At 26.7% G+C, this 57,671-nt stretch carries 49 protein-coding genes and 2 other RNA genes (2 of these 51 running past the window's edge); 36 read left to right on the forward strand and 15 right to left on the reverse strand.

Going from position 1 to position 57,671, the window contains the following annotated elements; translation table 11 throughout:
• The 11 genes in view from ACZ5OA_RS03960 to ACZ5OA_RS04010 are tightly spaced (at most 58 nt apart) and all read left to right on the forward strand, a layout consistent with a single transcriptional unit that may run on beyond the window.
• Positions 1-2,299, forward strand: partial view of a bifunctional diguanylate cyclase/phosphodiesterase gene (locus tag ACZ5OA_RS03960; RefSeq protein ID WP_464908231.1) — the 3' portion only. 191 nt of this gene lie to the left of the window's left edge; 2,299 of the gene's 2,490 nt are visible here — the last part of the coding sequence; its start codon lies off the left edge, out of view; the stop codon is at positions 2,297-2,299.
• Positions 2,296-4,533, forward strand: a complete 2,238-nt coding sequence (locus tag ACZ5OA_RS03965) for a PD-(D/E)XK nuclease family protein (RefSeq protein WP_464908232.1) — start codon at positions 2,296-2,298, stop codon at positions 4,531-4,533. The genes ACZ5OA_RS03960 and ACZ5OA_RS03965 overlap by 4 nt, the downstream gene beginning before the upstream one ends.
• Entirely contained in the window at positions 4,530-7,190 is a 2,661-nt protein-coding gene (locus ACZ5OA_RS03970; RefSeq protein WP_464908233.1) for a RecB-like helicase, read from the forward strand. Before ACZ5OA_RS03965 ends, ACZ5OA_RS03970 begins: the two co-directional genes overlap by 4 nt.
• Before the next feature lie 58 nt (positions 7,191-7,248).
• A complete protein-coding gene (locus tag ACZ5OA_RS03975) occupies positions 7,249-8,100 on the forward strand; it encodes a vWA domain-containing protein (protein WP_464908234.1) in 852 nt (283 codons plus the stop codon).
• Positions 8,097-9,770, forward strand: a complete 1,674-nt coding sequence (locus ACZ5OA_RS03980) for a tetratricopeptide repeat protein (protein ID WP_464908235.1) — start codon at positions 8,097-8,099, stop codon at positions 9,768-9,770. The genes ACZ5OA_RS03975 and ACZ5OA_RS03980 overlap by 4 nt, the downstream gene beginning before the upstream one ends.
• Positions 9,751-11,160 carry a BatD family protein gene (locus ACZ5OA_RS03985; protein ID WP_464908236.1) on the forward strand — a complete coding sequence of 470 codons (1,410 nt, stop codon included), beginning with the start codon at positions 9,751-9,753 and terminating at the stop codon, positions 11,158-11,160. The genes ACZ5OA_RS03980 and ACZ5OA_RS03985 overlap by 20 nt, the downstream gene beginning before the upstream one ends.
• Positions 11,123-11,914, forward strand: coding sequence for a peptide chain release factor N(5)-glutamine methyltransferase (gene prmC, locus ACZ5OA_RS03990; RefSeq protein ID WP_464908237.1), 792 nt, complete (start codon positions 11,123-11,125; stop codon positions 11,912-11,914). The genes ACZ5OA_RS03985 and prmC overlap by 38 nt, the downstream gene beginning before the upstream one ends.
• A gap of 21 nt (positions 11,915-11,935) precedes the next feature.
• The gene (locus ACZ5OA_RS03995) at positions 11,936-13,213 is read left to right on the forward strand and encodes a (Fe-S)-binding protein (RefSeq protein WP_464908238.1); all 1,278 of its coding nucleotides are present in this window, start codon (positions 11,936-11,938) and stop codon (positions 13,211-13,213) included.
• An 11-nt stretch (positions 13,214-13,224) separates the two neighbouring features.
• Positions 13,225-13,785: a LemA family protein gene (locus ACZ5OA_RS04000; RefSeq protein WP_464908239.1), complete on the forward strand. Its 561-nt coding sequence runs from the start codon at positions 13,225-13,227 to the stop codon at positions 13,783-13,785.
• The gene (locus tag ACZ5OA_RS04005; RefSeq protein WP_464908240.1) at positions 13,782-15,533 is read left to right on the forward strand and encodes a DUF2207 domain-containing protein; all 1,752 of its coding nucleotides are present in this window, start codon (positions 13,782-13,784) and stop codon (positions 15,531-15,533) included. The genes ACZ5OA_RS04000 and ACZ5OA_RS04005 overlap by 4 nt, the downstream gene beginning before the upstream one ends.
• Complete coding sequence (locus ACZ5OA_RS04010; protein WP_464908241.1) at positions 15,520-16,146, forward strand: MqnA/MqnD/SBP family protein; 627 nt, start codon at positions 15,520-15,522, stop codon at positions 16,144-16,146. Before ACZ5OA_RS04005 ends, ACZ5OA_RS04010 begins: the two co-directional genes overlap by 14 nt.
• 11 nt (positions 16,147-16,157) lie before the next feature.
• On the opposite strand, the gene ACZ5OA_RS04015 is transcribed toward ACZ5OA_RS04010, so the two are convergent.
• The 5 genes from ACZ5OA_RS04015 to ACZ5OA_RS04035 all read right to left on the reverse strand — a co-directional run bounded on the left by ACZ5OA_RS04015 (position 16,158) and on the right by ACZ5OA_RS04035 (position 21,186).
• Positions 16,158-17,828, reverse strand: coding sequence for an oxygen-binding di-iron domain-containing protein (locus tag ACZ5OA_RS04015; protein WP_464908242.1), 1,671 nt, complete (start codon positions 17,826-17,828; stop codon positions 16,158-16,160).
• Between the two features lie 42 nt (positions 17,829-17,870).
• A complete protein-coding gene (locus ACZ5OA_RS04020; protein ID WP_464908243.1) occupies positions 17,871-19,118 on the reverse strand; it encodes an ATP-dependent DNA helicase in 1,248 nt (415 codons plus the stop codon).
• Positions 19,108-20,166, reverse strand: a complete 1,059-nt coding sequence (gene rseP / locus ACZ5OA_RS04025; protein WP_464908244.1) for an RIP metalloprotease RseP — start codon at positions 20,164-20,166, stop codon at positions 19,108-19,110. The genes ACZ5OA_RS04020 and rseP overlap by 11 nt, the downstream gene beginning before the upstream one ends.
• Before the next feature lie 20 nt (positions 20,167-20,186).
• Positions 20,187-20,503: RNase P RNA component class A (rnpB, locus tag ACZ5OA_RS04030), an RNA gene on the reverse strand.
• A gap of 20 nt (positions 20,504-20,523) precedes the next feature.
• On the reverse strand, positions 20,524-21,186 hold the full coding sequence (locus ACZ5OA_RS04035; protein WP_464908245.1) for an LOG family protein: 663 nt from the start codon (positions 21,184-21,186) through the stop codon (positions 20,524-20,526).
• Positions 21,187-21,245: 59 nt separating this feature from the next.
• Between ACZ5OA_RS04035 and ACZ5OA_RS04040 the strand changes: the two genes are divergently transcribed.
• Entirely contained in the window at positions 21,246-22,640 is a 1,395-nt protein-coding gene (locus tag ACZ5OA_RS04040; RefSeq protein WP_464908246.1) for an MBL fold metallo-hydrolase RNA specificity domain-containing protein, read from the forward strand.
• Here ACZ5OA_RS04040 and nth read toward each other — a convergent pair.
• Positions 22,637-23,281: an endonuclease III gene (nth, locus tag ACZ5OA_RS04045; protein ID WP_464908247.1), complete on the reverse strand. Its 645-nt coding sequence runs from the start codon at positions 23,279-23,281 to the stop codon at positions 22,637-22,639. The two genes, ACZ5OA_RS04040 and nth, sit on opposite strands and share 4 nt — an antisense overlap.
• Positions 23,282-23,354: 73 nt before the next feature.
• Here nth and ACZ5OA_RS04050 point away from each other — a divergent pair, with 73 nt between their 5' ends.
• From ACZ5OA_RS04050 to ACZ5OA_RS04065, 4 genes are all read left to right on the forward strand, one after another.
• Positions 23,355-24,068 (forward strand): YebC/PmpR family DNA-binding transcriptional regulator, encoded by a 714-nt coding sequence (locus ACZ5OA_RS04050; protein WP_464908248.1) that lies wholly within the window; start codon positions 23,355-23,357, stop codon positions 24,066-24,068.
• 14 nt (positions 24,069-24,082) lie between these two features.
• Positions 24,083-24,883: a peptidylprolyl isomerase gene (locus ACZ5OA_RS04055; protein ID WP_464908249.1), complete on the forward strand. Its 801-nt coding sequence runs from the start codon at positions 24,083-24,085 to the stop codon at positions 24,881-24,883.
• A 10-nt stretch (positions 24,884-24,893) separates the two neighbouring features.
• Positions 24,894-25,949, forward strand: coding sequence for a class II fructose-bisphosphate aldolase (gene fbaA, locus ACZ5OA_RS04060; protein WP_464908250.1), 1,056 nt, complete (start codon positions 24,894-24,896; stop codon positions 25,947-25,949).
• A 188-nt stretch (positions 25,950-26,137) separates the two neighbouring features.
• Positions 26,138-26,812 carry a 1-aminocyclopropane-1-carboxylate deaminase gene (locus tag ACZ5OA_RS04065; protein ID WP_464908251.1) on the forward strand — a complete coding sequence of 225 codons (675 nt, stop codon included), beginning with the start codon at positions 26,138-26,140 and terminating at the stop codon, positions 26,810-26,812.
• Positions 26,813-26,877: 65 nt separating this feature from the next.
• Here ACZ5OA_RS04065 and murA read toward each other — a convergent pair whose 3' ends face one another.
• From murA to ACZ5OA_RS04080, 3 genes are all read right to left on the reverse strand, one after another.
• The gene (murA, locus tag ACZ5OA_RS04070) at positions 26,878-28,131 is read right to left on the reverse strand and encodes a UDP-N-acetylglucosamine 1-carboxyvinyltransferase (RefSeq protein WP_464908252.1); all 1,254 of its coding nucleotides are present in this window, start codon (positions 28,129-28,131) and stop codon (positions 26,878-26,880) included.
• Positions 28,131-28,976, reverse strand: a complete 846-nt coding sequence (gene nfo / locus ACZ5OA_RS04075) for a deoxyribonuclease IV (protein ID WP_464908253.1) — start codon at positions 28,974-28,976, stop codon at positions 28,131-28,133. The genes murA and nfo overlap by 1 nt, the downstream gene beginning before the upstream one ends.
• A gap of 207 nt (positions 28,977-29,183) precedes the next feature.
• Complete coding sequence (locus tag ACZ5OA_RS04080) at positions 29,184-29,516, reverse strand: histidine triad nucleotide-binding protein (RefSeq protein WP_464908254.1); 333 nt, start codon at positions 29,514-29,516, stop codon at positions 29,184-29,186.
• 80 nt (positions 29,517-29,596) lie between these two features.
• Between ACZ5OA_RS04080 and pheS the strand changes: the two genes are divergently transcribed.
• From pheS to ACZ5OA_RS04140, 12 genes are all read left to right on the forward strand, one after another.
• Positions 29,597-30,586, forward strand: coding sequence for a phenylalanine--tRNA ligase subunit alpha (gene pheS, locus ACZ5OA_RS04085; RefSeq protein WP_464908255.1), 990 nt, complete (start codon positions 29,597-29,599; stop codon positions 30,584-30,586).
• Entirely contained in the window at positions 30,583-32,856 is a 2,274-nt protein-coding gene (pheT, locus tag ACZ5OA_RS04090) for a phenylalanine--tRNA ligase subunit beta (protein WP_464908256.1), read from the forward strand. The genes pheS and pheT overlap by 4 nt, the downstream gene beginning before the upstream one ends.
• On the forward strand, positions 32,853-34,148 hold the full coding sequence (gene aroA / locus ACZ5OA_RS04095) for a 3-phosphoshikimate 1-carboxyvinyltransferase (protein ID WP_464908257.1): 1,296 nt from the start codon (positions 32,853-32,855) through the stop codon (positions 34,146-34,148). The genes pheT and aroA overlap by 4 nt, the downstream gene beginning before the upstream one ends.
• Positions 34,138-34,980 carry a 4-hydroxy-3-methylbut-2-enyl diphosphate reductase gene (locus ACZ5OA_RS04100; RefSeq protein WP_464908258.1) on the forward strand — a complete coding sequence of 281 codons (843 nt, stop codon included), beginning with the start codon at positions 34,138-34,140 and terminating at the stop codon, positions 34,978-34,980. Before aroA ends, ACZ5OA_RS04100 begins: the two co-directional genes overlap by 11 nt.
• Entirely contained in the window at positions 34,973-36,496 is a 1,524-nt protein-coding gene (locus ACZ5OA_RS04105; protein ID WP_464908259.1) for a S1 RNA-binding domain-containing protein, read from the forward strand. Before ACZ5OA_RS04100 ends, ACZ5OA_RS04105 begins: the two co-directional genes overlap by 8 nt.
• A gap of 6 nt (positions 36,497-36,502) precedes the next feature.
• A complete protein-coding gene (locus tag ACZ5OA_RS04110; RefSeq protein WP_464908260.1) occupies positions 36,503-36,958 on the forward strand; it encodes a hypothetical protein in 456 nt (151 codons plus the stop codon).
• 14 nt (positions 36,959-36,972) lie between these two features.
• Positions 36,973-38,553, forward strand: coding sequence for a phosphoglycerate dehydrogenase (serA, locus tag ACZ5OA_RS04115; protein ID WP_464908261.1), 1,581 nt, complete (start codon positions 36,973-36,975; stop codon positions 38,551-38,553).
• Between the two features lie 13 nt (positions 38,554-38,566).
• Complete coding sequence (gene efp / locus ACZ5OA_RS04120; RefSeq protein WP_464908262.1) at positions 38,567-39,130, forward strand: elongation factor P; 564 nt, start codon at positions 38,567-38,569, stop codon at positions 39,128-39,130.
• Between the two features lie 5 nt (positions 39,131-39,135).
• Complete coding sequence (locus tag ACZ5OA_RS04125; protein ID WP_464908322.1) at positions 39,136-39,957, forward strand: thiamine-phosphate kinase; 822 nt, start codon at positions 39,136-39,138, stop codon at positions 39,955-39,957.
• A 9-nt stretch (positions 39,958-39,966) separates the two neighbouring features.
• Positions 39,967-40,551, forward strand: coding sequence for an NUDIX domain-containing protein (locus tag ACZ5OA_RS04130; RefSeq protein WP_464908263.1), 585 nt, complete (start codon positions 39,967-39,969; stop codon positions 40,549-40,551).
• 176 nt (positions 40,552-40,727) lie between these two features.
• Positions 40,728-42,089 (forward strand): phosphomannomutase/phosphoglucomutase, encoded by a 1,362-nt coding sequence (locus ACZ5OA_RS04135; protein ID WP_464908264.1) that lies wholly within the window; start codon positions 40,728-40,730, stop codon positions 42,087-42,089.
• A complete protein-coding gene (locus ACZ5OA_RS04140; protein WP_464908265.1) occupies positions 42,086-42,388 on the forward strand; it encodes a NifB/NifX family molybdenum-iron cluster-binding protein in 303 nt (100 codons plus the stop codon). Before ACZ5OA_RS04135 ends, ACZ5OA_RS04140 begins: the two co-directional genes overlap by 4 nt.
• Positions 42,389-42,535: 147 nt before the next feature.
• Here the strand turns inward: ACZ5OA_RS04140 and ssrA are convergent.
• Together ssrA and trpA are read right to left on the reverse strand one after the other, a co-directional pair.
• Positions 42,536-42,906, reverse strand: a transfer-messenger RNA (tmRNA) gene (gene ssrA / locus ACZ5OA_RS04145).
• A gap of 281 nt (positions 42,907-43,187) precedes the next feature.
• A complete protein-coding gene (gene trpA, locus ACZ5OA_RS04150) occupies positions 43,188-43,919 on the reverse strand; it encodes a tryptophan synthase subunit alpha (protein WP_464908266.1) in 732 nt (243 codons plus the stop codon).
• A gap of 88 nt (positions 43,920-44,007) precedes the next feature.
• On the opposite strand from trpA, the gene panB reads away from it, so the two are divergent.
• The 8 genes from panB to ppk2 all read left to right on the forward strand — a co-directional run bounded on the left by panB (position 44,008) and on the right by ppk2 (position 52,178).
• A complete protein-coding gene (panB, locus tag ACZ5OA_RS04155) occupies positions 44,008-44,793 on the forward strand; it encodes a 3-methyl-2-oxobutanoate hydroxymethyltransferase (RefSeq protein ID WP_464908267.1) in 786 nt (261 codons plus the stop codon).
• A complete protein-coding gene (gene ruvB, locus ACZ5OA_RS04160; protein ID WP_464908268.1) occupies positions 44,793-45,788 on the forward strand; it encodes a Holliday junction branch migration DNA helicase RuvB in 996 nt (331 codons plus the stop codon). The genes panB and ruvB overlap by 1 nt, the downstream gene beginning before the upstream one ends.
• Positions 45,785-46,795: an AI-2E family transporter gene (locus ACZ5OA_RS04165; protein WP_464908269.1), complete on the forward strand. Its 1,011-nt coding sequence runs from the start codon at positions 45,785-45,787 to the stop codon at positions 46,793-46,795. Before ruvB ends, ACZ5OA_RS04165 begins: the two co-directional genes overlap by 4 nt.
• A 123-nt stretch (positions 46,796-46,918) precedes the next feature.
• Positions 46,919-47,662, forward strand: a complete 744-nt coding sequence (locus ACZ5OA_RS04170) for a hypothetical protein (RefSeq protein WP_464908270.1) — start codon at positions 46,919-46,921, stop codon at positions 47,660-47,662.
• 18 nt (positions 47,663-47,680) lie between these two features.
• The gene (gene grpE, locus ACZ5OA_RS04175; protein ID WP_464908271.1) at positions 47,681-48,220 is read left to right on the forward strand and encodes a nucleotide exchange factor GrpE; all 540 of its coding nucleotides are present in this window, start codon (positions 47,681-47,683) and stop codon (positions 48,218-48,220) included.
• A 23-nt stretch (positions 48,221-48,243) separates the two neighbouring features.
• Positions 48,244-50,139: a molecular chaperone DnaK gene (gene dnaK, locus ACZ5OA_RS04180; RefSeq protein ID WP_464908272.1), complete on the forward strand. Its 1,896-nt coding sequence runs from the start codon at positions 48,244-48,246 to the stop codon at positions 50,137-50,139.
• A gap of 294 nt (positions 50,140-50,433) precedes the next feature.
• Positions 50,434-51,213: a pyridoxine 5'-phosphate synthase gene (locus ACZ5OA_RS04185; protein ID WP_464908273.1), complete on the forward strand. Its 780-nt coding sequence runs from the start codon at positions 50,434-50,436 to the stop codon at positions 51,211-51,213.
• A 35-nt stretch (positions 51,214-51,248) separates the two neighbouring features.
• Positions 51,249-52,178 (forward strand): polyphosphate kinase 2, encoded by a 930-nt coding sequence (gene ppk2 / locus ACZ5OA_RS04190; protein WP_464908274.1) that lies wholly within the window; start codon positions 51,249-51,251, stop codon positions 52,176-52,178.
• Positions 52,179-52,238: 60 nt separating this feature from the next.
• On the opposite strand, the gene ade is transcribed toward ppk2, so the two are convergent.
• The 4 genes in view from ade to ACZ5OA_RS04210 are tightly spaced (at most 43 nt apart) and all read right to left on the reverse strand, a layout consistent with a single transcriptional unit that may run on beyond the window.
• A complete protein-coding gene (gene ade, locus ACZ5OA_RS04195; RefSeq protein WP_464908275.1) occupies positions 52,239-53,837 on the reverse strand; it encodes an adenine deaminase in 1,599 nt (532 codons plus the stop codon).
• 24 nt (positions 53,838-53,861) lie between these two features.
• Entirely contained in the window at positions 53,862-55,322 is a 1,461-nt protein-coding gene (locus tag ACZ5OA_RS04200; RefSeq protein WP_464908276.1) for a response regulator, read from the reverse strand.
• 43 nt (positions 55,323-55,365) lie between these two features.
• A complete protein-coding gene (locus ACZ5OA_RS04205) occupies positions 55,366-57,531 on the reverse strand; it encodes an AAA family ATPase (RefSeq protein WP_464908277.1) in 2,166 nt (721 codons plus the stop codon).
• Positions 57,528-57,671, reverse strand: partial view of an ATP-dependent Clp protease adaptor ClpS gene (locus ACZ5OA_RS04210; protein ID WP_464908278.1) — the 3' portion only. It continues 153 nt past the right edge of the window; the window shows 144 of its 297 coding nt (coding positions 154-297); its start codon lies beyond the right edge, outside the window — the gene reads right to left on this strand; its stop codon occupies positions 57,528-57,530. Before ACZ5OA_RS04210 ends, ACZ5OA_RS04205 begins: the two co-directional genes overlap by 4 nt.

Raw genomic sequence — 57,671 nt, forward strand, 5'->3', positions numbered from 1 at the left:
TGGTGAAATTATAGATGGAGATGTTACAACAAAAGAAATTATTATTAATTTTACTATTTTTGAGAAAACAAGTGTAAAAACAGCAATTTTAGAAAAAGATGATATGAGTGATTTTGAAATGGGTGAAGAGTTAGCTTTTTTATTAAAAGAAAAAAATAGTAAATGTATGATTTTGTTTAGTGATGGTTTAAATACAAATGGAGAAGATTTTGTAAAAGGTATTGAATCAAAGAGTAATGTTTTAATAGCAGGAGGTCTTGCTGGAGATAATGCTGAATTTACGAAATCATTAGTTTTTAATGAAGAAAGAATAATTTCAAAGGGATGTGTGGGAGCAAGTCTAAATAGTGATGAACTAATTGTTCATAATAAGTATAGTTTTGATTGGCAAGGTATTGGTAAAATTATGACTGTTACAAAAGCCAATAAAAATGTAATTTATGAAATAGATGGGAAAAAAACAGTTGATATTTATAAATATTATTTGGGGGAAGAAATCACGAAAGATCTTATGAAAGAGTGTTTGAAATTTCCTCTTATAATAAATAAAAATGGAATGAAAATAGGAAGAGCTATTGTAGGGGAAAATAGTGATGGAAGTTTAGTTTTAGCTGGTAATATAGAAGAAGGTGATAAGATTCAATTTGGATTTGGAAATTTTGAGTATATACTCAAAAAAAATGATAGATTATTAAAAGAGATAGAAAATGTAGAATCTATTTTTATCTATTCATGCACAGCAAGAAAAAGATTTTTAGGAGAAAATATAAAATATGAGATAACTCCTTTGAAAGAAATAGTTTCTATAGCTGGGTTTTTTACTTATGGTGAATTTTATCAAATGAGTAAAAATTATTTCTTTAATCAAACTATGACTATTCTTTTTTTAAGTGAAACTAAAAATAAGAAAATAGTAAATAAAGATCATAAATTAAATATAAAAAATGAAGAGTTATTGACTTTGAATATATTTAGTCATTTAATAAATGTAACGAGTAAAGAATTAGTTGTACTTAATGAAAAATTAGAAAATAAAATAAAACAAAATACAGCAAGAATAAGAGCAAAGAATTTAGAACTTGAATATTTATATTATCATGATGATTTAACGGATTTACAAAATAAAAATGCCTTAGAAAGAGATATATTAAAAGAAAATCCTTTAGGCTCATTACTTATTGATATTAAAAAATTTTCATCTATAAATGATGTTTATGGTGAACAGATAGGAGATTTAATTTTAAAAAAATTTTCAAAAGAATTGTTAAAAATTGTAAATAAATACAATTGTAATCTTTATAGAGTTGCAGCTGATCAATTTATGACATTAAATATAACAAAAAATAGTGAATTATGTAAAAATGTAGTAAAAGATGTATTTGAATATTTTAAAAATAATCCAATATCTATGGAAATAGGAAATAAAAATATTTGTGTTGATTTATCACTTAGAATTGCAATGGTGCCTAAAACTAATCCTGAACTTTATAAAATAAGAGCGGATTTAGCACTTAATTATGCTAAAAAACAAAATAAAGATTTTATAGTTTATAGTGAACAGTTAAAACTTGAAGAAACCATTTCAAAAGAATTGCAAACTATTGAAATGGTTAAGAATGCAATCCAAGAAGATAGAGTTATTCCAGTTTTTCAAAAAATAGACAAAAAAGAAACTAATTCTTATGAGTGTTTAATAAGAATAAAGGATAAAGAAAATGGTAAATTACTTCCACCTTTTTTCTTTTTAGATACAATAAAACATACAAGATATTATCAAGAACTTACTCGAATAATGATAAAAAAATCTTTTGAATATTTTAAAAATAAAAAATATAGTTTTTCAATTAATTTTTCATTTGAAGATATTATTAATGATGAAACAGTTAAATATCTTTGTGATATGATTGATGAGTATAAAATGTATAATAGGGTTATTATAGAATTGCTTGAAAGTGAAGCTATTGAAGATTTTTCAAAAGTTGAAAAATTTATTAAAATAGTTAGAAGTTATGGTGCAAAGATAGCTATTGATGATTTTGGAAGTGGATATAGTAATTTTATTTATCTTACAAAGATTAATCCAGATTTTATAAAAATAGATGGAAGTTTGATTAAAAATATTCATACACATGAAAAATCATTAATTATTGCTAAGAATATAAATAATTTTGCAAAAGAGATTGGATGTAAAACAATAGCAGAATTTGTGCATAATAAAGAAGTTTTTGATATTGTTAAAGGGCTTAATATTGATGGTATTCAAGGATATTATTTAGCTGAACCAGAAGAAGAGATATGAAATTAAAACTTTTTTCTACTCAAAGGCAAATTAGAAATTGGTTAAATGATAAAAATAATACTATTTTAGATAAACATCAAACAATTGGAGAATTTTTAAATAATATTGTTGTTGTTAAAAATAGAAAATTTATAGATAAAGATATTAGAAAAATATATCTTTTTAAAGCTATTGCTAATTTGGATATTTCAAAACTTGGATTTAAAAAAGAGTTTTTAAGTTTTGCAAATGATAGTGAATTTATATTTAGTTTTTTTAAGGAATTGTTTCTTGAAAGAGTGAATATTTATGATGTTATTATGAGTGATACTTATATTGAGTATGAAGAACATTTGAATTTATTAAAAGAGATAAAACGAAATTATTCTAAACTTTTAGAGGAAGATGGTTATATCGATGATTTTTTAATTGAAGAATATGAAATAAATGAAAAATTACTTGAAGGAATTGAAGAGATTGAAATCCATTTAGATGGATATTTATCTAAATTTGACGCTGAAGTTTTAAAAAAAGTAAATAAAAAGATTATTATAATCGTTGAAGTTTCTAAATTTAATAGAAGTTTAATTAGAAAATTTTTAGTGGATTTGGATGTTGGGTATAAATATAAAATTGATTTTAATACAAATGAAATTTTAGAAAAAGAAATTATTAGTAATAAAAGTGATATAGAAGTAACACATTTTTCAAAAAGATTTGATGAAATTAATTTTGTATTTGCTAAAATTGCTGAATTTGTAGAAAGTGGGATTGAAGCAGATAAAATAGCTGTAATTTTGCCAGATGAGAGTTTTGCTGAATTTTTAGAGGAGTTTGATGAGTTTAAAAATTTAAACTTTGCAATGGGTAAAAGTTTTACTGAAAGTCAGTTATTTATAAAACTTGAAGCATTATATTCATATTTAGTAAATGAAGATGAGGTTTCTTATTTAAAAATAAATGATATTTTAGATAATTATCAAAATATAGATTTAATTGAGTTTATAAAGAGTTTAGCAATAAATAAAGAACTTGAATTAATTGATGAAACTTTGTTTAAACTAAAAGTTTTTGAAAAAATGTTTGAGGATAGAAAACTATTTTTACATTTTATAATTGAGAGATTAAAAGAACTTAGCTTTGATGATATTTATAGTGGAAAAGTTACTACAATGGGGGTTTTAGAGAGTAGGGGAATTAATTTTGATGGTGTAATTTTGGTTGATTTCAATGAAGGAATTGTACCAAATGTAAATAGTAAAGATTTATTTTTGAATAGTGCAATTCGAAAAAAAGCAAAACTTCCTACAAGAAGTGATAAAGAAAACCTCCAAAAACACTACTATCATAATTTAATAACTAAATCAAAAAAAGTAGCAATTAGTTATGTTCAAAATGAAAAAGATATTCCAAGTAGATTTATTTATGAATTAGGTCTTGAATTGGGTGAGAATCAAGATGAAAAATATAATGAAGTTTTGTATAAATTTTCAAAACCAAAAAATATAGTTTATTATGATGATGAATTTGAAGTAAAAACTCCACTTTATCCTACAACTCTTAGAACTTTACTTGAATGTCCTAAAAAATACTATTTTAGTAAAATTTTAAAAATAGAAAATGATGAAGAAAAAGAGGAAAATTTTGGAACTATTTTTCATAAAGCTGTGGAAAATACAGTAAAAAACAGAGATAAACTTAACTCTGAAAATGAATATTTTGAATTTATAATGAACGAAATTTATCAAAAAATGAATTCAAAAAAAGATATTTATGAAATTAGAGTAAATTTTGAAGATTCTATACAAGAATTTTGTAAGCAAGATTATGAAAAAATGAAATATAGTGAAAAAAATTTACGGGAAGAACCGGTAAATTTTGAATTTGAAAATATCAAACTTGGTGCAAGAATTGATAGAATGGATATAAATGAAAAAAGTATTACTTTAATTGATTATAAAACTTCTAAAAGTTTAAAAACTGATTATATTTATGACTTTCAATTAACCTTTTATTATCTTTATGCTATGCAAAAATATCCAACTAAAACTATAAAAACTGCTTATTGGGATATTTATAAAGCTGAATTTATAGAAATCCAGCCAAAAATAGAAGAGCTAAAAGAAATATTACAAAATTTACCAACACAAATTCGAGTGGCTGAAGATGTTGTCGTGGGTGATAAAACTATCAAAAAAGCGAGTGATATTTGTAAATATTGTGATTATAAACTTGCTTGCAAGGGGGAAGTATGAAAAGACTTTTATCACTTAGTGCAAGTGCAGGAAGTGGGAAAACTTTTTCATTAGCTGGTAGATATCTATCTTTGCTTTTTAAAGGAGTAAATCCAAATGATATTTTAGCCGTTACTTTTACAAATAAAGCTGCAAATGAGATGAAAGATAGAATAGTCAATTTTCTTAGAAATTTAGAAAAAGAAGAAAAAGATATAATAACTATGAGAAAAATAATTTCTAAAAATACAGGAATTAATGAAAAAATTTTGCTTGATATGAGAGGTAAAATTTTACAAAAGTTCCTTGTGAGTGATATTTATATCTCCACAATTGATGCTTTTATAAATAAAATTTTAAGAAAATTTAGCTGGTATGTGAATTTTGAAAGTGATTTTGAAATTGGAAGAGAAGATAAAGAGGTTGTATTAAAGGCGTTTTTAAATGATTTAGGTGATAAAGAGTTTGAAAATTTAGTCGTTTTTTCAAAAAGAGAAACAAAAATGCAAAGCTCAATGGAAGAAATTTTTAATCTTTTGTATGAAAAAGATAAAGAACTTCCTACTAAATTAGATCCGACTAAATATCCAAATGATAGAGAAAAAGCTTTTAAAGAGTTTAATAGATTAAAAAAGTTTATTTTAGAATCAAATGCAAGTAATCGTGCTAAAAAAGCAGTGACTATTGAATTTGAAGATATTCCAACTACTACTTGGTTTGCAAAAAATTCACTAAATGAATATAGCTATTTCAAAAAAGTGTATGAGGTTTGGTTTGATGATGTTTTATTGGAGTTAAAAGAGTATTTTAGAGTGGAATTTATCAATAGAGAAGCCGATTTTTTGTATAGACTTTTAGATCTATATAAAAAATATAAAAGAACAAAGTTTTATTATAAAAAAGAGAATAATATTCTTGATTTTAAAGATATTGAGATTTTGGTGTATGAACTTTTGCGAGAAGAGAGTTTTGTAAATGATATAAAAGAGTTTATTTATTTTAGACTTGATTCAAAAATAGAGCATATTTTAATAGATGAATTTCAAGACACTTCTATTACTCAGTGGCAAATATTTGAGCCGTTAGTTGATGAAATAGCCTCAGGAGAGGGGGTAATCCCTTTTAAAAGCTTTTTTTATGTAGGAGATGTAAAGCAATCAATCTATAGATTTCGTGGTGGACAAAAAGAGCTTTTTGATTATGTTTATAACTATTATCAACAATTTGGAATGGTAAAAGATACTCTTAAAACAAATTATCGTTCAAAAGAGAATATAGTAGAGTTTGTAAATAATACTTTTAACTTAAATCCAAGACAAAAAGGTAATAAAAAAGGCGGATATGTAGAAGTTATAGAAAGTGACACTGTTTTAGATGATTTAAAGGCAAGTTTAAGCTTTTTATTTGATAAAGGTGTGAGGGATGAAGATATCTCTATTTTGGTATGGAAAAATGATGATATTATCAAAGTAGCTGATTTTATAAAAGAGACTTTTAATAAAAATGCCTTCACCTCAACAAGAGCAAAAGTGATAAACCAACCTTTTGCTAGTGCGGTTATAAATCTAATGAAATACACTTATAATAAAAAAAACAGACTTAATAAACTCAATTTTTTATCTTTAATTAGTAAAAAATGGAGTAGTGAAGAGATAGTCGTTCCAATAATGAAACCATCTAAAATGATAAAATTTATTATGGATAAGTATGAATTAATTGATGAATCAACTTTGAGACTTTTAGAATACTCTTTTAAATACAAAACACTCATTGACTTTGTGTATGATATTGATAATTTTGATGAAGAACTTCCTCAAAAAGAGCTAAAAGGTATTCAAATTTTAACAGTACATAAATCAAAAGGATTAGAGTTTGAAAATGTAATAGTTTTAGATGTTTTAGGACAAAATAGAAATTCTCATAATGAGCTTTTATTTGATTATGATTCAGTTAAACTAAAAGATATCAAAAAATATTTCAAAGGTAGAGAAGTTGTTGATGAAAAATATAAAGAAGTTTTAGAAAAAGAGAAATTATTAGAATATGAAGATAGTAAAAATGCCGAATATGTAGCTTTTACAAGACCTAAAAATTCTCTATTTATTATCAAAAAATCAAAATCATCTAAATTTGTTACAAATTTAACTCCTCAAACAATTGGTGAGTTTGAAAATGATACCGAAGAAAAAAATGAAAAGAAAACTGAAAAATTTGATTTAGAACTTAGAAATTATGGAAAACAAGAGTATAAAGAGATAGAAGAAAAAGAGTATAAACCAAATGATTTTGATGCTATCTATTTTGGACTTGCTACTCATTATGCTTTTGAGTGTGAAAATTTAGATGCTGTGCAAAATAGATATGGAGAATTTTGTGATGCAAAAGAGGCTTTTGAATGGTATAAAAATGGTAAAAAGTTATTAGAAGAATATAAAAATGAAAAAACATATAAAGAGTATCCATTTTTATATAATGAGCAAAAAGGTATTATAGATTTACTTATTGAAAAAGATAATGAAATTATTATAATTGATTATAAAACCCATACTCCAGAGGATGAAAGAGGATATATTGAACAGATAAAAAGATACAAAGAAGCTATGGAAAACCTAAAAAATAGACCTGCAAAAGGATATATTTTGTATCTTGATAAAATGGAAATGAAAAAAATTCGATAGTTATTTTTAATTTTTTATTCATTTGCTTATGTTATAATCCTACAAAAAAGGATAATGTTTGTTAGAGTTTGGAAATTTATGGGTATTTTTACTTTTAATCCTATTTTTTATTTGTTATAGATTTTGTCCCGAAAAGAGAATAGCTATATATTTTCCACACTTTTCTATGACAAAAAAGTTAAATAGTGATTTTTGGCTTAAATTTTTTATATTTACTTCTATTTTATTTGCTTTAAGTAATCCTTACATAAAAAAAGAAATAATTCAGACTAATAAAGGTGATGATATAGTTTTGAGTATTGATAGTAGTGGAAGTATGTCTCAGTTTAACAAATTTGCTTTTGTGAAAGTTGCAGCTAATAATTTTATTCAAAAAAGAAAAACTGATAAAGTGGGGCTTGTAGTATTTGGAACAAATGCTTTTATTGCTTCACCTTTAACTGAAAATAAAAAGTTTGTTCGTGAAATTTTGGGTAAAATGTATGTAGGTATTGCTGGGCAAAATACTGCTATTTTGGATAGTCTAGTTCAAAGTATAAGACTTCTAAAAAATAGCAATGCAAAAACAAAAATTATAATTTTACTAACAGATGGAATTGATAATTCAAGCAAAGTTGATTTAAATAGTGTAATGAAAGAGATAAAAAAATATAAGATCAAAATTTATACTATTGGAGTGGGTGGAAGTGATGAAGTTAATTTTAATTTATTAAGTTACTTAGCTAAAAACAGTGGTGGAGAAGTTTTCCAAGCTCTTAGGCCAAATGATATTTTACCAGTTTATAAAAAAATAGATAGTTTGGAAAAAAGTAATATTACTCATAAATTAATTTATAAAAAATATCTATATATTTATCCTCTATTTTTAGCAATTGTTTTACTTTTATTTTATCTTAGGAGAAGAATATGATTTTTTTATATCCTTATGCATTTTTATTGCTTTTGTTTTTACCACTGTTTTTTAGAAAAGAGAATAAAATAGATATAAATCCAAAGATTATAGTTAATAAAGAATCAAATAAATTTAAAAAAATATTTTTAGCACTTGGATATATATTTTTGGTGATTGCTCTTGCAAGACCAGTAACTGATAAAAAAGAGATTTCAACTAATATGAATTTAAAAAAAGTGGCTTTGGCTTTGGATATATCTCGTTCTATGTTGGCCGAAGATGTTTATCCAAATAGACTAAAATTTGCAAAACATAAAATGAATCAGTTTATTGATAAATTTAATGGTGAAATAGCTATTTTAGGTTTTAGTAACAGTACTTTTTTAATCTCGCCTTATACCACCGACAAAAATACTCTTAAATATTTATTAAATAATATAAATGATAATTATATAACTTCATCAGGAACCGATTTACAAAATTTAATAAATACTGCTAAAAAAATGGGTTATAAAGATTTAGTGATTTTTACAGATGGAGGGAGTGTCAAAAATTTAGATACCAAAGGAATTAATCTTTATGCACTTTTGATAGGGACGAAACAAGGTGCTCCAATTAAGCTAAAAAATGGGAATTTACTTATGAATAAAGGAAAAGTAGTTATCGTAAAAAGAGATGATAATTTCTTGAAATACGTTAAATTTGGAGTAGTTGCAAAAGCTGGAAATAGCGATATAAATGAATTAATTTCACAAAATTTTCAAAAAGTAAAAAGTAGTAAAAAGATAGTTGTTTATAAAGAGTTATTTATGTATCCATTGTGGCTTGGGCTTTTATCTATTAGTTTGGGATTTTTCTCTATTTCAAATTTAAAAAGAATAATTCCTATTTTTGTTTTGATGATGGGTATTCAAACAAATGCGTCAATGCTTGATTGGCACTATTTAAATCAGGCAAAAGAAGCTTACCAAAAAGGAAATTATCAAAAAAGTGCTAAGTTTTATAAAAAAATTGATAATGATGAAGCTAAATTTAACGCAGCAGATTCACTTTATAAAATGAAAAGATATAAAGAAGCACAAGAAATTTATAATCAAATAAAAGATAAAAAATTATCTGAAAAAGTGGAATATAATAAAGGAAATTGCTATGCAAAAATGAATAAAATTGATGCGGCAATTAAGTCATATAAAAATGCACTTAAAATAAATCCGAATGATAAAGATGCTAAATATAATTTGGAACTTTTAGAGAAGAAAAAGCAACAACACAAACAACACAAACAAAATAAAAATAATAAACGACATAATAAGCAAAATAAGTCTCAAAAAAATCATAAGCAACAAAATAAAGAGAATCAAAAGAATAATAAAAGTAATCAAAACAAATCTCAAAAGAACACTAAAAAACAGAATAATTCTAAAAAGAAAAATAAAAATAACAAACAAAAAGATAATCAAAATAAACAAAATAAAAAACAATCTCAACAACAAAAAAATGAGAAACAACAACAGTACAATAAATTAGCAGCTCAAAAAAGAGTAAATAAAAAAGAATTAAAAAATATAAAACCAATAAAAATTGGAATCAATAAAAATGCTAATCAAAAGATTTTTAATAAAATAAAATCAAAAACATTATTATACCCATTAAGTAAAGGAAAAAATGATGAAAAAAATGAGTGGTAAATTTATAATTATTTTTTTGTTATCAATTAATCTTTTTGCAAATATAGTTGCAAAAGTAGATAAACAAAATGTGATCCAAGGCGATAGTGTAACATATTCAATCACGGCAGATGGAAATAAAATAACTTTTCCAAAAATAGATAAAATTGCTGGATTTAATGTAGAATCAGTTTCAAATTCTCAAAGTATTTCTATAATTAATGGAAATTATCAAAAAAAACTTACAAGAAGTTTGAGTTTTACTCCTCTAAAATCTATAACTATTCCTTCGTATGTTGTAAAAGTTAATAATAAAGAGTATAAAACAAAACCAATAAAAATAAATGTTGTAAAAGATTCGAAACTCAATAAAAATTTTAAACTTGAAATTAATGTAACTAAAGAAGCAATAGTTGGTTATCCAAGTTTAGTAAATATTAAATTTTATCAAAAAACAAATGCAAAAGTATCTGCTGTCCAAATGATTTTGCCAAAAGGAGATTTTGAATTAAAACAAATAGGTAAAGAAAGTGATTATTATGATGGAGTTTATAAAGTAGCTGAAGTCAAATATCTTTTGATTCCCAAAAGTACTGGAGTTATTCATTTTAGTGTAGCACTTAAACTTGGTTTTGCAAAACCTGCAATGGATAATTTTGGATTTGTAACACAAGCTATGAGATATAAAACATTAGCCAAAAATATAGATATTAAAGCAAAAAAAGTTTATGATGGAATTGTAGGTAATTTCAAAATATCTATGAATGTAGATAAAACAAAGGTCAAAGCAAATAAACCGGTAAATGGGAAACTTATTATCGAAGGTTATGGAGATTTAAGTGATTTAGATAATATTAAAATAAATATACCAAATGCAACTATTTATAACAATAAACCAAAAATAAGTCAAACTATAAAAGATAACAAAGTTTATAGCCAATATGAAAAAAGTTTTGTTGTTTTAGCTGATGATAATTATACAATTCCACCAGTTGAAATTTCTTATTATGATATGAAGAGTAAAAAAGTAAAAAATATTTCAACTAAAGCTATTTTTGTAGAAGTTATAAAGGATAAAAATAAACAAATTGTTAATAATAATATGCATAATAAAATCCAAACGAAACTCCAAACAAAAATAGTTACAAAATATAAAACTAATTATTTACTAATTTTATCTGTATTTATTTTGGGTATTATAGTTGGATATTTATTAAATTTTATAAAAATTAAAAAAGAGTTTAAATTGCCAGCAAATTTATATAATAAACTTTTACCTTATGCCGATAATCCTAAAATTAAATCTATTTTAGAAAAATTATATAAGAAAGAAAAGTTAACAAAAGAAGAAAAGCTGTTTATAAAGGAATTTTTTGAAAATCAAAGAAGCACTAAAAATCAAAGAACTTAGTAGAAGTGAAAAAGAGTATATCCTCTCTAAACTTCTAAATGAGGATAAAATATTTTTACATTTAAATCCAGAATTTGAGTTTGATGAAGAAAAATTCTTAAAAATTATTGAGCTTAGAAAAAAAGAGTATCCACTTGAATATATTTTTAATGAAGCCTATTTTTATGATGAAAAATTTTATATAGAAGAGGGAATTTTAGTCCCAAGAGATGATACAGAAGCCTTAATTGATGTATCTATTAAAGAGTTAGGAGATTATGTTAAACAAGAAAAAAAACTAACAATTACCGAAATAGGGGTGGGAAGTGGAATAATTTCAATAACACTTGCAAAAAAATTTCCACAATTTCGATTTATAGCAACTGATATAAATCCAAAAGCGATTGAAGTAAGTAAAATTAATGCAAAAACTTATAATGTAAATATAGATTTTAGATTGTCTAATTTACTTGATGAAGTAAAGGAAAAAATTGATATCATAGTTTCAAATCCTCCTTATGTAGAAGAAGAGTGGAATTATGAACCTCTTAAATATGAGCCAAAAGAAGCACTTTTTGCAAAAGACAGTGGAACTTTTTTACTAAAAGAGATAGTAAAAGAAGGAATTAAAAGAAAAGTTAAATTAATTATTTGTGAATTTGGATATAATCAAAAAGAGTTAATGATAAAGTTTTTTGAAAGTTTAAATATAAAAAATTACTATTTTTATAAAGATTTAAGTAGTAATACAAGAGGATTTGTGATAAAATTCTAAATTCAATAAAAGGTGATTTGTATGGAAAATAATAATGTTTTTAATTTTTGTAATATTAGTGATGAATGTATAAAGTGTGGTAAATGTATTCCTGAATGTACAATTCATAGAATTAATCCAGATGAAGCCACATCTCCAAGAGGATTTTTGGATTTATTAGCAGGGGTTCAAAATGGTGAACTTGAACTTGATAAAAATGCAAAAGATATATTTGAGAGTTGTTTTTTATGTACAAGTTGTGTGCAAGTATGTCCGAATCATCTTCAAACAGATTTTGCTATTGAGAATGTAAGAAGAGATATTGCTGATAAATATGGAATTACATGGTTTAAAAAAGTATTTTTTTATTTACTTAGACATAGGAAAATTTTTGATATTGTAGCAAAACTTGGATATATGTTTCAAACTTGTGGCTTTAAAATTGAAGAAGAAAAAAATGCAATGGGAAGTAGATTTTCTATTCCTTTAATTAAAAGAGGAAGATTACTTCCAAGTATGAAAAAAACATCATTTTTAAATAAATATCCTGAAAAAATTCCAGCTAAAAAACCTAAAAAGAGAGTGGCTATTTTCATAGGTTGCTTAGCAAATTATAATTATACAGAAGTAGGAGATAGTTTAATTAAAATTTTGAAAGCCCTTGATATAGATGTTTTTATTCCTAAAAAACAGATGTGTTGTGCAGCTCCTGCTTATTTTACGGGAGATTTTGATACTACGGATAAATTAAGTAAATATAATATGGATTATTTTGAGAGTTTTATAGATGAAGTTGATGCAATTATTGTACCAGAAGCCACATGTTGTGCTATGTTAAAAGTAGATTATGAACACTATTTCAAAGAGTATGCACCTGAATATTTAGAAAAACATAAGAAAATAAATTCTAAAATTTTTGGAGCTAGTGAATGGCTTTATAAAGAAACTAATTTAGTAGATATTTTGAAAACAAAAGAAAAAAATAAAGTAAAAGTAACTTATCACGACCCTTGTCACTTTAGAAAAATGCTTGGAGTTTGGCAAGAACCAAGAGCTTTAATAAAAGAGAATTATAAGTTTACAGAAATGAGTGACCCAAATATATGTTGTGGATTTGGTGGGATTACAATTCAAACAGAAAAATTTCATTTAGCACAAAAAGCAGGTAAAATAAAAGCTGATATGATAGATGAAACAAAAGCAGATGTTGTAGCTGCTGAATGTAGTGCTTGTAGAATTCAGATTACAGAAGCGTTGAATCGTAATAATAGTAATGTTATTTTTAAGCATCCACTTGAATTAATAGCTCAAATGTTATAAAAAGGCTTAAAATGGGGATATGGATACTTTTAGGAATTATTGTATTAATTATTTTATATGTTATTACAACATACAATTCATTAGTAAGACTTAAACAATATATTCAAAATGCATGGTCAGATATAGAAGTTCAACTTAAAAGAAGATATAACCTTATTCCTGCTTTGGTAGATACAATAAAAGGTTATAAAAATTATGAGCAAGAAACATTGCAAAAAGTTATTGAAGCAAGAAATAGTTTCTCAAATGCAACTTCTTTAGAAGATAAAATAAAAACGTCAAACAGCTTAAATAAAAGTTTAGGTGGAATTTTTGCTTTGGCTGAAGCTTATCCGGATTTGAAAGCAAATACGAATTTTATCAATTTACAAAATGAGCTTAAAAATACAGAAGATATAATATCAAATGCAAGAAGATATTTTAATGCAAGTGTCAGAGAATATAATACAAAAGTACAATCGTTTCCTTCAAATTTAATAGCTCAAAAATTTGGATTTAAAGAATTACCATATTTTGAATTAGAAGAGAATGAAAAAGATGAAGTGAGTAAAATGCCAAAGATAAATCTATGAAAAAATTACTAATATTATTGCTTTTTATTACTTTTCTTTTTGCAGAACAAATTGATAAATATGATGTTTATTTGAGTATATCTCAAAATGGAAAATTAAATATTCAAGAAGTTATAAGTTATAATTTTGGTAATCTTAAAAAACATGGAATTTTTAGATTTATACCCATTTTAAGAGGAAAGCCTGAAAATATTAGTGTAAGTATGGATGAACACACGGCTAAATTAGTTACTGCTACAAAAGATAATAAATTAATTATAAGAATTGGAGATGCTAATAAACTTGTAACGGGTATTCATATTTATAAAATTAATTACACAATGAATAAAGTTGTTAGAGAATATAATAATAAATTAAATACAATTAGATTTAATGCAATTGGAACTGAATGGAAAGTACCTATAAAAGATGTAAATGTGTATTTAAAACTTCCTAATATTTTAAAAAATACTACTATAAAAACATTTAGTGGAATTTATGGAAGTAAAACAACTACTGCGAAAATTCAAAAATTAGATGAGTTAGATTATTTAATAACAATTGATAAATTGGCACCCAAAAACGGTTTAACAGTTGGTTTGTATTTTGATAAAAATTTAATACAAGCATATAAAAAACCTGAGTTAAATAATTTTTGGGTATGGTTTTTTATAATTGTTTTTTCAATAGGTAGTTATCTTTATTATAAAAAACATATTGTTCATTTAGGACCTGTTGCTGTAGAGTATTATCCACTTGAAAATTTTGATATTTTACAGAGTGGAGTCTTAATAGATGAAGAATTTGATGATAAAGATGTAACATCAGCCATTTTAGAACTAGCCACAAAAGGTTATTTAAAAATTCAAAAAGAAAATAATCAAATTATTCTTCAAAAAAAGACATCAGATAAAAAATTAACTCCTTTTTTACAAAAGTTATATGATATTCTATTTAGAAATGGGGATATTTTTATTTTAGGTAATGAAGATGTAGAAGTAGCTAAAAGTATGAGGAATAATATATCGTCATTAAAAGATAAAGTTTTTAATTGGGCTATAAAAGAAGGATATTTTTATCAAACTCCAAAAGCTGCAAAATCTAAATTTTTTATGATAAATTTATTAGTAGCTTTACCTTTTATTGTGTTTGCTGGATATCAAACATTATCTATGGGTAATGAAGATATTATAGGTATTAGTGCATTTTTAATTTTTGATATTGTATTTATTTTAATTGCATTATTTGCTATTAAGTCAAAAATTATGAAAATAGTTTTTATTGCTATTCCAGTAATTCAATTAATTTCTCTTTCAAATGAAATTTTAAATTCTTTAAAATATCCATTTCCCTTGATTCTAGTAGTATTAATTCCAATATTATATTTTAGCTTAAGTATAGATGTTTATACCACAAAAGGGGCTAAGTCATTACGATATTTATTTGGATTTAAAGAATTTATTCAAAAGGTAGAAGCAAATAAAATAAAACTATTTTTGAAAGAAGATCCAGAATATTTAGATAAAGTATTGCCTTATGCAGTGCTCTTTGGAGTTAGTAAACATTGGCTTGAATTATATTCTCAGTTAAATAAAGAAATTGAATGGTATGAAGGAGATAAATCATATTTTTATGGGCTTTATGATGAATTATATAATAGTTTTGAAATTACAAAAAATTATACAGAAAGTGAAAGCACGTCTTCTGATTTTGGTGGAAGTAATTCAAGTGGAGGCGGAAGCTCAGGAGGTGGTGGTGGTAGTTGGTAAAATAGATTATTTAAATCTTTTGCCTTTTCATATTTTTATCAAAAAATATAATATTAAGACAAAAGAAGGTTATCCGGCTAAAATAAATAGACTTTTTGATAAAAAATTAGTAGAAGCAGGCTTTATTTCTTCAATAAAGTCAAAACATAAGAAATGTTTTGATGCTGGAATTATTGCAAATAAAAAAGTTATGAGTGTTTTAGTTTGTGAAGGTAAAAATCAAGATGATTTTGAATCAAATACTTCAAATGTTTTAGCTAAAATCTTAAATTTACAAGGTGAAATAGTAATAGGGGATAAAGCACTTCAGAGATATTTCAAAGATTCAAAAAATTGTAAGGATTTGGCAGAGGAGTGGTACAAAAAATATAAATTGCCATTTGTGTTTGCAAGATTTTGTGTAAATAAAAATTATAAACAATATGAAAAATTAATAAATAAATTTTTAAAAACAAAAGTGAAAATACCTCAATATATACTTAAACAAAAAGCAAAAGAGTTAGGATTAACTACAAAAGAAGTAAAAAATTATTTAAATTTGATCTATTATAAGATGGGATATAAAGAAAAAAGAAGTTTGAAAATTTTTCTTAAAAAAGGCAACAATTTTTAACTGTTTTTTATTTATTCGCAGGTAAGTTTATTTCTTCCATTTTCTTTAGCATAATATAATCTATTATCAGCTTTGTTAATAGCAGTTTCTATATCGTCTTCAAAAAGATTTATTTCATATACGCCAATACTAATAGTTATATTTAAGTTATTTTTCCCACAAAAAGTATATTCCTCAATTGTTTTTCTAATTCTATTCATTTTTTCACAAGCTTTTTCTATAGAAGTAAATGGCATAATAGTTAAGAATTCTTCTCCACCATATCTAGTGACAACATCACTTCCTCTAAAATTAGTTTTAAAAATATTTGATAACTGTTTTAAAACACAATCCCCCATTAAATGTCCATAATTATCATTGATCTTTTTAAAGAAATCAATATCTATCATTGCGATACTTATAGAAAAATTATATCTTTTTGCTTCGTTTATTTTTTGAATTAAATAATTTTTCATAAATTCTCTATTATAAAGGCCAGTTAAAGAATCTATTGATACTTTTTCTGATAATGCTTTATTTTTTATTTCTAAGTCTTTTAGTGTTATTTCTTTTTCTAATGATATTCCTAGGGGTAGAGCTATTTGTTTTAGTAAAAGTTCTAAAAAATTTTTATCTTTTGTAGAAATTTTATTATTTGTTTTTATATAAAATGTTCCAATTCTTTTATTTTTTTCATTTATTAAATCTTTTTTAAAAGAAAAATTTTCATTTAAAATATCTTTTTCATTTATTTCATGAAAGTGATTATCTTTAAATTCAACAATATACTTTTTTTTAGAATAATTAGAATTTGAACAAATTATTATTTTCTCTAGTGAAGATATAATATTTTTAATTTGTTTAAATAAATTTTTAATTACTAATTCTGTAGATAAAAGAGAAATAGTGTCTTTTAGAAATTTTTTAAATATATCATCACTTTTTACTAATATATCAATATTAGTTATATAATCATCCATTAAATATATACCACAATCTAATTTTTTTAATTTATTAAATAAAGGCTTGATAAATTTTTTTTTTATAATGCTTCCGTGTTGTGGTGCTATGAAAGATGGGTTTTTATTTTCTATTTTATTTAGAGCATAATTTAATATATCTTTGCTTGGAATATAATGTTGATGAAAAAGTTTTGCATATTCAAAATATTCATTTATATTTGTAGCAAAAAGTTGAAATTCTGGAGTCATCCCTCCTACTAAATCACTTGAAAAAACAATTTTACTTTTTTTATCATAAGTACATATTGAACCTGCAAAATGAGCATAAGGAGTGAAAATAAATTCAAGTTCTCTTTTTTCTGTCTTTAATGTCCAATTGTTTTGATCTACTAAATAAAAAGGTGTTTTCCATTGGTAATGTTTTAGCAACATTTTTGTTCTCCAATGGGTTACTATTTTTCTATCATCTCTTTTGGGCATAATTTTTTCGAGAGTAGAGTAACAACTTACAATATCTGGGTCTTGATGATGCATAATTATGTATTTTATATTTTTTAATGAAGTAATCGACATAATTTTTTCTAAAACTATAGGGAAAGTTATCATACTTCCTGGATCTATTAAAATAAATTCATTACCATTTTTGATTAAATACACATGACATTGAAAAGGATCATTTGGTATAACATAACCTACCCAAAAGATATTAGGGGCTATTTCTATAGCTTTTGTGAAATCCATTTTTTTCCTTTTTTAACGAATAGTAAAATCATAACATATATTCTAAAAAAGTTTTTGTTGTTTAGAATTTTCTTTATAAAACGCTTTTACTTTTTCATCAATATAAAATACAGATTTAAGTGGCTTATATTTTGGTGGATTAATTACAATATTATCCGGATTTACTGCACGAGATAAGGCCACATAAGCTTGTGAGGGTGCGAAAATATAGCTCAAATCTATTGCTAAATTATCAATAGAAAGTCCTTGTGATTTATGAATTGTTATTGCATAAGCTAGTTTTAGTGGGAATTGATAAAAACTTCCTATAATATTTTGGATTACTTTATCTTCTGTGCCGTCATAATCATACTCTATCAAATCAAATGAGTATTTCTCAATTTCAAAAACACCTTTATCAAAAGCTACTTTTATAATTTCGTTTTTTTTATCTATATCAAGGATAATTCCTTTTTCTCCATTATATAAAACTTCATCATCAAATTTTTGATTAACTGTATTGATTACCACGGCCCCCTTTTTTATTTCAAACTTTTCAGGTATATTTAATGACTTTTTGAAGTTTTCAAATTGCTTTTCTTTATCTTTAGAAAAAAGTTCATCATCAGCTTTGAAAGTAATTAAAGGTGCGTCAACTTCTGCTAATTTTTCAGAATTTTTTTTATCTACTTTTTTATTTGTTGAGTATAAAAATGTAAGATTTTTTTTGATTAAATGTTTATTATTTTTCATATTATATATAAATTCTATGTCTTCTTCATTAAATTCATTGGTTCGAATATTTAATAAAACTTGACTAAATTTTTCGTGTTTAGTTCTTTTGATTTCAGTAAGTTCTATTGTATCAAATTCCCAATATTTCCACCATTTACTCTCAAATGCCCATCCTTCTTCTTCGACATTTACAGGAGGAAGTTGATAAAAATCACCTACAATTAGTAGTTTTCCTTTGTATTCTATTTCATTTAATCTGTTATTTATTGCATCAAAAAGTTTTTTAGATACCATTGATATTTCATCAATAATTATTAAATCAGTTTTTTGAAGAAGCTTTTTTTTAGGATAAGTTAAATTATTTAATTTTGATAAATTTCTTGAAAATTCAAAAAAACTATGAATTGTTTGACCACCTACATTTACAGCAGCTATTCCCGTGGGAGCGATTACGACTAAATTACCAAAATATTCTTTTATGAGCTTTTTGGTTAGATAACTTTTTCCTACCCCAGCACCTCCAGTTAAGAAAACATTATTATATTTTAGTTTTTCAATTAATTCATTAACTTCCACTTGTTAGCCTTACCATATCATTAAAAAGTCCTAAAAACATCAAACTACCCAAAATTCCCCATCCTGCAATAGTAAGTTTAATCATAATAGCTTCATTTATAGGTTTTCTTGCAATTAATTCATATAAATTAAACATAATATGCCCTCCATCAAGTGCAGGAATAGGAAGTAAATTTAAAATACCTAAATTTACTGAAATAAGTGCTGTTAAAAGTAGAAGTGGAACTATTCCATAATGAGCTGCGTCACTTGTAACTTTTACAATAGTTACTGGGCCACTTACATTATTTAGCCCAATAGCACCTGTGATTAATTTTTCAAAACTTTTGAAAATTAGTACGCTTTGAGATATTGTTTCATCAAATGAAACTTTTAAAGCAGTCAAAGGATCATGATAATGAATAATTATAAGCTTTCCACTCGGAGATATTCCAATTAGTTTTCTTTTTACATTTTCCCCAAATATATTTTTTGTAGTCATTATTTTAGGAGTGATATCAAATTTCATTAATTTATTATTTCTTTTAATAACTAAATGAAGTGGAATAGGGGAATTATCAACTGCTTTTTTTATATCATCCCAAGTTGTTATTTTATAATTGTCTATTTTTACTATTAAATCGTTTTTTTGTAAAATATTTACAGCAGCAGAATTTGCTAAAATCTGACCAACATTGGGTGCTAATTTAGTCCATCCATAAAAAGAGATAAAAAGATATATTAAAAATGCTAAAAGTATATTAAATCCAGGGCCTCCAAGCAGTATTGCTATTTTTTGAAGTGGAGTTTTACTCATATAACTATCTTCGTCGTAATTTTTTATAGTTGGATTTAAGTCATCTTGACCTTTCATTTGAACATATCCACCAAGAGGAATAGAACTCAGACACCAATTGGTAGTACCAAATTGTTTACAAAATAATTTTTTACCAAAACCAATACTAAAGACTTCTACTTTTACACCAACTGCTCTTGCAATCAAAAAATGACCCAGTTCGTGAAAAAATATTAAAAATGATAAAATTAAAATAGCAGTAATAATTCCCATGAAATTCCTTTTGTGTAGTTATTCATAGCATACCCGTAAGCCGAGTTTTGTTTTAGGAAATTATTTATCTAGATGCTATTTTACAATAGCATTCAAGCGAAGAGTACAATTCTAAGACTTTACCATCTCTTCTTGCTGCGGATTGGGTTTACCAAGCAACTTATATTGCTATAAGTTCTGGTGAGCTTTTACCTCGCCTTTTCACCCTTACCAAATAATTGGCGGTCTATTTTCTGTGGCACTTTCCCTCACCTTACGATGGCCATCTGTTAGATGGAATCCTGTCTTAGTGCAGCTCGGACTTTCCTCTTTTGCAAGCAATTTCCCAGTATGCTATGAATTTAGTATTATATCAAATTATTCTATATTTTTAGTAGGTTGTATTGAATTATTATAAAGATATTCTACAATTTCATCTACATCATCACTCACAAGAAATAGATCCAAATCAGATTTTGCTATCATATTCTCTTTTATCATATTTTTATAAAATTTCATAAGTGGTTCATAATATACTTTTCCATAAAAGGCTACTGGGATTTTTGACATTCTTTTTGTTTGAACAAGTGTTAAAACTTCACTTAATTCATCTAATGTTCCAAATCCTCCCGGCATCATCACTGTTCCTACTGAATATTTTAGAAAAGTAACTTTTCTTGTAAAAAAGTAATCAAATTCAAGTTTTATTTTTGAGTATGGATTGGGATGTTGTTCATGAGGAAGTTTAATATTTAATCCTACTGAAATATTAGCACCTCTGTTTCCAGCTTCCATAATTCCAGGTCCTCCACCTGTAATAATAGCATATCCTTTTTTGGATAATTTCTCACTAATTTCTACTGCTTTTTTATAATATTTATTATCTTCTTTAACTCTTGCACTACCAAAAATGCTAATTGCAGGAGGTAAATCATTTAATTCATCAAATGCATCTGTAAAATCACCAATTATTTTAAATATTCTCCACATATCTTTTTCTATATTACGATTGTCTAAAAATTCTTTTTGAAAATCTTTCATACCATTCCTTTTAATTTGTTGTATAATTATACTATATCAAATAAAGTAAAGGAAAAAAAATGAAAGAAGAATCATTTGGAGCTACGAAAGTAGTTACTGGAAGTTGTCATTTAATAATGACAAAAAAAATTAATTTTTTAGTAGATTGTGGGATGTTCCAAGGAAAAGAAGAACATAGAAATTTTGAACCATTGGATTTTGATGCAAATGAAGTTAAATATCTTTTGGTAACTCACGGACATTTAGATCATGTAGGAAGAATTCCTATTCTTTTTAAAGCAGGATTTAGAGGGGAGATTGTTACTACAAAAGCAACTTGGGATTTAGCTAGAATTGTTTTAACAGACTCAGCTGATTTAATGGAAGAAGGTTATATTACAAGAAATAAAAAAGCACTTAGACGAGGTGAAAAGGCTAATAAACCATTATATACTCCAAAAGATGTTAGAAAAGTTTTTTCTGAATTAACTGTTAAATTTGTAGAATATGAAGAAAAAGTAAAAATTTCAAAGAATATAACTGCTGTTTTTAAAGATGCAGGGCATATTTTAGGTTCAAGTATGATAAAATTGATTATTAAAGATAAAAATGATAAAAAGATTCTAGTTTTTAGCGGAGATTTAGGAAATGAAGATAATGATATTTTACCAGCACCAAAGATTATAAAAAAAGCTGATTATTTATTTTGTGAATCAACTTATGGAGATAGAAATCATAGAAGTTTTGAGGATTCAATCAAAGAATTTAGAGAGACTATAATAAAAACATTAAAAAGAGGTGGAAATGTAATAATCCCTTCATTTGCAATTGAGCGAACACAAGAAATTTTATATGCTTTAAAAGATATGAGTGAAGAAAATTTACTTCCAAAAAATGCAAAAGTATTTTTAGATTCTCCTATGGCTATTAAAACTACAAATGTTTATGTGAAATATCATAAAAAATTATCAAAAAAATGTAATAAATTTTTTGAAGAAGATGGAACTATTTTTGAATTTCCTGAGCTTAGATTTACTACAAAAGTAGATCAATCTAAAAAAATTAATAATATTAAAAGTGGTGCTATTATAATAGCAGGGAGTGGAATGTGTAATGGTGGAAGAGTCTTACATCATTTAAAAAATAGAATTTGGGATAAAAGCAATACTGTTTTGTTTGTAGGTTACCAAGCATTTGGAACATTAGGAAGAAAAATCGTTAATGGAGAAAAATGGATTAACATTTATGGAGAAAAGATTTTAGTTCAAGCTGAAGTTGTTACAATTAATGGTTTTTCTGCACATGCTGACCAGAGTGAACTTTTAGAATGGATAAAACCAATGAAAAAGAATTTAAAAGCTATATTTTTAGTTCATGGAGAAGAAGATAAACAAATTATTTTTAAACAAAAAATTATGGAAGAATTTGACATTAAAACTCATATCGTTGATTATGAAGAAGAAATAGGACTTTAAGAAGGTTTGAATCCTTCTTTGCTTTTGCAATAGTTAATCAAGAAACATTTATCACATTTTGGATTTTTTGCAGTGCAAATATATCTACCAAATAAAACTAACGCTTGATGAAGAGTTGCTAAATCTGTTTTGAAAGCAGTTACTAAATCTTTTTCGCATCCTTCTACATTTTTTGCATCACTAAGGCCTAGTCTATGGCTAACTCTAAAAACATGAGTATCAACAGCCATTCTATTTTCATTATCTTGTTCTATTAAAAATACATTTGCAGTTTTATTTCCAACTCCTGATAATTTTATAAGATCTTTATGCTCATGTGGAATTTTTCCATTATATTTTTCTTCTACTATTTTTGCCATTTGAATTATGTGTTTTGATTTATTGTTGAAAAATGAACAACTTTTAAGTAATTCTTTTACATCCTCTAAATTAGCTTTTGCAAGCTCCTTTGTAGAAGGATATTTACTAAATAGGGCAGGTGTAATCATATTTACTCTTTTGTCTGTACATTGAGCTGATAAAATAATAGAAATTAATAGTTCATAATCACTTTGATATCTTAATTCTGTTTTTGCATCTTTGTATTTTTCTAATAATATTTCTTTTATTTCTTTAATGTTTTTTTTAGAAGTTTTTATCATAATTCTATCCTTTTTCATACTTTAGTAATTTTAATTTGGTATAATATCAAAAATTTTGATTAAAAGGATATTAATGTCTGGACACAATAAATGGTCGAAAATTAAGTATGTAAAAGCAAAAAGTGATGCAATAAAAGGAAAACAATTTACAAAAGCAGTTCGAGATATTACTGTTGCTGCAAAAAATGGGGGAGGTGATCCTGAACAAAATGCAGCATTAAGACTTGCAATTGATAAGGCAAAAGAAGTTTCAATGCCACAAGCAAATATTCAAAGAGCAATAGATAAAGCCACTGGTAATTTAGAAGGTGTTGTTTATGAAGAATTGACTTATGAAGGATATGGGCCAAGTGGTGTAGCTATTATGGCTGAAGTTATGACAGATAATAAAAACAGAACGGTTGCTAATATTAGACATGCCTTTACAAAAGCTGGTGGAAATTTGGGAACAAGCGGAAGTGTAAGTTGGATGTTTGAAAAAAAAGGTGTTATTTCTGTAAATAAAGATGAAAGAGAAGAAGAAATTATGGAAACTGCTATGGAATATGGAGCAGAAGATATAAAAGAGTTCGATGAAGTTTTAGTTATTGAATCAGCACCAGAAGATTTTAATGCTTTACTTGAAGCAATTAGTGGGCTTGGAGTAGAAATTTTGGAATCAAATATTGATTATATAGCTACAAATGAAATTGATGTAGATGATGAAATAGCTGAGAAAGTTGAAAGATTAATTGATACATTGGAAGATGATGATGATGTTCAAAATGTAATTCATAATATGGCATAAAAAAAGGAAAAAAAATGAAAAAATTAGTATTAGGAAGTTTAGTTTTAGTTAGTAGTGTGTTCGCAAGTAGTGATGTCTTAGCTAGTGTTAATGGAGAAAAAGTTACAAAAGCCCAAATAAATCAATTATTGAAAGCTAAGAGAATAACTTATGATAAATTGCCAGCTCAATATAAACAAAAAATATTGGATGACATAATTACTCAAGCACTTTTAATTCAAAAAGCTGAAAAAAGTGGAATTGAAAATACAAAAGAATTTAAAAAAGAACTTGCAAAAGTAAAAAGACAATTAGCTTTAAGAGTATTTTTGAAACAAAAACTTGCTTATATTTCTGTAAGCCTAAAAGAAGCAAAAGTATTTTATAATAAAAATAAAGATTTAATGTTCAAACAAGCAGCCGAGGTTAAAGCAAGACATATTTTAGTAAAAACAAAAGCAGAGGCCCAAAATATTATATCTGAACTTAGAGAAACTCCAAAAAATAAATTAGAAGCAAAATTTATTGAATTAGCAAAAACAAAATCAGTCGGACCAAGTGGTAAAATGGGCGGAGAACTTGGATGGTTTAGTAAAGCTAAGATGATACCATCATTTAGTGAAGCTGCATTTAAACTAAATATTGGGGATATTACATTAAAACCAGTTAAAACGAGATTTGGTTGGCATGTAATTTATGTAGAAGATAAAAAAGCTGGAGGATATGCTTCATTTGAAAAAGTAAAAGCAATGATTATTCAACAATTAAAAATTAAAAAATTAAAAAAATATGTTAATAGCATAAAAGACAAAGCAAATATAAAATATTACAACTAAGGGGTAAGATATGCAATTTAGAAAAGGTGTCTTAACGGGAAGTGAAGCAAAAGAAGTTTATGCTTATTGTAAAAAGAAAGGTTTTGCTCTTCCAGCTGTAAATGTAGTAGGGACAGATTCAGCTAATGCAGTACTTGAAGCTGCAAAAGAAGCAAATTTACCTGTAATTGTTCAGTTTAGTAATGGTGGAGCTGAATTTTTTGCTGGAAAAGGTATGGGTAATGAAAATTACAAAGCCTCGATTTTAGGTGCCATAAGTGGTGCTAAACATATTCATACAGTAGCTGAAGGTTATGGTGTTAGTGTAATTTTACATACGGACCATGCAGCCAAAAAACTTCTTCCTTGGATTGATGGACTTTTAAAAGCAGGGGAAGAATTTTATAAAGAAACAAAAAAACCTCTTTTTACTTCTCATATGCTTGATTTAAGTGAAGAGAGTTTAGAAGATAATGTATCTATTTCAAAAGAGTATCTCAAAAGAATGTCAAAAATTGATATGTTAATTGAGATTGAACTTGGTGTAACTGGTGGAGAAGAAGATGGAGTTGATAATACAGGGATTGATAATTCAAAACTTTATACTCAACCAGAAGATGTGGCTTTCGCTTATAAAGAGTTAAGAGAAGTTAGTGATTTATTTACAATTGCAGCAAGTTTTGGAAATGTTCATGGTGTCTATAAACCAGGGCATGTTAAACTTTCTCCTGAAATTCTTAAAAATTCTCAAGAGTATATCAAAAAAGAGTTTAATTTAAATACAGATAAACCAGTTGACTTTGTATTCCATGGTGGAAGTGGTAGTGAAGTAGAAAAAATTCACTCAGCTGTTGATTATGGTGTAGTTAAAATGAATGTAGATACAGATGCTCAATGGGCTTTTTGGTCTGGTGCAAAAGCTTATATAGAAAAATATAATGATTATTTACAATCTCAAATCGGAAATCCTGAAGGTGAAGATAAACCAAATAAAAAATATTATGATCCGAGAAAATGCTTAAGAGCGGGAGAAATTTCTATGAAAGATAGAGTATTAGAAGCTTATAAGGCGTTAAAAGCTATTTAATGCTTTTTCCTTCCCCAATTTCAGAATTTAACTTTAAAAAATTTAACTTTTTAATAAAAAGAGATGATTTAATTAGCGAAGACTTTTCTGGGAATAAGGCTTGAAAATTTTACTACTATTTTAAGTATCTAAAACAAAATTCACAAATAAAAAAAATAGTTTCTTATGGCTCAAATCAATCAAATGCAATGTATTCTTTGAGTGTTTTATCTAAGCTTTTTAATTTAGAGTTAGATTATTATGTTAATCATTTACCGCAATATTTAATTGATAATCCAACTGGAAATTATAAATATACCATTTTAAATGGGACTAAGATTATTGAAAACTCAAAAATAGTAAAAGAGTTAAGAGATAATCAAATTACTTTTAGTAAAGATACTATTTTTATTAAAGAAGGTGGGGCCGTTAAAGAAGCTGAATTTGGTATAAAAATGTTAGCAGATGAGCTAAAGGAATATAAAAATTATTCTATTTTTTTACCAAGTGGAACTGGTGTAACAGCTTTATATGTACAAAAACATTTTAAAGGTAAAGTTTATACTTGTAGTTGTGTGGGAGATGATGAATATCTTATTAAACAGTGGCAGGAATTAGAAAAAAATTCAAATTATTATCCTACTATTATCCCAAAACATAAAAAATTTCATTTTGGAAAACTTTATAAAGAAAATTATCAAATTTGGCTTGAACTTAAAAATGCGGGAATTGAATTTGATTTACTTTATGACCCAATCGGTTGGCAAGTTGTGATGAATAATTCAGATATTTTAGGCGAAAAAATAGTTTATATTCATCAAGGAGGTCTAAAAGGAAATGAAAGTATGCTTCAAAGATACAAAAGAAAATTTGATATTAATTGACAATTTAGAATTGAGAATGGACAATTTTTAATTATCAACTATCCATTATACATTATAAATTATTTTTACTCTTCTTCCAAAATTACATCTACGCCTATTTTTTTCAATTTTTCAGTTAAATTTTCATAACCTCTAAAAAGATGGTAAACTCTATGAATTGTAGTTTTTCCACTTGCAATAATTCCAGCTAAAACAAGTGCCGAACTGGCTCTAAGATCAGTAGCCATTACATCTGCACCCACTAAATTTTTATTTCCGTAAATAGTGGCTACTTTTCCATTAATTCTAATATCAGCACCTAAACGATTAAGTTCAGCTACATGCATAAATCTATTTTCAAAAAGTCTTTCTTCAATAGTAGAAACTCCATTTGCTTGAGTGGCAACGGCCATAAATTGAGCTTGCATATCTGTTGGAAATCCAGGATGTTCATTTGTTACGATATTTACTGCTTTTATTTCATTAGTTGGTAAAATAGTTACAGAAGTTTTATTTTTTTCAAAGCTAAAATTCATTTCTTCAAGTTTTGATATAATATTTTCTATGTGTGATGGAATTATATTTGTAATTGTAAGTTTAGAATTTGCAATAGCACCAGCGCAAAGATAAGTCCCAGCTTCAATTCTATCAGGAATTACACTGAAAGGTTTAATTTCAATTAAATCATTTTTTCCTTGAATTGTTAGAGAGCTTGTTCCTATTCCTTCGATTTCAACTCCATTTTCTTTTAAAACTTCGCATAATTGTACAACTTCTGGCTCTTTTGCTGCATTTAAAATTTTTGTTTCACCTTTGGCTAAAACTGCTGCCATTATGATGTTTTCAGTCCCTGTTACTGTAATTTTATCGAAGATTATTTCAGTGCCAATTAATTCATTACATTTTGCGTGAATATATCCATTTTCTATTACAATTTTAGCTCCCATTTTCTCAAGTGCTTTTATATGCAAATCTACGGGTCTTAAACCAATAGCACAACCACCGGGAAGTGAAACTTTACACTCTTTAAATCTAGCAAGAAGTGGTCCAAGTGTTAAAATAGATGCTCTCATTGTTTTTACTATATCATAAGTTGCTGTTGTAGAACTAATTGAACTGGTATCTATTTTTAAAGTATTATTTTCAAATTTTACCTTACTTCCTAATAATTTTAGAAGTTTAATCATTGTGTTTATATCAGCTACATTTGGGACATTATTTATTGTAACTCCATTTTTGGCTAAAATAGTCATAGCAATTAATGGAAGTGCTGCATTTTTAGCACCACTTATTTTTACAACTCCTCCAATATTTGAATTTTTTATTATTAAAAGTTTCATTATTTACCTTCAAAAGAGTAGAGTAATTTTATCTCTTCTTCCCAAATATCAGGGTTTGTTGTTTCTAAAATCAAAGGAATATTATCAATTCTTTTATCATTCATTATGAATTTAAAAGCATCTATTCCAATTTCTCCAAGTCCTAGAGAGTTATGTCTATCTACTCTTGAAGAAAATTTAGCTTTTGAATCATTTATATGCATACCTTTTAAATATTTAAATCCAACAATCTCATTAAATTCTGCCATTGTTTTATCATAAGCTTCTTTTGTTCTAATATCATATCCAGCTGCAAAAATATGAGCAGTATCTATGCACACTCCAATTCTACTTTTATCTTCTATTAAATCAATAATATCTCTTAAATGCTCAAATTTATATCCTAAATTTGTTCCTTGTCCAGCTGTAGTTTCTATAACTGCTATACTTGAATTAGTAATTTTGAGTGCTTTATTTATATTTTTTGCTATTTTTTCTAGACACTCTTCTTCACTTATTTTTTTTAAATGACTTCCAGGATGAAAATTTAAATATTTTAATCCAAGTTCTTCAACTCTTTTAAGCTCATCAATAAAAGCATTTAAAGATTTTTCTTCTTTTTCAACTTCTGGATGACCTAAATTAATTAAATAACTATCATGTGGTAAAACCATATCCGCTGTATATCCAAATTCTTCTATTTTTTCTTTAAATTCATTTACTGTTTTTTCTTCAAGTGGTTTTGCTACCCATTGTCTTTGATTTTTGGTAAACATAGCAAAACCTTTTGCACCTATTTTATGTGCATTAATTGGAGCATTAAAAACGCCACCACTACTACTTACATGAGCTCCTACATATTTCAAAATTTTTCCTTTTCTAATATAAATTTTTATAAAGGCATTGACTAAATAAACGAGACAACTGTAAATTTTAACGAAAAAAAGCGTTAAAAAAAGTGTGCTTCAAACCCGAAGGGCGCTTGCGTTGACACTTTTTAGCTTTTTGTAGTGTTAAAAAATTTGCATTATTGTTAAGTGTTTTAGTCAGCGTCTATTATTGCCTATTATAAATTATCCTAACTTAGGCCAAGCAAGTTTTGTTCCACCTAAAATATGAAAATGTAAATGAGGCACTTCTTGACCACCGTTTTCACCAATATTTGTAATTACTCTATATCCATCTTCAAAAATTCCAGCTTTTTTAGCTACTTCTTTTATAAATTCTGTTATTTTTACTATAGTTTCGTTATCTACTTCATTCAAACTTTTTATATGAATTTTAGGAATTACAAGAATATGAACAGGTGCAATTGGATTAATATCATTAAATGCTAAAAACTCTTCATTTTCTAAAACCTTGTTTGAAGGTATCTCTCCGGCTATAATTTTGCAAAATATACACATATTTTATCCTTTTCTTAATTTTCTTTGAATTATACTCAAAATTTTTGTAAAATTAGGAAAAAATTTAAAGGTCTTAATAAATGATTGATTTATCTAAAATAAAAAATGCTTTACATTTGGATGAACTTGAAAAAATTAGAGTAGAACTTCTGGGTAAAAATGGAGTTATTACTAATGAGTTTAAAAGAATGAAAGAGATTCCAAATGATCAAAAAAGAGAATTTGCTAAAAACTTAAATGAAATGAAAGAAAAGGCAGCTGCTTTGATTGCTGAGAAAAAAGTAGAGTTTGAGAAAAAAGCACTTGAATTAAAATTAAAATCAGAAAAATTAGATGTATCTATGTTTTCAAATAGAAGTCAAATAGGTGCATTACATCCAGTTAATATGACAATGGATAAAATTATAGACTTTTTTACTAAAATGAATTTTTCAGTGGAAACTGGTCCTTTGGTAGAAGATGAGTTTCATAATTTTGAGGCACTTAACTTACCAAAATATCATCCAGCAAGAGATATGCAAGATACATTTTATATGAGTGATGGAACTTTACTTAGAACTCATACAAGTCCTGTTCAAATTAGAACCATGATGAATCAAAAATTACCAATTAGAATGATTTCTCCAGGTGCTGTATTTAGAAGAGATTATGACTTAACTCATACTCCTATGTTTCATCAAGTAGAAGGATTGGTTGTTGAGGAAGAAGGAAAGGTGAGTTTTGCAAATCTTAAATTTATGTTAGAAAGCTTTTTAGTTGAAATGTTTGGAGATGTAAAGGTTAGATTTAGACCAAGTTTTTTCCCTTTTACAGAACCGAGTGCAGAAGCAGATATAAGTTGTATTTTTTGTAAAGGAGAAGGGTGTAGAGTATGTTCTCATACTGGTTGGCTTGAAGTTTTAGGGTGTGGAATAGTTGATCCTAATGTTTTTAAAGCTGTTGGATATGAAAATGTAAGTGGTTATGCTTTTGGTTTAGGTGTTGAGAGGTTTGCCATGTTAATTCATAGAATAAATGATTTAAGAAGTATGTATGAAGGAGATTTAAGACTTATGGAGCAATTCAAATGATAGTTACAAGAAAATGGTTGGAAGAATTTATTGATTTAAAAAACTTTTCAACAGATGAAATTAGTGATGGTTTAAATAGCATAGGTCAAGAAGTAGAAGCAGTTAAAAAACTTAGAATTCCCGAAAAAGTTGTGGTTGGTTATGTAGAGGAGTGTGATAAACATCCTGATGCTGATAAACTTAATATTTGTCAAGTAAATGTAGGAAGTGAAATTACACAGATAGTTTGTGGGGCTAAAAATGTAGCCAAAGGGCAATTTGTAGCAGTTTCTGTAGTTGGAGCAGTTTTACCAGGAAATTTTAAAATTAAAAAAGCAAAGCTTAGAGGTGTTGAGAGTTTTGGTATGATTTGTTCTTCTACGGAGATAGGCTTACCTAAACTTGAAGATGGAATTATGGTGTTAGATAATTCTATTGGTGAGCTTGAAGTTGGTAAAAATGTAAGTGAATATTTAGATGATGATGTTATTGAACTTGGTGTTACTGCAAATAGAGGAGATAGCTTTTCTATTTTAGGAATTGCAAGAGAGCTTAGTGCAAAATTTAATGTTTCTTTAAAAGATGTAGTAGAATATGAAGATGATAAAAATGCTGAAGGTCTTGGAAGACTTTTTCAAATAGAAGGTGATATAGATAATTCATCGCATTATTTAAAAGGATTTAATATTGAAAATGATAATATTCCTTTTAAAATCAGATATAGATTAAGTTTGGTTGAAGAAGCAGTTATTAATACTATTTGTGATTTTGCAACTTATACTACTGTAGCAACAGGTGTTATTACAACTATTTATGATAATTATAAAAAACTTATATTCAAAACAGAAAATAAGATTGATATTGTAAAAAATGAAACTGGAATTATTTATGAAACCGGAATAAAAGTTATTAAAAAGCCTGAAAATAAAATAGGTAATTTTGTAATTGATGCTAACTTTATAGATCCTGAGTATGTTTCAACTATTGTATATGAAACTAAAATAAAAACAGATGAAATTTTCTTTAGAAGTAGTAGAGGAAGTAATCCTGATTTAAAATTAGCAATTAATTATATTACAAATGAATTAAATTTAATTAATGCTAAAATTTATAATGGAAGTTATGATTTAACAAATGAAATAGAAAAAAAAGTTTTAAGTGTTGATTTAGAAGATATTTATACTATTATTGGAGAAGTTATTGATGAAAATAAAATAGTAAATATTCTAAATAAACTTCAAATAAAAACGGAAGTGAATAGTTCTGATAAATGTTTAAAATTAATAATACCACCTTTTAGACATGATTTGATTAATAAATATGATATTGCAGAAGAGATTTTAAGAGTATATGGAATTGATACATTAACTTCAAAACCATTAATATTTGCTGAAAAAAATAGAATCAATGATAGTATGAAAAAAATAGAATTTTTAAAAGCTATTAGAGAAAAATCTGTTGGAAATGGATTTTTTGAAACATTACATTTTATATTTGATTCAAAAGAAAGATATAAAAAATATTCAATTCCTGCAATAAAAGATGAAGAAGATATCTTAAATCCAATTGTAAATGAATTTGATACACTTAGACAAACTACAATTTTACAACTTTTAGATGCTGCTAGTTTTAATAAAAAAAATGGATATAAAAAACTTTCATTATTTACAATAGGAAGTGTATATAATGAACTCAGAGAAGAATCTCAAAAAATAGGTTTTGTATGGAGTGGAAATAAATATAAAGAAAATATAACTCATAATAAAAATGAAAATGTTGATTTTGCTTTTTTTGTAGAAAGGTTATCTTCTATTCTAGGTGATTTTGAATTAGTTGAAGATAAACATATTATTCTATCACATCCTTATCAAAGTGCAAAAGTACTAATTGATGGAGTAGAAGTTGGATTTATAGCAAAATTACATCCGAAAATAGAAAAAGATTTTGATTTAGATGATACATTTATTGCTGAATTCTTTATAGATTTACTTCCAAATAAAGAATTTAAGGCAGAAAATATAGTTAAAATTCAAAAATCAACAAGAGATTTAAGTTTAGTTGTTGATAAAAATCAAAATTATAATGATATAAAAAAAGAGATTGAAACTCTTAAAATATTAGAAATAGTTGAATTTTATCCAATAGATATATTTGATTTAATAGATAAAAATTCATTAACATTACGATTTATTTTACAAAATTCTGGAAAATCATTAACAGATGATGAAATAAATGGTATAATTGCAAAAATAATTGAAAAATTAAAAGACTTAGGTGTAGGGTTAAGATGATAAAAGTAAAACAGTTAGAACAAAATTTTGATATAGTTATAGATGAAATTGCCAGTGATAAATCAATATCACATAGATGTGCAATTTTTTCTTTATTAAGCGATAAGCCTTCAATAATAAAAAATTATCTTCAAGCTGAAGATACATTAAATTCTCTAAAAATTGCCGAACTTCTTGGTGCAAAAATAGAAAAAAAAGATGAATTTATAAAAATTACTCCTCCAAAAAAATTAAAAGAGCCATTTGATATACTTGATTGTGGAAATAGTGGTACAAGTATTAGAATTTATAGTGGTTTATTGGCTGGTATTGATGGTTTTTTTGTTTTAACTGGTGATAAATATCTAAGAAATAGACCTATGAAAAGAGTGGCACTTCCTTTAACTAGTATTGGTGCAAAAATTGATGGAAGAGATAATGGAAATTTAGCTCCTCTTGCTATTAGAGGAGGAAAATTAAAAGCTTTTAATTATGAAAGTAAAATTGCTTCAGCTCAAGTAAAATCAGCTATGATTTTAGCGGGGCTCAATGCTGATGGGGTTTCTAGTTATAAAGAGCCAATTTTAAGTAGAGATCATACAGAAAGAATGTTAAAAGGAATGGGTGCAAAAATTGAAAGTGAAAAAATGGAGAATGGAGAATGGACAACTGAAATTTCGCCTTTAAAATCTCCTTTAAATCCATTAGAGATAACTGTTCCGACAGATCCAAGTAGTGCTTTTTTCTTTGCAGTTGCCGCTGCTATTACAAAAAGTAGGGTAGTTCTTAAAAATTTAACTTTAAATCCTACAAGAATAGAAGCCTTTAAAATTTTAGAGAAAATGGGCGCAAAAATAGAGTATATTCTAAAATATGATAAATATGAGCCTATTGGTGATATTATTGTAGAAGGTAATGAATTAAAAGCTGTAGAAGTAAGTCAAAATATAGCTTGGCTGATAGATGAGATTCCTGCACTTGCAATGGCTATGGCAGTTGCAAAAGGTAAAAGTGTAGTTAAAAATGCAGCTGAACTTAGAGTAAAAGAATCAGATAGGATAAAAGCTGTAGTTGATAATCTAAATAGATGTGGAATTGAAACTGAAGAGTTTGAAGATGGGTTTGCGGTTATTGGTGCTAATCCTAAATTTGCTAACATTTACTCTTTTGGAGATCATAGAATAGCTATGAGTTTTGCTATTTTAGGTCTTATTTCAGGAATAGATATTGATGAAACTTATTCTATTCAAACATCATTTCCAAATTTTGTAGAGATTTTAGAAAAAATTACTGAGGTATACAATGAAAATTAAATTAGCAAAAAGTTATGGATTCTGTTTTGGAGTAAAAAGAGCAATTGAAATTGCCGAAAAATCTAATGGCGCTGTAACTTATGGTGAGCTTATTCATAATCCTCTTGAAATAAAAAGATTAAAAAATGACTATAATGTTGGATATGTTGAAAATTTAGAGGAAATAGATACACCAAAAATAATTATCAGAACACATGGAATTACAAAAGATGATAGAAAAAAATTAGAATCTCAAGGTAAAGAATTGATAGATGCTACTTGTCCATTTGTTACAAAACCTCAAGAAATTGTAAAAGAGATGAGCCAAAAGGGTTATGATATAATACTTTTTGGAGATATAAATCATCCAGAAGTTAAAGGTGTTAAAAGTTATTCCCAAAATCAGAACAGAACATTTGTTGTTTTGAATGCAAGCGAACTTAAAAATATTAAATTAAAAGAAAAAATAGCAGTTATAGCTCAAACAACAAGAAAAGTTTCTGAATTTTTAAAAATAGTGGATTTTTTAATTGAGAATCATAAAGAAGTAAGAGTATTTAATACAATTTGTAATGCTACTTTTGAGAATCAAGATGCGGTAAAAATTCTTGCAAAAGAAGCAGATGTTATGATAATTATTGGTGGGAAAAATTCATCAAATACAAAACAGTTATATTTAATAGCAAAGGAAAATTGTAATGACAGTTACTTGATAGAAAATGAAGATGAATTAAAGCTTGAGTGGTTTAGAAATAAAAACCTTTGTGGAGTGAGTGCAGGAGCTAGTACTCCAGAATGGTTAATTCAAAATATCATAAAAAAAATAAAACAAATAAAGGACGACGATGAGTGAAACAGTTGAAACAACAGAAAATTTTGAGGAAATGCTAAATGCATTCGAAAATGAACAAAAGAAAACAAGAGTTAGAAATGGAATGATAGTGTCTATAGATGAAGGAACAGTATTTATAGATGTTGGAGAAAAAGTAGAAGGTGTTTTACCTAAAACGGAAATTACTGATGAAAATGAAGAACTTAAATTTAATGTAGGTGATGGAATTCCTGTAGTAATTACAAGAAGAAGAACAAGTAAAGGTGCAGCAGTTCTTAGTCATAAAATGGCTGTAAATGAAGCAAAAAGAAAAGAGTTTTTAGATAAATTTAATGTAGGTGATGTGGTTGAAGTAACAATTGCAGAATTGAACAAAGGTGGATTTGTAGCTAAAAACGAAGATGGAATAGAATTTTTCATTCCAAAAAGTGAATCAGCTTTAAAACTTAACGAAGATAATATTGGTAAAAAAATAACAGCTAAAATTATTGAAATTAAGAAAAATGGAGTTGTGATTTCAAGAAAACAACTTTTAAATGAAAAAAAAGAAGAAAGAAATAAATTTGTTGAATCTATCAAAGATGAAATTGTAAATGCAAAAGTAAAAAATCTTAAAAAAGATGGTGTTGTAATTGAATTTGAAAATGGATGGACTGGATTTGTTCCAAAAGATGAAGTTAGTTATAAAAAAGAAAATCATTTTAGATTACTTAAAAAAGGTGATGAAGTAGAAGTAAAATTAATTGATACCGATAAAATGTTATTTTCAATTAAAGCTACTCAAAATGATCCATGGGAAGAAGTAAAAGAGAGTGGTATTGCTAATGGCGATGTTTTAAATGTAACTGTTACAAATATTAGAGAATATGGGGCATTTGTTGATATTGGAAATGGTGTAGAAGGATTTTTACATATTTCTGAAATTTCTTGGAATTCAAATTCTAAAATTGAAGATTTATTAAGTGTTGGTGATGAAATTGATATTGAAGTGACAGATTTAGACTTGGAAAATAGAAGACTTAGAGTTAGTTATAAATCACTTTTACCAAAACCATCACAAAAATTTGCTGAGAATCACAATGAAGGTGACATAGTAGAAGGTAAAGTTGTAAATCTTACTGATATTGGTGGATTTATAGAAGTTGATGATGTTGTATGTTTTTTACCAAATAGATTTGTTTCTTGGACAAAAGGTGAAAAAGCAAAAGATATTTTAGAAAATAGTAAAACTTATGAATTTGCAGTAATTTCTATTGATGCAGATAATAATAAAATTATTCTTTCAAGAAAAGATGCAGAGGATTCTCCATATGTTGCATTTGCTAAAGATCATTCTTTAGGAGATTCAATCAAAGGTACTATCAAAAATATAGCTGACTTTGGGGTATTTGTTTCATTTGAAAATGGTGTTGAAGCACTTATTAGAAAAAATGATCTTGAAAAAGATATTGAAGAATATAATGTTGGTGATGAAATGGAAGGTCATATCGTTGAGCTTGATGCTGAAAATAAAAGAGTTAAACTTTCTCAAAAATAATAGAATATGAAATATTTTTTCTTTTCTATTTTTTTTATACTAGCAGGGGTATTTATAATTGTTTATATGAAAATTTCAAATTATAATGTAAATAATTTGGAAATAAAACCTAAAATTGTAAAAGAGCAAAAAGAAAAAAGTAGTATCATAAAAGTACTTAGTTTAAATGAAAAAAAGGTAATACTTCCAGCAAAGGAATTGTATTTAAGAATAGATTTGAATTATAATCCTAAAATAGTTATTCTATATCAAACAGTATTAAATAATCTAAATAAATATACACTGTTTGGAATAGAACAAATTTTGAAACTTAATAATATAAGATATTCTATTATTAAATCAAAAGATGACTTGAAACTTTTTATAAATTTTAATAAAAAGTCACAAGCAAATAGAATAATAGAGCTGTTTAAAAGTTATAATTTTAATGTGAAACTTAAAGAAATAAAGTTAAAAAAATAAAAAAAAGGAATAAAATGAAAAAAGTAGTAGTTTGTGATCCTATTCATGAGATTGGATTTAAAATTCTTAATGAAGCCCAAGATATAGAATTAATTGATGCTTCAAAAACTCCTAAAGATGAATTATTAAAAATAATTGAAGATGCTGATGGTGTCATTACAAGAAGTCCAACACCTGTTAATGATAAATTTTTAAATGCTGTAAAAAATTTAAAAGCAGTAGTAAGAGCTGGTGTTGGAGTTGATAATGTAGATATAGATGGTGCATCTAAAAAAGGTATAATTGTCATGAATGTTCCAACTGCCAATACAATTGCGGCAGTTGAGCTTACAATGTGTCATTTAGTTTCTTCAATGAGAGCTTTTCCTAATGCTGTAAATGCTTTAAAAAGAGATAAAGAATGGATTAGAGAAAAATGGCTAGGAAATGAGTTATATGGTAAAAAACTTGGAATTATTGGTTTTGGTAATATTGGAAGTAGAGTGGCTATGAGAGCAAAATCATTTGGAATGGATATTGTTACTTATGACCCATATATAAATCCAAGTAAAGCAACTGATTTAGGTATAAATTATACAACAAATTTTGATGATATTTTATCTTGTGATGTAATTACAATTCATACACCCAAAAATAAAGAAACTATCGATATTATTACTGCTAAAGAAATAGCAAAAATGAAAGATGGAGTAAGACTTATAAATGTTGCAAGAGGTGGATTATATAATGAAGATGATGTTTTAGCTGGACTACAATCAGGAAAAATTGCATGGCTTGGTATTGACGTATTTAATAATGAGCCTTTAAGTGATCACCCATTTTGGAATGAAGAACATACATCTGTAACACCACATATAGGTGCAAATACAATGGAAAGTCAAGAAAAAATAGCTACTCAAGCAGCTGAAAATGTAATTCAAGCAGTTAGAGGAATTAGTTATCCAAATGCTTTAAATTTACCAATTGATACAAACACAACTCCAGAATGGGCAATAAAATATTTAGAATTAACTCAAAAAATTTCATATTTAATAGCTCAAACTATCAAAAAAGCTATTAAGAAAATAAGAGTTACTTCTTATGGAGATATTTCTGAGTATTCAGATTCATTACTTACGTTTGCAGTAGTTGGAGCTATGAGAGAGATCGTAGGAGAAAATGTAAATTATGTAAATGCTACATTTTTAGCAAAAGAAAATGGAATTGAACTTGAAACTAAAGAAAAAAGCAATGAAAATAGTCCATATAAAAATTTAATAAAAGTTGAAGTTTTAACTGATACAAAATCTTATACAATTAGTGGAACAATGTTTGAAGATAATTTTAGAGTTGTTGAAATTGAAGATTTTGAACTTGAATTTGAGCCAAAAGGTAATTTGATTTTCTTTAGAAATACTGATATTCCAGGTGTTATTGGTGAAGTTGGTATGACACTTGCAAAAGATAATATTAATATTGCAGATTTTAGACTTGGAAGAAACAATAAAGGTGAAGCAGTAGCAGTTATTTTAACAGATACAAAAGTAACAAAAGATGTTATTGAAGAACTTTCAAGATTAAAAGCAGCACTTAGTGTGCATTATGCTCAAATTTAATTAAGGAGAAATGATGGCGTATGGAATGAATGAGTTAAATAAACATTTAAATATTGAATTAGACGGAATACCTTATAAAATAGTAGAATATCAACATGTAAAACCAGGAAAAGGGGCTGCATTTGTAAGAACTAAAATCAAATCTTTACTTGATGGAAGAGTTATAGATAAAACTTTCCATGCAGGTGATAAATGTGAAGAACCAAATTTAGAAAAAAAATCTTATCAATATTCATATAATGAAGATGGAATGTATTATTTTATGGATAATGAAACATATGATATGCTTTCTTTACCAGAAGAAAACATTGAATATGAAATTCAATTTTTACTTGATGGTATGGCAGTAGATATTAATTTTCATAATTCTAAATCAATAGGAGTTGAACTTCCTCAAACAGTTGAACTTGAGATTATTGATACACCAGTTACAAATAAAGGTGACAGACAAGGTGCTTGTAGAAAACCAGCAACAGTAAATACAGGTGCTACTATTACAATTCCTTGTCATTTAAATACTGGGGACAGAATAAAAGTAGATACAAGAACTGGGGATTATGTAGAAAAAGTTAAATAATGAAAATAAATAAAGAAGAATTATTTATTTCTCTTATATCCAAATCATCCCTTGAGGGTGATGATGGAGCTTATTCTAATGGCTTTGTTTATAGTAAAGATGCTTTTTTTGAAGATATTCATTTCAAAAAAGAGTGGCTTTCTTATAAACAAATTGCTATAAAATCTTCACTCGTAAATATTTCAGATTCCATTGCTATGAATGCAAGACCTAAATATGCTTTACTTTCTATCGCTATGCCAAAAACAATAACCAAAACTCAAATTAAAGAACTAACAAATGGATTTTTAGAAATGGCTAAAAAATATAATTATGAAATAATCGGAGGGGACACAATAGCAAACGCTAAACTTGATATAACAATGACTTTTATTTCAACTACAAAAAAACCAATTTTTAGAAAAGGTATGAAAACTAATGATTTAGTAGCTTTTACTGGAAATTTAGGAACAACTTCAAGAGATTTAAATAGACTTTTTCGAAATAAGAAAATTAATAAAAATTCAAAATTTATAACTCCAATTCTAAGAGATAAATTTATGTATAAAGCAAGTAGATATATCCATTCTGCACTTGATATTAGCGATGGGCTTTTTAAAGAATTAGAAAGATTATCAACTATAAATAAAAAAGGTTATAAATTTTTTAAAAATTTTAACAAAAAAATAGGTTGTAGTGGAGAAGAATATGAACTTTTATTTACTTTTTCTCCTAAACATCTAAAATATATTCAAAATATAGCAAAAATTACAAAAACTCCAATTACTGTTTTTGCTAAGGTGACAGTTGGTAAATATATTTCTGTTTGCACAGAAAATCATTTTTAAAGGAAAAGTATGATAAAAATTGAAAAAATTGAAGAAATATGTAAAGGCAATTTTATTACACTTAAAAAATTATATTTTACTGAAAATAATAAACATAGAATTTGGGAAATAGCTGAATTGTATGACAGTGTAGCAATTTTAATTTTTAATATTACAAAACAGGCTTTTATATTGGTTAAACAGTTTCGTCCAGCTGTATATTTGAAAAACAGTGATGGATTTACTTATGAACTTTGTGCAGGAATTTGCGATAAAGAACTTAGTTTAAAAGAAATTGCTATTGAAGAGATAGAAGAAGAAACCGGATATAAAGTTGATGATATTGCTGAAATCAATACATTTTATACATCTGTTGGTAGTGCAGCGGCAAAACAGACTCTATTTTATGCAGAAGTAGAAGATAAAGATAAAATTAATCGAGGTGGTGGGGTTGATGATGAAAATATTGAAGTTGTAGAATTGCCTATAAGTGAAATGGAAGAGTTTATGTATGATATTTCTAAGGTAAAAACTCCAGGACTTTTATATGCGTTTGAATGGTGGAGAAATCAAGCTATTGATTCAATGATGGAAGATGTGGAGATTTCACACTGACCTAAAACACTCAACAATAATACAAATTTTTTAACACTACAAAAAGCTAAAAAGTGTCAACGCAAGCGCCCTTTGGGTTTGAAGCACACTTTTTTAAACGCTTTTTTTTGTTAAAATTTGTAGTTGTTTCATTTATTTAGTCAGTGTTTAAAAAATTATTAGTTAAAAGGATAAAAATGAAATCAATTTTTAGAGAATATGATATTAGAGGGATTTTTGAAAAAGAGTTAAATAGTGATATAGTTAAAAAAATAGGATATTTTTTAGGTAAAAAAGTAGATAATGATTATGTTTTAGTTAGTTTTGATGCAAGAGTACATTCTCCAACTTTAGCAAATTGGCTTATTTCTGGATTTAATAAAGCAGGTAAAAAAGTTATTTTAGCGGGGATTTTACCAACAGGAGTTAACTATTTTGGTAATTTTCAAAAATTGTGTTTAGATGGAATTGGAAGTGTAGAAGTAGGGGCTGGAGTTCAGATCACTGGTAGTCATAATCCTCCAGAATATAATGGATTCAAAATAACACTTGAAAAAGATCCATTTTTTGGAGAACAAATTTATAAATTAGGCGATGAAATTTTAGAAAATGATATTGAAATAGAAGATAATTTTGAAGCAATTAATTATGATTTAAAATCTCAATATATTGATTATATTGTTAATCAATTTTCACATTTACAAGGAATTGATAAAAAATTTGTATTTGACGCAGCAAATGGAGTTGCGGGAGTAGTTTTAAGAGATATTTTAGATAGATTAAAAATTAAAAATTATAAAATTATGTATGAAACTCCAGACGGAACTTTTCCAAACCACCACCCAGATCCAAGTGAAGAAAAAAATTTAATAGACATTAAAAAAGAGTTAAACAATTTTGATTATGGATTTGCTTATGATGGTGATGCGGATAGAATCGCTTTTTTAGATAAAAAATATAATTATAAAGGTGATATTTTAGCTTTATTTTTTGCCAAAAATATGAAAAATCCAACTATTATTTCAGAAGTAAAAGCTACTCAAGTTATGTATGATGAGATTAATAAATTTGGAAAAGCAATTATGTATAAAACAGGACATTCAAATTTAAAAGTAAAAATTAGAGAAACAAACGCAGATTTAGCAGCTGAAGTTAGTGGTCATATTTTTTTCAATGATAGATATTTTGGAGTAGATGACGCTATTTATGTAACTTTTAGAATAATGGAACTTATCAAAAATGGTTTTGAATTTGATAAAGAATATGAAAAACTTCCAAAAGTTTATAACACAGATGAATTAAAAGTAAATACAACAGAAGATAAAAAATTTAAAATTATTGATGAACTAAAAAATAGACTTTTTGAAGATAAAGAAAAACTTAAAATAAAAGATATTATCACAGTTGATGGAGTAAGAGTAATTTTTGAAAATGGTTGGGGCTTAGTACGAGCAAGTAACACAACTCCTGTAATTGTTACAAGATTTGAAGCAAAAGATGAAAAAAGTTTAGAAGAGATTCAAAACATTCTTATGGATCTTTTAAAAGGAATATTATGAAAATAGTAATTACTGCTGATGGAGAGTGGATGACTTCTAACTTTTGTCCTCATTTTGAAGAATGTAAATATTTAATTATTTATGATACAAAAACAAAAGAATATTCATCAATGAAATCACCAGCTTTTCAAACAAAAGATAAAGAAAAGTTAATAAATTTTTTAAAAGCAATTTATATGAAAAACATAATAACTGGTAAAGATTTAGAAAATAAATATTTCAAGGTATATATACCAGAAAAAAATGAAGCAATTATTGAAGAAGTTGTAATAGAATTTTTAAATAGAATTAATTTATAATGTTTAAGTAATAAAAGAGTTAATAATATAATTATTTTTCAAAATAAGAATTGGAAAAATTTTTTTTGAGCTTAATTTTTAAATTAATTTAAAGTTTCTATTTTATGAAGTTTTATTGTTGATTAGTTTTAATTGATTTTATTTATTTGGTGGAGACGTGGGGGATCGAACCCCAGTCCAAAAATAAAGCCATTTCTTGCGCTTCTACATACTTATTTCATTGATTATACTTTACAAAAAGGCTCAACGAACAAAACCTTTTTTGCAAAGAGACACTAAATTCTCAATAACCTTTTCGTATCTAAAAAAGACTATCCAGCCACTCTAAGTTGAGGCTCGACCTAATTCCATTGTGGCACTAGATAAAAGGGAGCCACCCGAAAATTAAGCTACAGCTTTTGCTGTAGTTGGGTTGTAATTTGTATTGTTTGCGTTTATAATTAAACAGATGTTTAACGACAATCCAAGTCGGTATGCTACACAAGAGACTCTACTCCTGTCGAAGCCAAGTCATCCCCATATGCAAACTTATACAAAGTTGGCGGATTATAGCAGATAATTTTTAAAAAAGCAAGAGTTTTTTAAGGAAATTTTAAGAATTGATAAGAAAATGTATATTATGATTATAAGCACTGACCTAAAACACTCAACAATAAAACAAATTTTTTAACACTTCAAAAAGCTAAAAAGTGTCAACGCAAGCGCCCTTTGGGTTTGAAGCACACTTTTTTTAACGCTTTTTTTCGTTAAAATTTGTAGTTGTTTTGTTTATTTATTCAGTGCTTTTATATTATTAAATTTAATCATTAACAGAATTAATTTCGCTTTTTATATTTCTTGCTATTTCAGAAATTTTATTTATTTTATTTGAGTAAGTATCATTTTCAAGTAAAACTTTTATAAAAGCACTTCCAACAATAACTCCATCAACACCTTTTGATTTTTCTTTGGCAGTTTTCTCGTTTACACCAAATCCTATAAAAAGTGGAGTATTGCTTGCTTCTCTAATATTTTGAATAGTTTGGGTCAAGTCTTCTTGTTTTCCACTTCCAGTAATTCCTGCATAAGCAACCATATAAATAAACTCTTGAGCATTTTTTAGTACTTTTTTAATTCTTTCTTTATCATCAGTTGGAGCGACGAATGAAATAAGTGGATGTTTATTTTCATAGGGTGCTATCTCTTCAAATGGTAAATCAGGGATAATAAATCCTTTTATATTACTCTTTTTCGCTTGGCTTGCAATAAAATCATAACCTTTATGATAAAAGTTATTGAAATATCCCATCCAGTAAGTATCGATTTTATTACCTATTTTATTACTAACTTCAAAAAGGTCATTTAATTTAAATCCATTTTGAAGAGCAATTAAATTTGCTTTTTCAATTACGGGACCATCCGCCACGGGGTCAGAAAACGGAATTCCAAGCTCTATCTTATCAACTCCTGCTTCTTTTAGAGCTAATGTTGCATCGATTGTAAAATTAATATCGGGAAAAGCAGTTGTTAAATATGCTACTAATTGTTTCATAATTATAAACCTTTATATATTTTTTTGAAAATTATACCATTTTTTGATATTATAAGTAATTATAACTTATTGAAATAAAGGATTTTTAATGAAAACAACAATTTCAAAACTTCATTCATATAAAAATAGTAAAAAAATCACAATGATTACGGCTTATGATGCCCTTTTTGCAAAAATATTTGATAATGAAGTTGACACTATTTTAGTGGGAGATAGTTTGAATATGAGTTTTTTTGGAGAAAATGACACTTTAACTGCTACACTTGAACAAATGATTTATCACACAAAAGCTGTTTGTAATGGTGCTAAAAATGCTTATATTATAGCGGATATGCCTTTTGGAAGTTATTCAACACCTAATAAAGGTTTAGAAAGTGCAATTAAAATCTTTAAAGAAACAAAAGCGGATGCGGTAAAACTTGAAGGTGGCGAGGAAAAAGCTGAAGTTATAAAATTACTTACAGATAACGGGGTAGCGGTGGTTGGTCATATAGGACTTATGCCTCAATCTTCAAGAAGTGAAGGTGGATATAAAGTAAAAGGAAAAAATGAAAAGTCAATTAATAAAGTTTTAAAAGATGCAAAAGCCGTAGAAGAAGCTGGGGCTGTTATGCTTGTAGTTGAAGGCGTAATAGAAGATGTAACAAAAAAGATAACCGAAATGCTTACAATTCCAGTAATTGGAATAGGGGCAGGAAGATATACAGATGGGCAAGTTTTAGTTTGGAGTGATATGCTTGGATTTTTTGATGAATTTAAGCCAAAATTTGTAAAAAGATATTTAAATGGTGCTACAATTACAAAAGAAGCAGTTAAAAACTATGTAAAAGAGGTAGAAAACGGACAATTTCCTACCCAAAAAGAGATTTATTAATGAGAGTAGTTGAAGTAGAAAAATTTGAAATTGAAGAAAGTTTTGAAACAAATTTAAGACCTGAAATTTGGGATGAATATATTGGGCAAGCTTCAGTAAAAGAAAATTTAAAAGTTTTTATAAAAGCTGCAAAAATAAGAAATGAACATTTAGATCATATTCTATTTTTTGGTCCCCCAGGTCTAGGAAAAACAACTTTGGCCCATATAATTTCAAATGAAATGAATGCAAGTATAAAAGTAATATCGGCTCCAATGATAGATAAAGCTGGAGATTTGGCAGCGATTCTTACAAATCTTCAAGAAGGTGATATTTTATTTATTGATGAAATTCATCGATTGAAAGCAACTATCGAAGAGGTGCTTTATCCTGCGATGGAAGATTACAGACTTGATTTAGTTATAGGAAGTGGCCCTGCTGCTCAAACTATAAAAATTGATATAGAAAAATTTACATTAATTGGTGCAACTACAAGGGCTGGTATGCTTAGTAATCCTCTAAGAGATAGATTTGGTATGAATTTTAGACTTCAATTTTATAATGATGAAGAGTTATCTAAAATTGTTCAAATTGCTGGAAATAAATTAAATAAACCAATAAAAAGTGAATCGGCATTAGAAATTGCCAAAAGAAGTAGAGGAACTCCAAGAATTGCACTGAGACTTTTAAAAAGAGTTAGAGATTTTAGTGATGTAGCAGAGGAAAAGGCTATAACATTAAAAACTACAAAATATGCACTTGATAAATTGGGTGTTAATGTAAATGGGTTTGACGAACTTGATTTGGCATATCTAAGACTTCTTTGTAATGCTAAAAAGCCCTTGGGATTATCAACTATAGGAGCAGCATTAAGCGAGGATGAAGAAACTATCGAAGATGTAATAGAGCCTTTTTTACTTGCAAATGGGTATGTTGAGAGAACGGCTAGAGGTAGAATAGCTACAAGAAAGAGTTATGAATTATTGCATTTAAGTAGTGAAAGGAGCCTGTTTTGATTAGTTCAAATGCTTTTTTGAATATTTTATTTATTATTATTACATATTTTATGTATATTACTTATCAACCATTTTTGATGGATATAGTTGTTGCTATTTTGTTGGCTATATCTTTATCTAAAGTATATTCAATTTTAGATAAAAAAATAAACAATAGATATATATCTTCAACTATTATGACATTAGCTCTTGGATTTTTACTTTTTGGGCCACTGTTTTATTTTATTACTGAAGCTGCTGGGCTTATAAATAAAGTTACTCCAAATACTATCCACTTGGTAGTTGGGAAAATAAATGAACTTTTTGCATATTTGCCAGAGGTTATTTCAAAAAAAGTAGAAGAATATCTTTCAGCTAATAATTTAAATTTAATATATCAAAATTTAGCATCATTTATAGCACCATTAACTGCAAAAAGTGCAATGTTTTTAAAAGATATGATATTAATTGTAATATTTTATTTTTTTACTCTTTTATATGGAAAAGATATATTGAAATTTCTAGAAAATGTTTCCCCACTTGAAAAAAGAAAATCTGAAATTTTAATTAGAGATACTCAAGAAGTTATGGGGCTTGTATTTTATTCAGCTATGTTTACCGCTCTTTTTGAAGGGTTGTTGTTTGGTGGGTTTATTCAGTTTTACGGATTTGACGGGGTGTTTTTTACTGTAATGTATGCTTTTGCATCTTTAATTCCTGTAATAGGAGGAGCAATAATGTGGCTTCCTGTTAGTTTATATTTGTATTCAACAGGAGATACTAAAGGAGCTATAATAGTTGCATTATATTCTATAATAGTTATTTCTGTAATAGCAGATACATTTGTAAAGCCACTTATTATTGATATGATAAAGAAGCGTATGCACAATGAAATAGAATTAAATTCAATGCTAGTATTTTTCTCAATTGTCGCAGGACTTAGTAGCTTTGGATTTTGGGGTGTTATTATAGGTCCTGCTATTACTTCTCTTTTTATCTCTATTTTGAAGTTTTATAAGAAATTATAGTTGATATGAATGATTTAGATAATTAAAGTTTAGTCTATTTTACTAAGCTTTTTTATTAAATTCTTGACAAATTATAAAAAATAGTATATAATTACACCGTCAATTAAAGATAAAGAGTGACAAATGAAAAAAGAAATGATATTAAATCATCTTATAGATTTATATTTAAAAGAAAATATTCCGGTTAGTTCTGGAGTATTGAAAAAAAAGTGTAAGTTGCCTTTTTCACCATCAACAATTAGAAATTATTTTCAAAAGCTTGATAGTGAAGGGTTACTTTTAAAGGTTCATATTAGTAGTGGAAGTGTACCTTCTAGGGAGGCACTAGAACAATATTGGTATGAAAATTTGAGATATGATGGAATAAATATAAATAATTCTTCTTTTGAAGAATTGGCAGATGAATTTAATCTTTTTCTTGCAATAAGAGAAAAAGAGTTCGTAACTTTAAAAAGTGTTATAAATTTTAGAAATAGATTTGTAATACTTGATTTTGAAAAATATGAAGTTATTTTGAAATATTCATCTGAAGTATTTCATTTTTTTACACAATTTATAAATTATAGTATAGATGATTTAAAAAAAATAGTTTTTTCATTAAATCTTAATGTCTTTTATAAAAAGTTAAGTGTAAGTGAGTATAAAAATTTTAATAAAAATTTTTTATACAAACATTATCAAAACTTTTCAATAGACAAGTTGATAACTGATGAAATTTTTAATCATTTTAAAAAAGGTCTCTCTTTTAACAATGATTTTATGGCATATAAAATTGATGCTATAATTGATGAAAAAGAGAGTGAGTTTATCATGATTGGAAGTATATATGACAATTATATAAACTTTTTTGAAAGTTTATCGGCTTAATCTAAAAAAGGAGGAAGAATGAGTAAGAAACATAAACATCATAATGATGAATTAGTAGAAAAAGAAACTAAAGAGCAAGAAGTTGCTGAAAATAGTGAAGAAGATAAAGTATCTGAAGAGGAGAAAGTATCTGAAGTGGAACAAAAATTGGAACAAGCATTAAGAGCATATGCAGCTTGTGAAAATGATAAAAAAATTATAGAAAAACAGAAAACCCAAGCAATTGAGTATGCAGCTGAAAAATTTGCAAAAGATCTTTTACCTGTAGCAGATACACTTGAACTCGCTATTAAAAATATAAAAGAAAAAGATAATGGAAGTGTAAAAGAGATGCTTGAAGGAATTGAACTTACACTTAAAAAAATGATGGATACATTTAAAAACTATGGAATTGAACCAGTTGAACATAAAGAATTTGATCCAAATCTTCATCAAGCAATTCAACAAATTCCAAGTGAAGAGCATAAAAATGGGGAAATTGTGGAAGTGTATCAAAAAGGATACAAACTAAAAGACAGATTAATTAGACCAAGTATGGTTACAATTTGTAAAAACTAAAAAATTAAATAAAAGGAGATAAAATGGCAAAAGTAATAGGAATTGACTTAGGAACAACAAATAGCTGTGTAGCATATTATGATGGGAAAAATGCAAAAGTAATAGCAAATAAAGAAGGAAGAAATACAACTCCTTCAGTAGTAGCATTTACTGATAAAGGTGAAATTTTAGTAGGGGAACCTGCAAAAAGACAAGCAATTACAAATCCAGAAAAAACAATTTATTCAGTAAAAAGAATTATGGGGATGATGTGTTCTGATAAAGAAGCGGCAGAAGCAAAAAATAAAGTTCAATACAAAATTGTTGAAAATAGTGGAGCGTGCGCCGTTGAAATTGATGGTAAAAAATATACACCACAAGAAATTTCTTCAAAAATTTTATCAAAATTAAAAGAAGATGCTGAAAGTTTTTTAGGAGAGCCTGTAACTGAAGCAGTAATTACAGTTCCTGCATATTTTAATGATAGTCAAAGAAAAGCAACACAAGAAGCTGGTAAAATTGCTGGTCTTAATGTATTAAGAATTATTAATGAACCAACAGCAGCAAGTTTAGCATATGGACTTGATAAAAAAACTGAAGAAACTATATTAGTTTATGATTTAGGTGGTGGAACATTTGATGTTACAACTTTGGAAATTGGTGATGGAACTTTCCAAGTATTGTCAACTGACGGTAATGCATTTTTAGGTGGTGATGATTTTGATAATATTGTTATCGATTGGCTAGTATCTGAATTCAAAGCTGATAATGGAATTGATTTAAGTCAAGATAAAATGGCTATGCAAAGATTAAAAGATGCAGCTGAAACAGCTAAAAAAGAGCTTTCAAGTAAAACTGAAACTGAAATAAATTTACCATTTATTACAGCAGATGCAACTGGACCAAAACATTTAGTAAAATCTTTAAGTAGAGCTAAATTTGAAGCTATGATCGGTGATTTATTGAAAGAAACATTAAAACATATTGATACAGCTTTAAAAGATGCGGATTTAAGTAAAAACGACATTCAAGAAATAGTAATGGTTGGTGGTTCTACAAGAATTCCAAAAGTTCAACAAATGGTAAGTGAATATTTTGGAGGGAAAGAACTTAATAAAGGTGTAAATCCTGATGAAGTTGTAGCATTAGGTGCAGGAATTCAAGGTGGTGTTTTAAAAGGTGATGTAAAAGATGTATTATTACTTGATGTTACACCATTAAGCTTAGGAATTGAAACACTTGGTGGAGTAATGACTAGAGTTATTGAAAAAGGGACAACAATTCCTGCTAAAAAATCACAAGTATTTAGTACAGCAGAAGATAATCAAAGTGCGGTTACAATTCATGTATTACAAGGTGAAAGAGAATTTGCAAAAGACAATAAATCACTTGGACAATTTAACCTTGAAGGAATTCCAGCAGCACCAAGAGGGGTACCTCAAATCGAAGTTACATTTGATATCGATGCGAATGGTGTATTAAATGTAAGTGCAAAAGATAAAGGAACTGGAAAAGAACAAAAAATTACAATCTCTGGAAGTTCAACTTTAAGTGAAGAAGAAATCGAAAGAATGGTAAAAGAAGCTGAAATGCATAAAGCTGATGATGAAAAAAGAAAAACTTTAATCGAAGCAAAAAATCAAGCTGATGCATTAGTTTATCAAACTGAAAAATCATTAAGTGAATCTGGTGATAAAATTGATGCTAAAACAAAAGATGATATTCAAAGAGCAATTGATGATTTGAAAGAAACACTTAAAAAAGAAGATGTTACAAAAGAAGAAATTGATACAAAAGTTAAAACTTTAACTGATTCAAGTCATAAACTTGCAGAAGCAATGTATCAAAAAGAACAAGCTGGAGCAAATGGTGCGAACCAAAATGCAGGAGCAAATAAAAAAGCAGATGATGACGATGTTATCGATGCGGAAGTAGAATAATTTCTACTTCTTTTTCTTTTTTTACTTCTAAAATTCTATGCTTAATATTTCTCAATTATTAATTTTTTATGGAACTGACCTAAAACACTCAACAATAAAACAAATTTTTTAACACTCTAAAAAGCTAAAAAGTGTCAACGCAAGCGCTCTTCGGGTTTGAAGCACACTTTTTTGAAAGCTTTTTTTCGTTAAAATTTGTAGTTGTTTCATTTATTTAGTCAGTTCCATTTTTTATTATCTATTCTCAATTTAATTTAAAATATGGTATAATTTTTCAAAAATTAGGGGCTAAAAATGAAACTTGGAGTAAATATAGACCATATTGCAACACTTAGAGAAGCAAGACAAATAAATGAGCCAGATCCATTACAAGCAATAGGAATTTGTAAAAATGCAGGGGCTGAACAAATCACTACTCATTTAAGAGAAGATAGAAGGCATATTGATGATTTTGATGTTAGAAGAATTATTGAAAGCTCATTCTTACCAGTAAATGTAGAATGTAGTATTAATGAAGAAATAGTAGAAATATTATGTAAACTTAAACCTAATCGTATAACTATTGTCCCTGAAAATAGAGAAGAAGTTACTACGGAAGGTGGGCTTGATTTATTTAAAAATAGTAATAGAATAAAATCAGCAATTAATAAATTTTTAGAAAATGATATAATGGTATCTCTGTTTATTGACCCAGAAATTTCTCAAATAGAAGAAGCAAAAAATTTAAATGCAGATATGATTGAACTTCATACAGGAAAATATGCAAATTTAGGTTTAGCTTTAAATTCAAATTTAAATTACACAAAACATAAACTTTTTACAAAATTTAATAGAAAAGAGTTATCAAAAATGTTGGAAGATGAAATAAAATTAATTAAAGATAGCGTAATTTTTGCAAATGATATTGGACTTGGAGTAGCTGCAGGGCATGGACTTAATTATCAAAATGTTTTACCAATAGCTCAAATTAAAGAAATTGAAGAACTTAATATTGGTCATTCTATAATTGCTAATTCTATTTTTGTGGGGCTTGAGCGAGCAATTAAAGATATGAAAGATTTAATTAGTTTTTAATACATAATTTGTTATAATAAAGAAAAAGGCGGATAATGAAAACATTATTTCAAAACATATCTTCTTTAAAAGAAAAAGCAAAAGATAAAGAATCAATAGATTTATTACATGATTTAGAAAAAGAACTTAAATTACTTAGAACTAAAACAGGAATAACTCAATTAATTAAAGGTAAAAAACTTAGAAAAGCAATAAGAACTGTAGAATATGAGGATGAATTAACAAAACTTCAAATGGAACTTATCAAATTTCAAAATTGGGTTTTTGAAAATAAAAAAAGAGTTATAATTATATTTGAAGGAAGAGATGCGGCAGGAAAAGGTGGTGCTATTAAAAGATTTACTGAATATTTGAATCCAAGAAAATTTAGAGTAACAGCATTACCTAAACCAACAGAAATAGAAGCTGGGCAGTTTTATTTTCAAAGATATTTTCAACATCTACCTAATCAAGGTGAAATAGTTTTTTTTGATAGAAGTTGGTATAATAGAGCTATAGTTGAACCGGTATTTAATTTTTGTACAAAAGAGCAATATAATAAATTTATGAAAGAAGTTCCTGAAACAGAAAATGCTTTAATTGATGATGGAATTGTAATTATAAAATTTTGGTTTTCAGTAAGTCGAGATGTCCAATTGAAAAGATTTACAGAAAGAGAGCATAATCCATTAAAACAATGGAAACTTAGCCCAGTCGATAAAGAAGCTCAAAAAATGTGGGAGAAAATTACATTCTATAAAGAAGAAATGTTTAGTAAAACACATACTTCATATTCTCCATGGATAATTGTAAATAGTAATGATAAAAAAGTTGCAAGATTAGAATCTATTAGATATGTATTATCTCAATTTGATTATACTGGTAAAGAAAATGCACTTACAATTCTTCATCCAGATCCGGATATTATAAATAGATATAATAGAAGAGCAATGCAAATAGATACTTATGATAAAAAAAGTAAATAGAAATTATTTTTCTATCTTAGAGAATAGCTTATTTATTTAAACTATTCCTTATAGCCTTTTTTATGGCTTTTTACATGGAGCAATAAAATGGAAACTTCGTCCATCAAATAAACCTTTATCACTAAGTTTTATTTCTGGAATAACTAAAAGTGCCATAAAAGAAAGTGTCATAAATGGACTGCTTAATTTAGAACCCAAACTGTTTTTAACAAATTTGTCTATCTCCTCATATTTCTTTGCAATCTTAAATCCATCTTTATTACTCATAATTCCGGCAACACTTAAATCTAATAAATGGGATTCATCTTTATTTACTGCACTAATACCACCTTTAGCATTTATAATAAGATTTGCAGCTTTTGCCATATCTTTATCGCTGCAACCAACTACGATAATATTATGAGAATCATGAGCAACACTTGAAGCTATAGCTCCATTTTTTAATCCAAATCCCTTAACATGAGCAATTCCTTTTATTGCACTATTATGATATCTATTTATAACCGCTATTTTTAAAACATCGTCATCATCATCACTTAAAACTTTTTCATAAGTTATAAGTTCATGATCGACTACTTGAATCACTTCCATTTTTTCACATTTTGGCAAGAAGAAATCTGATGGAGTTTTCAGTGATGTCTCAAATTTATTAACAATATCAACATTTACAGAATTTAATAAACTTTTTCCTTCTTTTGCAACTACGGTTCCATTTATAAATGTTTGTATGACTTTAAATTCTTTTAAATTATTTATTTCTATAAAATCTGCACTATCTCCCACTTTAAGAGTACCAACATCCAAATTGTAGTGTTCAATAGGATTTAAACAAGCCATACCTAAAACATCAAAAACATTATGTCCTAAAGAAACAGCACGAGCAACTAAGCTATTTATATGTCCTTTAAGTAAATCATTAGGATGTTTGTCATCACTACAAAACATCATATTTTCATGATATTGGTCTATAAGTTTATGAAGTGTATCAAAATTTTTTGCAGCTGAACCTTCTCTAATGAGAATTTTCATCCCATTTTGAAGTTTTTCTAAACCTTCTTCATAACTAAAAGCCTCGTGGTCTGTTGATATTCCTGCAGCTATATAAGTTTTTAAATCTTTCCCCATAAGTCCTGGTGCATGCCCATCTATAGGTTTGTTTAGCTTCTTTGCAGCTGCTATTTTTGACATTATATCTTTATCATTATTTATGACACCAGGGAAGTTCATTACTTCACTTAAAAATTTTATTTTAGGATTTTTTAGTAGAGTTGTTACGGCTTTTACATCTAAAGTAGCTCCATTTGTTTCAAATGGTGTTGCGGGAACGCAAGGTGAAGCTCCAAAATAGAACTTGAAATTCGTTTGATTAGCATTTTCGAGCATAAATTCAACACCTTTTAGACCGAGTACATTGGCTATCTCATGAGGGTCACTTACAGTTGCGACAGTCCCATGTAAAACTGCCAAGCGAGCAAATTCACTAGGAATTAGCATTGAACTCTCGATATGAATATGGGAATCAATAAACCCAGGAAGAACATAAGTCTCATATTTTTCATCTGTTTCAATTATAGAGTTTATAATACCATTCTTAATCTCTATGATAGAGGGTGTTATTTTTCTTTTTTTAATATCAATTAAATTAGCTTTGATCTGCATTTTTATCCTTTAATTGAAGTTTTATTATAATTCTATTATAAATCTACTTTCATTTGGTATAGGTTCATATTTTATCGTTAAATTATCTTTTTCTAATATTTTTTTAACCATATAAAGACCTATTCCAGTTCCTTTATCTTTGGTAGTAAAGTTATGTTCAAATATTTTATCTTGAATTTCTGTAGGTATTCCTCCTGCATTATCTTCATAAATTAATTTGTTATTTTCTATTTTGATATTAATATTTCTTTCTTTAATATTTTTTTCTTTAAAAGCATCTATTGAATTGTTAATTAAAACAAACATAACATGTTTTAGATTGTTTTTATTAAATTCAATATTAATATCATCACCTTCTATATTTACTAAAATATTATTCATAATAAGTAAATCTTTTATCATTTTTATAATTTTAAAAAGTTCATCTTTTAAATTTATATTTTCTTTTATATCTTCTCTAAAAAAACTTTTAAACTCATTAATAATTTCGTTTAATTCTGTGACTTTTGATGAAACATTTGATACACATGTAGAATTTTCTAATTTGGGATTTTCAATTTCAAATCTCATAAGTTCAAGTTTCATAATATTCAGTGGTTGTCTCCATTGATGAATAATATAATCAATCATTTCTCCCATTATTGCTTGTTTTGATTGTTTTATAAGTTCTTCTTCTTTTTGTTTTATTTCAAATTCTTTAAGAGAAATAAGTTTTTTAAGTTCTTGATTCTTGTTTATTAAATCTAAATTCATTTTTTCAAGTTTTATGAATTGTTCAACTTTTATTATAAGAGATTCAATACTAAAAGGTTTTGATATAAAATCATTTGCTCCATTTTTCATCATATTTAAAATTTCATTTTGTGAATTATGACTACCTGAAATTGCTATAATAGGAGTGTTTATGTTTATTTTTCTTATATTTTTTATAACTTCAAGTCCATTTATATCCGGCATTTCTATATCAACTAAAATTAAATGTGGCTCAATTTCCCTTATATCTTCTACTATATTTTTCCCACTGGCTTTTGTTTGGATTTGAAAATTATCTCTTTGTAATACTTTTTTCATTAAATTTCTTGAAAAAGATGAATCATCTACTATCAATATTCTATAATTTTTATTTTCTTCAAGTTGATTATATTTTTCAACTATTTTTGTAATAGTATAATCAAAAGGCATAGTTTTAAGATAATAATCGATAACTCCTTCTCCAAAAAGGTAATTTCTTCTTTGAAAATCAGTATCAGCAGTTAATACAATTATTTTATTATCTTTTCCATATTCATTTATTATTTCATCACCATCACCATCTGGAAGATTTAAGTCAGTTAATACTAAATTAAACTTTTGATTATCAAGGAAATTTTTAGCTTCTTTTATAGTAAATGCTTGAGATATTTCACTATTTTCAAAATATTTTTCTAATGATTTCTTTAATGTAGTATTTATTACTTTAGAATCTTCTATAATTAAAAGTTTCATTTTATATTACCTTTTTTACATATATCATATAATTTTAACATAATTAAAACTTAAAAATAAATTTTTTATTAAAATCAATACCTATATTTCCACCTTTTTTAAGTTTTCCAAATAATATTTCATCGCTTAAAGGCTCAATTATTTCATTTTCTATGAACTCTGCCATAGGTCTTGCACCCATTTTCGGATTATATCCTCGTTTGATTAACTCTTCTTTTGCTTTATCACTAAGAGTTAAAGTTATATTTCTTTTTGCAAGTTTTTTGATTGTTTCTTGCATAAATTTATCGACTACTTTAAGTAGAGCTTTTTTGCTAAGTGGTTTAAATCTAATTATACTATCAAGTCTATTTATAAATTCTGGTGCAAAAAATCTGTTTATAGCTTCCTCCTTGAAATCACTTTTTTCTTGATCAAATCCTATATTACTACCTTGGCCAACTCCAAGATTTGAAGTCATTATTAGAATTACATTTCTAAAATCTGCTTTTCTCCCTTCACTGTCTGTTAAAGTTGCATTATCCATAACTTGAAGTAAAAGTTGCACAATATCAGGATGTGCTTTTTCTATTTCATCTAAAAGTAAAACAGTATGGGGGTGTTTTCTAATAGTTTCAGTTAAAAGCCCACCTTTTTCATATCCCACATATCCTGGGGGACTTCCGATTAATTTTGCTATACTGTGGCTTTCTTGATACTCACTCATATCAAATCTTTCAAAATGAATTCCCATAATTTTGGCTAATTGTTTAGTTATTTCAGTTTTACCCACTCCCGTAGGTCCCACAAATAGAAAACTTCCTATCGGTTTATCATCTCTTGTAAGTCCCGCTTTTTTTCTTTTAATAACTTTTACGATGTTTTTGATAGCTTCATCTTGGTCAAATACTTTTTGTTTTAGATTGTACTCAAGCAGACGAAGTTTTTCAATCTCATTTGTTTTTGCTGATTCTTTTGGAATATTTGCCATTTGAGCGACGATCTCTTCTATATCTGTTTTTGATATTTTATTTTTATTTTTTAGTTTAAATTTAGCTCCAACTTCATCAATTACATCAATAGCACTATCTGGTAAAAACTTTTCTCTTAAATATTTTTTACTAAGTTCAACTGCTGTAATGATAGATTCATTTGAATATTTAACATTATGAAACTCTTCATATCTGCTTTTTAAACCTTTTAAAATCTTAATTGTATCATTTACACTTGGTTCGTTTATATCAATTTTTTGAAATCTTCTGTGTAATGCTCTATCTTTTTCAAATGTTTTTTTATATTCTTCATAAGTAGTTGCACCAATACATCGAATTTCACCTCTTGCAAGTGCTGGTTTTAAAAGATTTGCAATATCCATAGTTCCGCTTCCACTAGCTCCCGCACCAACTATCATATGAATTTCATCTATAAATAAAATAGGCTCATCATATTTTTTAAGTTCATTCAAAACAACTTTCATTCGTTTTTCAAATTCACCTCTATATTTTGTCCCAGCGATTAAACTTCCAATATCAAGGGAAAATATTTTTTTATCTTTTAAAACTGGTGGTACATCTCCAACGGCTATTTTTTTAGCGAGCCCTTCTGCTATTGCACTTTTTCCAACGCCTGCTTCACCTACTAAAATTGGATTATTTTTCTTCCTTCTTAATAAAACTTGCATAACTCTGTTTATTTCTTTTTCTCTACCGATGACATTATCATATTTTAGAGCCTCACTAACCATTTCGATAGTATATTTTTCTATTTCAGTCTCTTTTTTTGGTTTATCTTTCTTCTCTAAGTTTAAAGAAGAGATATATTGTAAAATATCGAGTTTATCTATTCCAAAACGAAATAGAAGTTGCATAAAAAAACTTTCACTTTCTTCTGCCATAGAAGCTAACATATCAAATTCATTTGCTTCATCTTTTCTAATTCCCTGGAGATGTTCAAACATTCTATTTGTAACTCTTTGGAAAGCATCAGTTTCTACTGGTTGAAAATCTTCAGGCATTTTATCTATCGTTTCTACATATGTATTTAAATATTTATTTGTTGTAATTGTTAAAAATTCTATATCAGCCCCTAAAGTTATTATATGTGAAGACATTGTAGAGTTTCTAAGCATTGCATAAAATATATGTTCTAATGTTACAAATCTATTTTTTCTTCTTTTTACATCTTGCAAGGCATATTGTAAAATTTTATTAAGTCTTGTTGTTATATTCATTCTTCCTCCATTGTAGCTAGCAAGGGAAATTCAGCTTCTTTTGCCATAAATTTTACCATACTAACTTTTGTTTGGGCTATATCATAAGGGTAAATTCCAACTATTGCAAATCCTTCTCTATCGACTTTGAGGGTAAGTTC

It is taken from the genome of Thioreductor micantisoli, from assembly GCF_055392745.1.

Coding starts and splice junctions, on each gene's coding strand:
- ACZ5OA_RS04140 (WP_464908265.1), top strand. CDS start 42,086: ATGAAAATAGTAATTACTGCTGATGGAGAGTGGATGACTTCTAACTTT.
- ACZ5OA_RS04170 (WP_464908270.1), top strand. CDS start 46,919: ATGAAAAAAGAAATGATATTAAATCATCTTATAGATTTATATTTAAAA.
- ACZ5OA_RS04105 (WP_464908259.1), top strand. CDS start 34,973: ATGAGTGAAACAGTTGAAACAACAGAAAATTTTGAGGAAATGCTAAAT.
- ACZ5OA_RS04050 (WP_464908248.1), top strand. CDS start 23,355: ATGTCTGGACACAATAAATGGTCGAAAATTAAGTATGTAAAAGCAAAA.
- ACZ5OA_RS03995 (WP_464908238.1), top strand. CDS start 11,936: ATGGAAAATAATAATGTTTTTAATTTTTGTAATATTAGTGATGAATGT.
- ACZ5OA_RS04005 (WP_464908240.1), top strand. CDS start 13,782: ATGAAAAAATTACTAATATTATTGCTTTTTATTACTTTTCTTTTTGCA.
- ACZ5OA_RS04185 (WP_464908273.1), top strand. CDS start 50,434: ATGAAACTTGGAGTAAATATAGACCATATTGCAACACTTAGAGAAGCA.
- grpE (WP_464908271.1), top strand. CDS start 47,681: ATGAGTAAGAAACATAAACATCATAATGATGAATTAGTAGAAAAAGAA.
- serA (WP_464908261.1), top strand. CDS start 36,973: ATGAAAAAAGTAGTAGTTTGTGATCCTATTCATGAGATTGGATTTAAA.
- ACZ5OA_RS04135 (WP_464908264.1), top strand. CDS start 40,728: ATGAAATCAATTTTTAGAGAATATGATATTAGAGGGATTTTTGAAAAA.
- ACZ5OA_RS04065 (WP_464908251.1), top strand. CDS start 26,138: ATGTATTCTTTGAGTGTTTTATCTAAGCTTTTTAATTTAGAGTTAGAT.
- ACZ5OA_RS04040 (WP_464908246.1), top strand. CDS start 21,246: ATGAAAGAAGAATCATTTGGAGCTACGAAAGTAGTTACTGGAAGTTGT.
- ACZ5OA_RS04055 (WP_464908249.1), top strand. CDS start 24,083: ATGAAAAAATTAGTATTAGGAAGTTTAGTTTTAGTTAGTAGTGTGTTC.
- ppk2 (WP_464908274.1), top strand. CDS start 51,249: ATGAAAACATTATTTCAAAACATATCTTCTTTAAAAGAAAAAGCAAAA.
- ACZ5OA_RS04200 (WP_464908276.1), bottom strand. CDS start 55,322: ATGAAACTTTTAATTATAGAAGATTCTAAAGTAATAAATACTACATTA.
- pheT (WP_464908256.1), top strand. CDS start 30,583: ATGATAGTTACAAGAAAATGGTTGGAAGAATTTATTGATTTAAAAAAC.
- trpA (WP_464908266.1), bottom strand. CDS start 43,919: ATGAAACAATTAGTAGCATATTTAACAACTGCTTTTCCCGATATTAAT.
- ade (WP_464908275.1), bottom strand. CDS start 53,837: ATGCAGATCAAAGCTAATTTAATTGATATTAAAAAAAGAAAAATAACA.
- dnaK (WP_464908272.1), top strand. CDS start 48,244: ATGGCAAAAGTAATAGGAATTGACTTAGGAACAACAAATAGCTGTGTA.
- nth (WP_464908247.1), bottom strand. CDS start 23,281: ATGATAAAAACTTCTAAAAAAAACATTAAAGAAATAAAAGAAATATTA.
- ACZ5OA_RS04100 (WP_464908258.1), top strand. CDS start 34,138: ATGAAAATTAAATTAGCAAAAAGTTATGGATTCTGTTTTGGAGTAAAA.
- fbaA (WP_464908250.1), top strand. CDS start 24,894: ATGCAATTTAGAAAAGGTGTCTTAACGGGAAGTGAAGCAAAAGAAGTT.
- ACZ5OA_RS04130 (WP_464908263.1), top strand. CDS start 39,967: ATGATAAAAATTGAAAAAATTGAAGAAATATGTAAAGGCAATTTTATT.
- ACZ5OA_RS03965 (WP_464908232.1), top strand. CDS start 2,296: ATGAAATTAAAACTTTTTTCTACTCAAAGGCAAATTAGAAATTGGTTA.
- pheS (WP_464908255.1), top strand. CDS start 29,597: ATGATTGATTTATCTAAAATAAAAAATGCTTTACATTTGGATGAACTT.
- ACZ5OA_RS04000 (WP_464908239.1), top strand. CDS start 13,225: ATGGGGATATGGATACTTTTAGGAATTATTGTATTAATTATTTTATAT.
- ruvB (WP_464908268.1), top strand. CDS start 44,793: ATGAGAGTAGTTGAAGTAGAAAAATTTGAAATTGAAGAAAGTTTTGAA.
- ACZ5OA_RS03970 (WP_464908233.1), top strand. CDS start 4,530: ATGAAAAGACTTTTATCACTTAGTGCAAGTGCAGGAAGTGGGAAAACT.
- ACZ5OA_RS04015 (WP_464908242.1), bottom strand. CDS start 17,828: ATGGATTTCACAAAAGCTATAGAAATAGCCCCTAATATCTTTTGGGTA.
- ACZ5OA_RS04035 (WP_464908245.1), bottom strand. CDS start 21,186: ATGAAAGATTTTCAAAAAGAATTTTTAGACAATCGTAATATAGAAAAA.
- panB (WP_464908267.1), top strand. CDS start 44,008: ATGAAAACAACAATTTCAAAACTTCATTCATATAAAAATAGTAAAAAA.
- aroA (WP_464908257.1), top strand. CDS start 32,853: ATGATAAAAGTAAAACAGTTAGAACAAAATTTTGATATAGTTATAGAT.
- ACZ5OA_RS04110 (WP_464908260.1), top strand. CDS start 36,503: ATGAAATATTTTTTCTTTTCTATTTTTTTTATACTAGCAGGGGTATTT.
- ACZ5OA_RS04205 (WP_464908277.1), bottom strand. CDS start 57,531: ATGAATATAACAACAAGACTTAATAAAATTTTACAATATGCCTTGCAA.
- efp (WP_464908262.1), top strand. CDS start 38,567: ATGGCGTATGGAATGAATGAGTTAAATAAACATTTAAATATTGAATTA.
- rseP (WP_464908244.1), bottom strand. CDS start 20,166: ATGGGAATTATTACTGCTATTTTAATTTTATCATTTTTAATATTTTTT.
- ACZ5OA_RS03980 (WP_464908235.1), top strand. CDS start 8,097: ATGATTTTTTTATATCCTTATGCATTTTTATTGCTTTTGTTTTTACCA.
- murA (WP_464908252.1), bottom strand. CDS start 28,131: ATGAAACTTTTAATAATAAAAAATTCAAATATTGGAGGAGTTGTAAAA.
- ACZ5OA_RS04080 (WP_464908254.1), bottom strand. CDS start 29,516: ATGTGTATATTTTGCAAAATTATAGCCGGAGAGATACCTTCAAACAAG.
- ACZ5OA_RS03985 (WP_464908236.1), top strand. CDS start 9,751: ATGAAAAAAATGAGTGGTAAATTTATAATTATTTTTTTGTTATCAATT.